The following is a 57170-nucleotide window of genomic DNA, read 5'->3' as shown; positions in this document are numbered from 1 at the left end:
AGCCCGGCGCGCGGATCTTGCAGCGATACGGCTTGTTGGTGCCGTCGGACACGAGATAGACGCCGAACTCGCCCTTGGGCGCCTCCACGGCGGCGTAGACCTCGCCCTCCGGTACGTGGAAGCCCTCGGTGTAGAGCTTGAAGTGGTGGATCAGCGCTTCCATCGAGCGCTTCATCTCGCGGCGCGGCGGCGGCGCGAACTTGCCGTCGATGGCGGCGATCGGGCCCTGCCCGGCCGGCTCGCGCAGCTTGGCGCAGCACTGCTTCATGATCTTGGCCGATTCCCGCATCTCCTCCATGCGGATCACCTGCCGGTCGTAGGTGTCGCCGTTCCGGCCCACCGGCACGTCGAAGTCCATCTCCTCGTAACACTCGTAGGGCTGCGCCTTGCGCAGGTCCCACGGGATGCCCGAGCCGCGCAGCATGACGCCGGAGAAGCCCCACTCCATGCACTCGTCCACCGACACGATGCCGATGTCGACGTTGCGCTGCTTGAAGATGCGGTTGGCCATCACGAGGTCGTCGAGATCCTGCACAACCTGCAGGAACGGGTCGCAGAACGCCTCGATATCGTCGATCAGCTTGGGCGGCAGGTCCTGGTGGACGCCGCCGGGCCGGAAGTAGTTGGCGTGCAGCCGGGCGCCCGAGGCACGCTCGTAGAAGATCATTAGCTTCTCGCGCTCCTCGAAGCCCCAGAGCGGGGGCGTGAGGGCGCCGACATCCATCGCCTGCGTGGTGACGTTGAGCAGGTGCGACAGCAGGCGGCCGATCTCGCAGAACAGCACGCGGATCAGCTGCGCGCGGCGCGGCACCTCAATGCCCGCGAGCTTCTCGATCGCCAGGCAGAAGGCGTGCTCCTGGTTCATCGGCGACACGTAGTCGAGCCGGTCGAAATAGGGCGTCGCCTGGAGGTAGGTCTTGTGCTCGATCAGCTTCTCGGTGCCGCGGTGCAGCAGGCCGATATGCGGATCGACCCGCTCGACCACCTCGCCGTCCAGCTCCAGCACGAGGCGCAGCACGCCGTGCGCCGCCGGGTGCTGCGGGCCGAAATTGATCGCGAAATTGCGGATGTTGTGTTCTGTCACTGACAGTCTCCGCGGTTCAGGCCGACGTCTTCTTCTCGTCTCCGGGCAGCACGTATTCGGTGCCTTCCCACGGAGACAGGAAGTCGAAGTTGCGGAATTCTTGGGTGAGCTGGACCGGCTCGTAGACGACCCGGGCCTCGTCCTGGTCGTACCGGACCTCGACGAAGCCGGTGAGCGGGAAGTCCTTGCGCAGGGGATGCCCCTCGAACCCGTAATCGGTGAGCAGCCGGCGCAGGTCCGGATGCCCCGAGAACAGGATACCGTAGAGGTCGTAGGTCTCGCGCTCGTACCAGTTGGCGGCCGGGAACACCTCGATCGCCGAGGGGACTGGGGTCACCTCGTCGGTCTGCACCTTCACCCGGATGCGCGCGTTGTGGCGCAGCGAGAGCAGGTGGTAGACCACGTCGAAGCGCTGCGCGCGCTGAGGGTAGTCCGCGCCGCAGATGTCGATGAAGCTGCGGAACGCGCAGGCCGGGTCGTCGCGCAGGTAGGTCAGCGCGTAGATGATGTCGGAGGCCTGGACCACCAGGGTCAGCTCGCCGAACGCGATGGCGTGCGACACCACCGCCGGGCCGAGCGCGCCGGTAACCCGCTCGGCCAGCGTCGTGAGGGCGGCCGGGCCGCTCTCGGGCTGGGTGTGCGACAGGATCGAGATGCCGTTGGTCATGGCCGCTCCTCAGCGCTCGATCGTGCCGGTCCGGCGGATCTTCTTCTGGAGAAGCAGCACGCCGTAGAGCAGCGCCTCGGCGGTGGGTGGGCAGCCGGGCACGTAGATGTCCACCGGCACCACCCGGTCGCAGCCGCGCACCACCGAATAGGAATAGTGATAGTAGCCGCCGCCGTTGGCGCAGGAGCCCATCGAGATCACGTAGCGCGGCTCCGGCATCTGGTCGTAGACCTTGCGCAGGGCCGGAGCCATCTTGTTGGTCAGCGTGCCGGCGACGATCATCACGTCCGACTGGCGCGGCGAGCCACGGGGCGCGAAGCCGAAGCGCTCGCAATCGTAGCGCGGCATCGACATCTGCATCATCTCGACCGCGCAGCAGGCGAGCCCGAAGGTCATCCACATCAGCGAGCCGGTGCGGGCCCAGTTGATCAGCTCGTCCGTAGTGGTGAGCAGGAAGCCCCGGTCGGCCAGTTCGTCGCTGATCGACAGGAAGGTCGGATCGTCCGCGCCGATCGGCCGGCCGGTGTTGGGATCGATGATCCCTTTGGGCTGGGGCGCGACCGCGGGGGCGCGGGACAGGCTGTGGGTCGTGTCGGTGATCAGGGCCATCGGCGACTCGGAATGCGGTGCGGGCAGGCTGCTGTTGCGAATCAATCCCATTCGAGGGCGCCCTTGCGCCACTCATAGACGAAACCGACCGTCAGCACGCCCAGGAAGACGATCATCGACCAGAAGCCGAACCAGCCAAGGTCTCCGAAGGTGATCGCCCACGGGAATAGGAACGCGACCTCGAGATCGAAGATGATGAACAGGATCGCCACGAGGTAGAACCGCACGTCGAACTTCATGCGGGCATCGTCGAATGCGTTGAAGCCGCACTCGTAGGCCGAGAGCTTCTCCGGATCCGGGCTCTTGAAGGCGACCAGGAAGGGCACGACGAGCAACGCCGTGGCGATGAACAGAGCCACGCCGATGAACACGATGAGCGGAAGGTAATCCGCCAACAATCCGGTCATGCCAGGGCCTCGCGAGAGCGTCTCGATCGACGTGGGAAACCGCGGTGCGCCGCCGAACCGGATTCGCCCGTGGAATTGTTCTTATGCCAGGATGCGCGCGGCCGGAGGCTTAGTCGAGCCGCCGACCCCTGACAATGGCTTGCCGCGTCGCACAAAGTGCAGGTCTTGTCTTGTGTAGGGATGTGGGCCTGCGCGGCGGCCCTGCAACACGACGCATGCGCGCAGCCCCTTTGGCCGGGCGCGGCGCAAAACCATCACGGACACGCTTGACAGCCCCCCGCCTGGCCCATAAACCCCGCCCCGTCGCCGGGCGAAACGCCCTCTTCGAAGCGCATCCATCGGCTTTCGAAGCGACCACGCCGTGCGGGCGTAGCTCAGTTGGTTAGAGTGCCGGCCTGTCACGCCGGAGGTCGCGGGTTCGAGCCCCGTCGCCCGCGCCACTTCCATAAGTTTCTTAAAATCAAAATTTGGATTTGCCCTCCGGCTATGTCGGGGGCGTTCCATCGAGTTCGCGATGTTATGGCGTTGAAGCCTGACACGGAAAACTACGATGATGCGTTGCGCCGTGCAGGCAGCGGGATGACGGTAAGAAGGCGGCCGTAAAGATCGTCTTCGATGAGCCAGATGGAGCGAATCCAGGGCTCTCGGCCATCGACACCTTTGATTGGGCCTTCGCAGACGATGCGCCTCGACCCAACCGCGTCGAAAATCATCTGCACGTCCGGGGCGGACACATAATGGTCTACCAAGGCGTCTGCCATAATGTTCGGTTGACCTGCTCTGAATCCGAAGCGCAGCAAAAACTTTGCTTTTGAGCCGCCTTTCGGGTGCATAGGATTCAGCAAGTAACCGACGATCTTCTCGCCCTGGATGCGCAACCCCAGGAGTGTCGGCAGGCCTAAGCGACTCACGGCGTATGGCGACCAGTGCGTCTCAGATCGACTGGTAGCACCGTCGCGAGGGCACCCGCTGGCTCCGGGAATTCGACGAAAAAGGCTTCGCCGCCCTTCCAGACGCCGACGATGGTGCCTTCGGTGCCGGCCGGAATCGGATCGCCGTCATCGGTTACGACCGGTGCCAGCACGACCACGTCGTCGAGATCCCGAAACGTGGCCCCGGGATCCTCTTTCCGCAGCAGGTATGAGAAGTCGACCGACATTTCCTGAGATTGGCGCTTGCGATGAGCGTGCGCAAGTCGATGGTCACCGCACGGCTGACCGGAGCCTCAAACCGAAGGCCAGCGACCGGCCCCCCGCGCCCGCCGGCGCTCATCGCGCCGGCCGATCAGCAAGTCGGTGGCGTCGCGGGGCCCCGGCGTGGCCGCGTCGGCGACGTCCTGCGGGGTCAGCCCGATATCCTTCAACTCCCGCTCGGACAGGGTCGAGAGCCGGTGCAGGACGCGCCGGTTCATCGCCGCGCGCGACAACTCCGCCCGCACCTCCGCGGCGGCCTCGGCGATGGCCTGGACGGACCGGGCGAGCCAGGACGGCCTGCCTGGGGCATGGGCGGTCTCGGTGAGGCACTGGTCCATGATTCGATCCTCCGTCTGTCCGGAACCCGGCGGTTGTGACCGCACGGGACTGGCGGCGACAGGAACAGTTCGGTACGATTTCGATGAATTGTCCGGTGGAAAAGGCAGTACGGATGCAGGTCTCGAGCAAGCCGGCCGGGACGCGGGTGGAGATTGTGGCCGGCGAGATCCGCGAGCGGATCGCGGCGCGCCACCTCGTGCCGGGGGTCCGGATCCCATCGGTGCGGGCCTTCGCTGAATCCATGGGTGTGTCGAAATCGACCGTGGTGGAGGCCTATGACCGGCTGGCCGCCGAGGGCACCCTGGTGGCGCGGCCGGGCTCGGGCTTCTACGTCGCCGGCAAGACCCGGCCGCTCTCGCTCCAGGCGATGGGCCCCCGGCTCGACCGGATCGTCGACCCGCTGTGGATCACCCGCCAGGCGCAGCAGGCCGGCGCGGACCAGCTCAAGCCCGGGGCCGGCTGGCTGCCCGATTCCTGGATGCCGCACGAGGCGATTCGGCGGGGCCTGCGCCGGGTGGCGCGGGCGGATCTCGCCGAGATGACCAATTACGACCGGCCGCTGGGCTACGAGCCCCTGCGGATCCAGATCGCCCGCAAGATCGCCGAGAAGGGCGTGGGCGCCGAGCCGGACCAGATCGTGCTCGTCGAATCCGCCACCCAGGCCCTCGACCTCGTCTGCCGGTTCTTGCTCCAGCCGGGCGACACCGTGCTGGTGGACGATCCCTGCTACTTCAACTTCCTGGCGCTGCTGCGTGCACACCGGGTGTCGGTGGTCGGCGTGCCGCTTACCCCGGAGGGCCCGGACCTGCAGGCTCTCGGGACCCTGCTCGAACGGCACCGGCCGCGCTTCTACCTGACCAACGCGGCGCTCCAGAACCCGACCGGCGCGAGCCTCGCCCCGGCCATCGCCCATCGGCTGCTGAAGCTGTGCGAGGCGCACGACACCCTGATCGTCGAAGACGAGATCTTTGGCGACCTCGAACCGGAGCCGGCCCCGCGGCTCGCCGGGTTCGACGGGCTGGAGCGGGTGATCCAGATCGGCAGCTTCTCAAAAACCCTGTCGGCGGCGGCGCGCTGCGGCTGGATCGCGCTCCGGGGCGACTGGGTCGAGCCGCTGGTCGATCTGAAGCTCGCGCTCAGCCTCGGCAACGGCCACGTCACGGCGGCTTTGGTGCACAGCCTGATCACCGAAGGCTGCTACCGCCGGCACCTCGCCGAGACCAAGCGGCGGCTCGCCGGCGCCATGGTCCAGGCCTCGGCCGAGCTCGGCGCCTGCGGCCTGAAACCCTGGGCGCAGCCCCGGGGCGGCTTCTTCCTGTGGATGCGCCTGCCGGACGGGCGCGACGGCGCCGAGGTGGCGCGCCGCGCCCTGGCGCAGGGCATGGTGCTGGCCCCGGGCACGGCGTTCAGCCTCTCCGACGACTGGAACGGCTACATGCGCTTCAACGTCGCCCACTGCACCGACCCGCGCATCCGGCCGATCCTGCGCGCGGCGCTGGCTTGATCGCTGCGGGCCCCGTCCGTGCGAGCGCGTCAACCCGGCCCGGCGCCACCCTTGGCCGTGAGGGGGGGATGGATCAACACCCGATCCGCTTGAGCTTAGATTTGCTGCCTTCGACCGTTTATAGACATTGGGAAGGTCCGCTCAGGGGATCATAAGGTGCAAAGACCTACGATTGCGTGAGGTAAGGCGCCGCCTTCTGCTTCCGGGCGAATGACCGGCCGAGCAGGCATAATCCAGCAGCAACTGGTTTCTTGCAGCCCGTCCACTTCCCGCCGGCGGTCGACGGAACGGGCGAACGTTTATGGCCCCAGATCTCGCTTCATCCTGCGTGATCAGGGTCCCCAACCGTGCTCGGCACCTCACCCTTCCGCATTCATTCGCGGCGACGTTCTTGGATCGCTACCAGCGATAGCGCAGTGTCGCGAGGATCGTCTGCCTGTTTCCGTAGAAGCAGCCGGTCGCAGCAATGCACGTCGTGACGTAAGTCTTGTCGAAGAGGTTCGTCGCGTTGAGCGCAAGATCGACGCCCTTCAGCACGGGATAGCGATACCCAAAATCGTAGCGGACAGCCGCGTCGACCAGCATGACCGCAGGTGTTCGGTAGAGGTTGGCGGTGTCGCCGACCGAGACGCCGATGTAGCGCACGCCCGCGCCCAGGCCGAGGCCGGCCCATTCCCCCGTTCGGATCGTGTAGTCGAGCCAGACCGAGGCCTGATGGCGTGGAACGAAGGGCAGTTCGTTCCCGACGATGCTGACACCGGCCGCGTTGGCGTTGGCCTTGGTGAACCTGCTGGTCATCGCAGCGTAGGAGGCGACGATGTCGAGGCTGTCGGTGAGGCTGGCCTTCGCCTCCAGTTCCAGCCCGCGGACCCTTGCCTCGCCGGCTTGGCTGTTGAACCGGAAGTTGAGGGCGTCCGGCGTCAGCACGTTCTGCTGCGTGAGATCGAACACCGCACCGGTCAGCAAGAGGTTCGTACCTGTCGGCTGGGCCTTGATGCCGCCCTCGATCTGGTCACCGGTGGTCGGCGCGAAGGGTGCGCCGAAGCGGTTGGTGCCGGAGGTCGGCTGGAACGACGTCGCGTAGCTCACGTATGGGGACAAGCCACCGTCGAAAAGATAGTTGAGGCCGACACGGCCGGTGAAGGCGGCATCGTCCTGTTTCACCTGCGCCAGCGCGCCGGTCGACACCGTTCGGGTACGGGTGATGGCGTCGACCCAGTCCTGACGTCCGCTGAGGGTGAGACCGAAGCCGCCGAAGCGGATCTCGTCTTGCACGTACAGGCCGGTCTGATTGCGCCCTTGGGTGGTCCGCGTGCCGAGCGGCGGCCGGGTGACGGTCCCGGCATAGACCGGGGCGAAGATGTCGACCGAGGGGACGCCCCTCAGGTCCGACTCGTCATAGCGTGCATCCTCACGCAGATAATCGGCGCCGAACAAAAGCGTATGGGCGAAAGGTCCCGTGAGGAAGCGTGCCTCCGCCTGACTGTCGACGTTAAAGAGGTTCGAGCGTTCCGGGAACGCCCAAGCGTAGCGGGACAGCGTCCGTCCGTCGGCCGCAAGCCCGCTCGCCTGGACGCGCTGCGTGTCGGCTTCGACATGCGCAAACCGCAGGTTCTGGCGCAGTGTCCAGATCTCATCGAACCGATGCTCGAACGCGTAGCCGATGAAGCTTTGGTCGAGCTTGAACCGATCGTAGTTCGGCTCGCCGATGAAGCGGTTCGTCGAGATGCGTCCGCGCGGGTTCGTGTACAATGTGCCGAGGGTCGGGAGGCCTTGCGGCGCACCGCCACCGGGCGAGTCGATGTGCAGGTACTGCGACAGGATCGTGAAGGACGTGTCCGCATCCGGTCGGAACGTGACGCTCGGTGCGAGGAAGACCCGGTCTTCCTCCAGGTAATCCAGCTGGGTTCCGGTGGTGCGGGTGAGCCCGGTGAGCCGGTAGAGGACGCGGCCTTCCGGATCGACGGGGCCGGACAGGTCGAAGGCGGCCTGAGCACGTCCGAAGCTGCCGGTCTGGAGCTGGATCTCGTGCAGCGGCACCGCGCTCGGACGCTTGCTGACGAGGTTGAGTAAGCCGCCTGGCGAGTTCTGCCCGTAAAGTCCCGACGCAGGGCCCTTCAGCAGTTCGATGCGCTCCAGGCCGTACGTCTCGACGAGTGGCTGCGAGTAGCCCCGTGCGCCATAAGGAAGGCGCAGGCCATCCAGGTAGCGTCCGGGCACGAAACCGCGGACGTAGAGCCAGTCGTAGCGCAGGTCCGTGCCGTACTGCGTGAGCACGCCCGGGGTGTAGAGCAAAGCCTGGCGCACGGTCTGCGCTTGCCGATCCTCGATCTCCTTCCGGCCGACCACGTTGATGGCCTGCGGCGTTTCCAGGATCGGCGTGCCGGTCTTCGTCGCCGTCGCGCTGCGTCTGGCGACGTAGCCATTGACCGGCCCAAGAGCCGTGTCGGTGGTCACCTCCAAGGCATCGAGGGTCACGCTGCCGTCTTGAGGGCCGGCGACGTCGGCCTGGGCCACGAGACCGACGATGGTGGCCGCGCGCCTGGCCGTGAAGTGCGGCACCAAGCCGGTGCCCGCAAGCAGCTGCCGCAAGGCTCCCATCCGGTCGTACCGTCCGGAGAGTGGCGTCGAGCGCAGGCGGCGGCTGGCGTTGCTGTCGTAGATCAGCTGCACGCCGCTGACGGCGCCATAGGATGCCAGAGCCTCGTCAAGGGGCTGCTCGGCAATCGCGAAGTCGAGGGCCTCGTCCAGATCCGGATTGGGCGATGTCACGCGGACGATCCGCGCCTCGACCCTCGCCCCGGTCAGGTCAGCGGGGGCGATGGCTGCCGCAGTCTGCGTCGGCAGGGTCAACACGAGCGCCGCGACCCCACTCAATCCGGTCACCATCCGAAAGCCGTCTCCCGTCCGGTGCCGCCCGCATCCTCGCGCCATCGTCGTACCCCGCGTCATCCTGCGGCTTGTCACCGCTGTCCGACGGGTCGTGATCGCCCGTCTGACTCCTCAGACGCGCGCCGGGTGGCGAGCCCGCAAAAAAACTGCGTATCCTTTCTCGGCCCGACGCGACCGTGCGGCGCTCAGCGCAGGACGACGAGGCGGTCGCCGAACCTGACCTCCGATAGGGCGAGGGCGGTGCGGATGCTGCCGAGAGCCTCCTCCGGTCGCGCGAGGTGGAACACGCCCGTCACCCGCCGGGCGGCCGTAGCCGAACTGGCGACGACGATCCGTCCCGGCCGGTATCGATTGAGATCGTCCACGACCTGCGACAGGGGCGTATCACGGAAGACAAGCAGGCCCCGCCTCCAGGCAGCCGTGGTGGCGACGTCGATGGCGTGGGGACCGCGCGCATCCGGTCCGATCCCGACCTCCTGACCGGCCACGAGGCGCGTCGCAGCAACGCCCGGTGCGGGAACGACAGTGACTTGCCCGGCCAGGCAGGCCATGTCGGCATCCTGGCCGCCGACCCAGCCGGACAGGCCTCCGCGAGGCCTGCACCGAACGACGACCTCCGCCGGCTCACTCGGCTCAGTGACGAGGCGCGCCTCGCCCACGACCACGGTGAGGGCAGCGCGGGTGGCCGGAACGGTGACGGCCACCGAGCCCGCATGCAGAACGATGTCCTGCCGCATGTCCTTGCGGTGAGCGTCCAGGGCCGTCTCGGCATCCAGCTCGATGCGGATGCCGCCCGGCAGGGTCACCGTCCGAATCTCTCCGGTTCCCGTCCGGTATGCAGCCCGCAGGGTCGGCCACCGCAACGCAAGCGTCGCGCCCGCGGCTGCGATGGAGGCCGACGCGATCCCGCCGGCGGCCACTCGGCCGAGCATGCGCCGCCGGGTCATCCCGCGGGGCGCCTCCCGGGCAAATGCCGGCCCGGACGTGACCGCGAGGGCGTCGCCCGTCCGCCGCCAGAGCCCGGCGGCAGCCCGGAATGCGGCGTCGTTCGCGGGCAGGGAGCGCCAGGCGGCGAGGGCCTCGGCGTCATCCTGCGTCGCCGTTCCGGAGGTCAGGTGGACAACCCAGGCGTGCGCCTGCTGCCGGACGCTGCGATCGTCGCCGTTCGTGGTCCTGTCCGGTTGGTTCGGCTCGCTCATTCTTCTCTCGCCGGTCGGCGGATCCGTTTCGCGCCATCGCACGGAAAGAGCATCCTGCAGCAAGACGTTTCGATGTGCCGCATCCCGCAATCAATCCAGGATCCGGCTTGTTCGGAGACGGTCCGCACAATGATCGAGCGCCATCCTGACCTCGGCCTCCACCGTTCGGAGTGATACGCCGAGGCGCGCCGCGATGGAGGCGTGGCTCAAGCCTTCGATCCGGCTGAGGCGGAAGGCCTCGGCGCGCCGGGGCGGGAGTTCGCGCAGGGCCGCACCGAGCCTCTGCAGGTCGAGGCGGCCCTGTGCCTGCCGGTCCGGGCCCGGTCCCTCGTCGGCGACAGCCAGAAGATCGTCGATCTCGACGGGCATGAGCAACCGGGACTGGCGCATCTGCGCTCTGTTGTGATCCACGGCCAGGTTCGCCGCGATCTGGAACAGAAAGGCGCGTTCGTTGTGAAAGATGGTCCGTTCCTGCTCGGACCGCGCCACCCGGATGAAGGCCTCGTGCATGAGGTCGGTCGCTTCGTGCCGGCCGACCTTTCGGCTCAGAAACCGCAGCAAGGCCTCGCAATGGCTGCGATAGAGGCTCGCCAATCGGCTCGCAGGCCCATCATGGGCGGGATCGACGGCAGGCATGGACCTTTGCCTGTGAGAGACGGCTGGGGTGGCTTGGCTATGCCTCGGCGTATCGCGACGATGGACCGTAAATCAAGAGCATGAAAGTCACGCTCAAGATGCGGGGCTCTAGTTTTTAATTTTTCTATTTAATACTTTTGGTTGAGTTCTATAAATACTCTAGCACACAGGAGATATTATTCGATGGGGTGATGCTTTCTCCTGCGCAAGTGCGCCGATAGACTTCTTGCCGGTAGGCTTAGGAGAGAACCGCCCGAGAACTGGGTAAAGGCGTGAATGTCCGGTTGCAGCCGTGGCGATAAGGGCCGTTTTCCACCCTCCTGAGACATCACCGGGGCCAGGCGGATCGTGTTCAGACCCTGGGTCACATCCCCTGCTCGTGATGACGACGCGCGGCGCAGCGGACAGGCGCCATCGACCCGCCGCCGGCCTCAAGCCGGCAAGGTCAGCTCCGCCTCCAGCCCGCCCAGCTCCGAGCGCCCGAGGGTGAGGCCGCCGCCGTAGAGCTCGGCGAGTTCGAGGGTGATCGGCAGCCCGAAGCCGTGGCCCGGCACGCCCTCGTCGAGGCGGCGCCCGCGGGCCATGACCGCTTCGGCGGCCGCGCCGTCGAGGCCCGGCCCGTCATCCTCGACCCGCACCACGATGCCGCCCGCCCGGCTTGCGGCCGTGACCCGCACGCGGGTGCGGCACCAGCGGCAGGCATTGTCGACCAGATTGCCGAGCATCTCGTCGAGATCCTGGCCCTCGCAGGGGACCGACAGGTCGTCGGGCACGGCGAGATCGATCGCCACGCCCTTCTCGGCGTACAGGCGCACCAGCGCGTCGTGCAGGTCCGAGACCCGGGGGGCCAGTTGTGTCCGTCCCCGGGCCGAGCCGGCGAGCGCCGCCGCCCGGGCCCGGCGCAGATGGTGGCGGACCCGCCGGTCCATGTCGTCCACCTGCAGGCGCAGCGCCCCGTCGGGGTCGCGGGCGGGATCGGCCAGGGCCATGGACAGGGTCGCCAGCGGGGTCTTGAGGGCGTGGGCGAGGTTGGCGACGTGGCCGCGGGCGCGCTCCAGGTTCTGCGCGTTCTGGTCGAGCAGCGCGTTGAGCTCGGTGACCAGCGGCTTGATCTCGGCGGGCTGCGCCTCCGGCACCCGCTCCCGGCGCCCGGCGCGGACGGCGGCGAGGTCGGCCCGGAGGTGCCGCAAAGGTGCCAGGCCGAGGCGGACCTGCAGCGCCAGACCGGCGATCAGGCAGAGGCCGAGGATCCCGAGGGCCAGCGCGAGGCTGGTCAGGGCCTCGCGCAGGGGGCCGTAGAGAGCCGCCTGGGGGGCCGCCGCGACGATCGTGGCGGGGGGCGTGCCCGGCACGGTGAGGACGCGCAGGATCAGCCGCTCCCCCCGTGGCCCGGTGCCGTCCGCCGGGTGCGGGTGGCCGGGATCGTCGTCGGGACCCGGCGCGGTGACGGTGATGTGGCCGCCCCGCAGGGAGTCCGAGACGAAAGTCTCTGACCCGCGGCGCACCTCCCAGGCCCAGCCGGGCCCGTCCCGGTCGAAGGGCGGCGCGTCGCGATTCTGGGACAGCAGCCCCGCCTCCAGCCCGGCCCGCAGCGCGACGATCTGGGCGTCGAGATGCCCCTCGATCTGCCCGCGGACGAAGCGGTGCAGGATCACCCCGATGGCGAGCCCGGCGACCACGAGCGCGGCCAGCACCAGCACCGCGGCGGCGGCCAGCAGGCGGGTCCGTAGGGAGCGGTGCGGTGGCGGGGGCTTCTTTGTCGGCGGCATCAGGCCGGATCCGCGTGCAGGCGGTAGCCGTGGCCGCGCACGCTCTCGATCCGGGCCGGGGCGATCTTCCGGCGCAGGCGGGTGATGATCACCTCCACGGAGTTCGAATCGACATCCGCGTCGCCCTCGTAGACCCGCTCGATCAGGTGCGGGCGCGGCACCACCGCGTCGCGGTTGAGCATCAGGCAGGACAGGACCCGCCATTCGAGGCCGGTGAGCTTGAGCGGCAGGCCCTCGTGCTCGAAGGCCCCGAGGCCGGTGTCGAAGCTCAAGGGGCCGCAGGCGATCCGGCTGGCGCCGCCGCCCTGCGAGCGGCGCACCAGGGCGCGCAGGCGGATCACCAGCTCCTCCACCCGGACCGGCTTGACCAGGTAATCGTCCGCCCCCGCCTTGAAGGCCGCGACCTTATCGCTCCAGCCGTCCCGAGCGGTGAGCACCAGCACCGGCAGGGTCCGCCCGGCCGCCCGCCAGGCGCGCAGCACCGAGACGCCGTCGCCCTTCGGCAGGCCGAGATCGAGCACCACCGCGTCGTAGCCCTCGGTCTCGCCGAGATGCTGCGCGTCCTCGCCGGTGGCGGCCCGGTCGAGGACGAAGTTCTCCGCGCGCAGGACCTTGGCCAATTCGGTGGCCAGGGCCGTGTCGTCCTCCACCAGCAGGATTTTCAAAGGTTCGCCCTCTCGTACCTCGGCCTGCCGGAAATCATGCCGCTGCGGCAAGTTAGGGCCGCCTTCTCACGCCGCCCATCAATCCGGCGTCCCGGATCGGCCGGCGCCGCCAAGTGTCTGATCGCCCGCGCGTCTCGGCCATAGGCGGGCGGGTTTAACCGGGGCTGAACCGGGCGGTTCAGACCGGATTTGAGGGGGTGCCTTAGGAAGGGGCCACGGACCGATCGGGTCCCGAAAACCTTCCAAGAGGACGACACCGATGAGCGGCGACACAAACACCATCGACGGCACCGCCCGCGAGATCCGCGAGCCGGCCCCCGGCAAGACAACCAAGAAGATTCCGGCGCGGAGCTGGGTGGTCGCCGCAATCGCCGGCCCCCTGGCGCTCGGCGCCGCCGGCCTGTCCCTTGCGCAGGGCAACGCGGTCCAGCCGACGCCGGTGGACCCGGTGGCGATCCAGGCACTCGCCCCGTCGAGCGCCACCGCGATCAAGGGTGAGGTCGCCGAGATTTTCGGCAACAAGTTCGTGGTCCAGGACCCCACCGGCCGGGCGCTGGTCGAGACCGGTCCCGCCGGCGAGAGCGGCAAGCTCGTCAGCAAGGGCGAGGCCGTGACCGTGCAGGGCCGCTTCGAGACCGGGTTCCTGCATGCCAGCGTGCTGACCCATGGCGACGGCCGCAAGGTGGTGATCGGCCCGGCCGGCGGGCCGCCCACCGGCAGCCTCGACTGGGCCAAGGACAAGCTCGGCCTCGGGCCGACGCCGGACGTGCCGGCCCTGACCGCCGCCGTCCAGGCCGCCGGCTACAGCGACGTGCGGGTGACCGGCCGCGGCCCGCGCCACCTCGAGGTCGCCGCCAAGGATCGCGACGGGCGTGAGCACCAGCTCCATGTCGGCTTCGACGGCCAGGTCCGCGAGCGGCCGGTCCCGGGCGCCCGCCTCTGACGGGGTGATGCAACCGTTTCCGCCCTGCCGCGTCCTCCTGTCACTCACTTCGACAGGAGGCGCGCCGTGGAACCGATGAAGCCGATGGAACCCATGAAGCCCATGGAACCGATGAAGCCGATGAAGGGCATGGAGCCCTTCTGGCCGAAGGACCTGGGCGATCCCTCGACCAGCGGCTCGCAGAACGGGATGAAATACGCGTTCTTCCCGGACAAGCACCGGCTCCTGATCGAGCGCGACGGCCAGGTCTCGACCTATGACAGCGGCGACCACCGGATCGGCGGCGTCTCCCAATCGGACGGCAGCACCAAGTCGCTGACCTTCTCCAGCCAGAACGGCGACGTGGATCTGGGCTCGCTGAAGAAGCTCGACTGACGGGCCGAATCGGTTCGCGGGCGAGGTCGACGACGGAGCGCGACGGCCCCCTCTCCCATGCGGACCAGCGGATTCACACCTCGCGCTCGGCAGCAAGCGCTGGAAACACCACGCGTTTTCCCCTCCCCCTTGCGGGGAGGGGTAGGGGTGGGGGGGCAGCAGGCACCGCTGCACCTCTTCCGGGACCACCCCCACCGCCAACTCCTCCCCGCAAGGGGGAGGAGCGCGCGTGGCGCTTCGCCGATCAGCCTGACGCGCAGGCCCGAGCGGGCCCCGCTAGCCTTCGCGAGTCGAAGGGCAGCCAATCGAAAGCCTCACCCGGTCTCAGGATGAGGGGGAGGTTTGGGGCTCGAACCACCCAACCGCCCTCGACCACCTTCCCCTCCGGCGCCGGGCCCTCTAAGCCCGGCCCGGCCATGCCAGCCCCTCCGCCGACCCGTCCCGACCCATGCGCGCGCTGATCGACCTCGTGCGCCTCATGCGCGCGCGCGACCGGCAGCGGCTGGCCCTGATCGCGCTGGGCCTGGCGGTCGCGGCCCTGCTGGAGGTGGTCGGCGTCGCCTCGGTGATCCCGTTCCTGACGCTGGTCGGCGACCCCTCGGCGGCGACAAGGGTGCCCTACCTCGCCCAGGCCCGCGAAGCCCTCGGCCTCGCCGACGAGCGCAGTTTTCTGCTGGTCACCGGTGGGGCGGCGCTCTTGGCGATCCTGACCACGGCCGTGGTCAATGCCGGGCTCACCTACGCGCAGCTGCTGTTCACGCATCTGGCCGGCTACGGCTTCAGCCGGCGGCTGCTGTTCCGCTACCTCGACCGCGAGAGGCTGTTCTTCGCCCAGGCCAACAGCGCCGAGCTCGCCAAGAACGTCCTGTCCGAGACCGACCGGCTGGTGGTCGGCGTGCTGACCCCGGCCACCGTGCTGGCCTCCCGGGCGACCTCCGCGCTCGCGGTGATCGCCTTCCTGCTGGCCTACGCGCCGCAGCTCGCCCTGATCCTCGGGGGCGGCTTCGGTGGGCTTTATGTCGGGATCTACCTGATCATGCGGGCCCGGCTCGCCCGGCTCGGCGGCCGCTCGGTGGCCGACAACGAGGCCCGGTTCCGGATCGTCCAAGAGACCTTCGGGGCGCTGACGGAGCTGAAGCTCTACGGCCGGGCCGAGGCGTTTGCCGGCCGGTTCGACGCCCCGGCCCGGGCCTACGCGGTCGCGACGGCGGCGAGCCTGCTCACCGGCCAGATGCCGCGCTTCGTCATCGAGGCCCTGGCCTTCGGCGGGGTGATCGTGGTGGTGCTGTTCGCCCTGGCCCAGGGGCTCGACGTCGCCGGGATCCTGCCGCTGCTCGGCCTGTTCGCCTTCGCGGGCTACCGGATGCTGCCGGCCTTCCAGAACATCTTCACCTCCGTCTCGCTGATGCGGTTCTACAGCCCGGTGGTGCAGGTGATCGTCGACGAACTCGCCGACGAACGGGAGGCCCGGCCCCGCACCGGCGAGCGCCTGCCCTTCGCCCAAGAAATCCGGCTGGACGGCATCGGCTTCGATTACGGCACCGGCCGGCCGGCGCTGGCCGACATCGACCTGACCATCCCGGTCAACACCACGGTCGGGCTCGCCGGCCGCACCGGCTCGGGCAAGTCGACCCTGGCGGGGCTGCTGCTGGGCGTGCTCACCCCGGGGACGGGCCGGATCACCGTGGACGGGCGTGTGCTCGACGCGAGCGCCCTCCCCGCCTGGCAGAACCGCATCGGCTACGTCCCGCAGGACGTGTTCCTCGTGGACGGCACGGTGGCCGAGAACATCGCGCTGGGCCTCGACGCGCCGGACCTGGCCGCGGTCGAGCGCGCGGCCCGGCTTGCCGGCGCCCACGACTTCGTGGCCGCCCTGCCCCGGGGCTACGGCGAGCGCGTCGGCGAGCGCGGAGCGCGGCTGTCGGGCGGCCAGCGGCAGCGCATCGGCATCGCCCGGGCGCTCTACCACGACCCCGACGTGATCGTGTTCGACGAGGCGACCTCGGCGCTGGACGACGAGACCCAAGCCGCGGTAATGCGCGCCCTGCGGGCGCTGTCGGGCCGGCGCACCCTGATCCTGATCGCCCACCGCCTGTCCACCCTGGAGGGGGCCGACGCGGTCCATGTGCTGGAGGCGGGCCGGCTCGTCGCCTCCGGCCCGCCGGAGACGATCCTGCCGGGGTTGGGAACCGTGGCGTGAACGAAGGCGGTCAGGCCACCAGGGCCTGCCCCGCGCCGTCGGGTTCCGTCCCGTGCGTGTGCGCGGCGAACGCCGCGATCGCGGAAGGCCGGCCCATCAGGTAGCCCTGCGCGGCGTCGCAATGCTCGCTGACCAGGAAATCGAGCTCCGCCTCCGTCTCGACGCCCTCGGCCAGGACCGGAAGGCCCAGGCCTCGGCCGAGGCCGAGGACGGATCGCACGATCGCGGCGGCCTGCGCGTTGCCGTTTACCGCCCGGATGAACGAGCCGTCGATCTTGATCCGGTCGAACGGGTAGGTCCGGAGGTTCGACAGGGATGAATAGCCGGTCCCGAAATCGTCCATGGCGATGCGCACCCCCAGGGCCTTGAGCTGGCGCAGGGTAGATTGGGCCCGGGCGGGATCGCGGATCAGGGCCGTCTCGGTGATCTCGATCTCGAGGCGCTCGGGCTTCAGCCCGGTCTGGAACAGGACCTCGTGGACCAGCTGCGCGAAGTGCGGCGCGTGGAGCTGGAGGCCCGAGACGTTGACAGCGATGGTGAGCGGGTTCGGCCAGCCTGCGGCCTCGCGGCAGGCTTCCCGCAGCACCCATTCGCCGATCTGCAGGATCGCGCCGCTCTCCTCCGCGATCGGAATGAACAGGTCCGGCGACACCGCGCCGCGCTGCGGATGCTGCCAGCGCAGCAGCACCTCGAAGCCCAGCACGGACCCGTCCCGCACGTCCGTCTGCGGCTGGTAGACGAGGTGCATCTCGCCGCGGGCCACGGCATGCCGCATGTCGTGCTCGAGGAGGCCCCGCTCGCGGATCTGTGCGCCCATGCGCGCCTCGAAGAACCGGTAGGTGCCGCGGCCCTCGGACTTGGCGCGGTAGAGCGCCGTGTCCGCGTAGCTCAGGAGCGAGGCCCGCTCATCCGTGTCGTCGGGGAAGAGCGCGATGCCGACGCTGGTGGCGATCGTCGGGCCGGTTCCCTCGGCGCTGTTGCGCAGGGCGTCCAGGATCTGCTCGGCCAGGCGCCCGGCCGCGATCGCTTGATCGCAGGGCATGAGGATCGCGAATTCATCGCCTCCGAGCCGGGCCATCAGCTGGGTCTTGTCGAGGAGTGCGCTCACCGATTGCGCGACCGTGATCAGCATGGTGTCGCCGGCCGCGTGGCCGAAGAGGTCGTTGACTTCCTTGAACCGGTCCAGATCGAGGCACAGCACCGCGAGCCGCCGGCCGGTGACCTTGGCGACCTTCAGTTCCTGATCCAGGCGCTGGTTGAAGCGCGCCCGGTTGGCCAGGCTGGTCAGCGCGTCGTGGTGCGCCAGGAACTCGATCTGTCGCTCGGCCCGGCGCCGGGCACGCAGATCGCGGACCGCGATGGCGTAATGGGGCTGGTTGCCGTAGGTGACCGGCCGCATGATCAGCTCGACCGGGATCTGGGAGGCGTCTTCGGCGTGCCGCAGCTCCGTCTCCACCGGCTGATCCGCCGGGGTGGCCAGCGCGAGGCGCGTCGCGGCTTCCGGCAGGAACCGCGACAGCGGGATTCCCGACAGGTCGGCGGCCGCGAAGCCCACGAGGGCGCCGAAGCTGTCGTTGGCGCTGACGATGCGATCGCCGCGGCACACGACCAAGCCTTCGACCGCGGCGTTGGCGAGGCTGTGCAGCCGCTCCCGTTCCAGCGCCGCCTGGCGGCGATCGCGGATGTCGAGGGTCAGCGCCGCACCGGCCAGGAACAGGATGGCCAGGCTCGCCAGGGCGACGCCGGCGGCGAGCCAGCGCGCCGGGATGGCGCTCTCCGATATCAGGACGCCCGGATCGGGCACGATCGTGACCGCGCCCATGGCGATGAAGTGGTGGCTGCAGATCGCGATGAGCAGCAGCAGCGCGCCGGTCATGCGCCCTCTCAAGCGCTCGCCGGCGAGCGCCATCGGCAGGGCGGCCGCGCCGAAGGACGCGCCGGAGATCAGGGATGCCGCCACGAGGGCGCGATCCCACCGGATGTGCCCGGCGATCTCGAACGCGGCCATGCCGGTATAGTGCATGGCCGCGATGCCGAGCCCGAGGACGGTGCCGCCGAGCGCGCCCGCGAACGGCAGGGCGGGGGTGATCGCGATGGCGAGGCCGAGCCCGGTCAACGCGATGGCGTAGACGAGCGAGAGGCCCGTGAGGCCGACAGCGTAGGCGCTCGGCAGGTTCGGCTCGAAGGCCAGCATGGCGATGAAGTGGGTCGCCCAGATGCCGGATCCCCCGGCCACCGCCGCGACGCCGAGCCAGACCGCGCGGATCCTCGGGATCGCTTTGCGGGCGTGCCGCAGAAGCTCGATGCACGTGGTCGCCGCCAGGGCGCACGTCAGAGCCGCCAGACCGACGAGCCAGACATCATGGGAGTCGACGAAGCAACCAGCGACCTTCAGCATAAGATTAAACCAGGGAGGGGATGCCGCCCTCTGGCTATAGCTATCTCATGTTCAGACCGTTAATCTCACGTAGTGCATCCCGCGAAAGCGAGTGCCAACAAGCCGCGTTATAATATCTTGGGTTGTAGCTGCTGCAGGCGCTGGGTTGCAGGTTTGAGCGATGCGCCGTTCTCAGGCCGCCGGTCCGACGAGACGACCGAGGCTGTCGCGCTCCAAGTCTCTCGCTACCGAGCGATGGCGATCCGCCCCGTGGCCTTATCGCAGACCGCTCCGCTTGCGCAGTCTCTGTACGGAAGCGGACGAACAGGTGTTTACACTCCGTAGAGCCTCGGGACCGGTCGCAAGCCTCCGATCGCGATCCCGCGCGTCGGCGGCATACGGGGCGGCATACGGGGCGGAGAGACGGACCATCCGTTCCGCCGCGCCCCTTGCGTCCCGGCCCGGGTCCGTTACCTCGGCAGTCCGAGGATCGCCCGGGAGGCCCGCTTGAGTTCGCGCATCGACCTGACCGCGCCCGATGGGACCACGGCGACACTTGCCACCCATGGGGCCGAGCCGGTCTCCTGGCGGGTCGGCGGGGCCGAGTATCTGTGGAGCGGCCACCCCGCGCACTGGAACCGGCACGCCCCCTGGCTCTTCCCGGTGGTCGGCGCCTCGTCCGGCGGGCAGGTGCGGGTCGGGTCCGAGAGCTACCCGATGGCCCAGCACGGCTTCGCCCGGGACCTGCCTTTCGCGGTGGTGGAGCGCAGCGCCGACGCGGTGATCCTGCAGCTCACCGACGGGCCCGAGACACGGGCGCATTATCCGTTCGCGTTCCGTCTCGAGGTCGCCGCCCGGGTGCGCCCGGCCAGCCTGGATTTCACCGTGACCGTGGCCAATCCCGGCGACGCCCCCCTGCCCTACGCGCTCGGCTTCCACCCGGCCTTCCCGTGGCCCTTCGCGGGCGGCACGCGCGCCAGGGATGGCGGCTACGCGGTGGAATTCGAGCAGGCCGAGCGCCCGTTTGCCCCTCAGGTCGGCCCCGGCGGGTTGCTGCTGCGCGACGAGCAGCCGATCCCGCTCGACGGCGACACCCTGCCGCTCGACCCGGCGATCTTCACCGAAGCCTTCGTGCTCCGGAACGCGACGAGCCGGTGGATGCGGTTTACCGGACCCAAGACGGCGATCCGCATGGAGATGGATGATTTCCCGCACCTCGCCGTCTGGACCAAGCCGACCGCGCCGTTCCTGTCGCTGGAATGCTGGACCGGCTACGCCGACTGGGCGGATTTCTCCGGCCCGCTCCAGGAACGCGATTCGCAACGCCTGCTGCCTCCGGGGGCGCAGGCGCGCCACGGCGTCCGCCTGAGCCTGGAAGGCTAGCGCTTGCGCGTCTGGGTCGCCCGGCCCGAGCCCGGCGCCGCCCGAACGGGCGCGGCTCTCGCGGCACGCGGGCATATCCCCCTCGTCGCACCCGTGCTGGTGGTTCGTTCGACCGATGCGCCGCCCCCGGACGGGCCCTTCGACGGCCTGCTGCTCACCAGCGCCAACGCGGTGCCGGCGCTGCGGGACGTCGCCGCCTTACGCGGCCTGCCGGTCTTCGCGGTCGGCGCCCGAACCGCCGCGCTGGCGATCGAGGCCGGGCTCGGCCCGGTCCGGGAGGGACCGGGCGAAGCCGCCGGGCTCGCCGCTCTCGTGGCGCAGGTGCTGCCCGCGGGTTCGCGCCTGCTCCACGCCACCGGGACCGCGCGCAAACCCGAGCCCGCGGCGAGTCTGGCCGCCGCCGGGTTTTCCGTCGCTCTCTTCGTCGCCTATGCGGCGGATGCGCTGCCCGCCCTGCCGAATTCGGCGCAGGATGCCCTCGCGGCCGGAGCGCTCGATGCCGTCCTGCACTATTCCCGCCGCAGCGCAGCCGTCGCGCTCGCGCTGGCCGACGGATCAAATCACGGCGGAGCTTTCCGCCGCCTGAGGCATTACTGCCTGTCGGCTGATGTCGCGTTCCCCCTGGAAGCCGCCGGTGTCCCGGTCCATTTCGTCTCGGCGCGACCGCGGGAAACGGATCTGCTCGATGCCCTCGCGTCATACCGTGGTGACGGCGCGCGGTGACAGCAAGACAGAGCCGCCGTATCTCGCCCTCGCGCCCGGTGCCGCCGTGGTGCTACGGGAGCGCGGCGACGCCGAAGAGTTGGAGGACTTGCCCGTGACGCCACCACCCAGCGACGCCGACAAGCCTGGAGCCGGCAGCCCGAAGCCGGGCGCCGCCCCGTCATCGCCTGCGCAGCCCGATCCCGCGCGGACGAATGCCAAGCTAGGCGATGCCAAGCCCGAGGCGAAGTCGCCGGCTCCCGCGGTCGGTGGCGCCAAGCCCGCGCAGACGCTCTCGAATCAGGCTTCGAATCCTGCCTCCGGGACCCAGCCGACCACGCCGCCCAAGCCGGCAACCGACCCGGTTGTGACGGCCAAGCCGGGTGGGCTCGGTGTCCCCGATGGTAAGCCTGAAGCCGGCAAACCCGCTTTCGGCGTCGGCGCCGCGGGCGGCCCGAAGCCGGCTGGGGGAGCACCCGGGGGTTCGGGTCTCGGCAAGACTGAGGCCTCCCCGACCGGCGCCACGGCCTCGTCCGGTCCGGAATCCGCCAGGGCGGCTTCGATGGCCGCCGGCGTAAAATCCGACCCCGGCAAGCCCGAACCCGGCAAGCCCGAGGGTGCCAAACCGGATCCCGCAAAGCCCGGCCAGCCGGGAACAGGACCGCAGCCCGGCAGCGGTCCCCGTCCCGGCGCGACGGCGGCCAATGCCGCGGCCGCCGCGGTGACAGCCGGCCCGATCCTTGATTTGAAGGCCAAGCGCATTCCAGATCCGCCGACACCCGGAAAGGAACCTTCGAAGGAAACCGCAAAGGACGCTCCGAAAGACGGTGCCAAGGGCCCTCCGAAAGGATCGGTTCCCGGCGTTGCCTCCTCGGCGGCGGCGGCCGCGCCGGCCGGGCGCGCCCGGGCCGGGTTCGGCTCCCTGGCGGCGGCCAGCCTGCTCGGTGGTCTGATCGGGGCCGGCGCCCTGTTCGGTGTCGAGCGCGCCGGACTCGGCGGCTTCGTGCGACCGAACGGTACCGATCCCAACCTGTCCGGGCAGGTCGCGACGCTCGACAAGCGCGTCGACGCTCTCGCGCCACGCGCCGCCGTTGCCGATCTCGACAAGCGCGTCGCCGCCGCCGAAGCTGCGGCCCGGCAGGCGCTGGAGAAGGCTCCGGCGCCGGGCGCCGCCGCGACGGACGGGTCAGCGGTTGCCCCTGCGTCTGCTCTGCCGGCTGATCTCTCTGCGCGCCTCGATAGCCTCGATCAGCGTGTTGCGGCGCTTCAGGAGGAGCCCGGCCGGGATCAACAGGCCGATTCGAAACTTGGCGTTGCCCAGGCGGCCGATCCCAAGCAGGTCGCCGATCTCGATGCGCGTGTGAAGGCGCTCGAAGCCGATCAGCCCGGCAAGGGCGAACTCGCCGGGGCATCGAAAAAGATCGCTGCCCTGCAGGGCGAGGTCGAGCAGCGGACCAAGGCCAATGCGGACGCCGATGCCGCCCTTGGTCAGCGTCTCGACAGTCTGCAGCAGGCCCTCGATGGCCGCGTGAAGGCGGCGACCGAGGCGGTCCAGGCGGCGACACAGGCGAGCCGCACCGCCGCCGAGGCCGGGCAGGCCCAGGCCGCCGAAGCCACCAAGGCGGTCGATCGCCGCCTGCAGGACCAGGCGGACAAGATCGCCGCCCTGGACAAGGGGCTGGCCCAGCGCGCCGAGGTCGCCACCGTTCAGGCAGCCCTTCGGGTCGTGGTCGCCGACCGGGTGGCGTCCGCCCTGGCGGCCGGCATGCCCTACGCCGAGCCGCTGGCGACCCTGCGCAAGCTCGATCCGGGTGCGGAGTCTCAGGCGGCGGCGCTCGCGCCCTACGCCGAGACCGGCGCGCCGACCACGGCCCAACTCGCCAACGACTTCCGGCCGATTGCTGAGCAGATCGCCGCCCAGCGCCGGTCGTTGCGGGCCAAGAGCGCAGCCGAAACCGGCGATTTCCGTACCAAACTCCTGAGCATGGCCGACGGTCTCGTGCAGGTGCGCAAGGTCGACGCACCCGCTACCACGCCGGACGCGTCGGACGAGCCCGAGACCAAGGTCCAGGCGGCCCTCGACCGTGGCGACCTGCCGGCGGCGTCCGCGGCTTTCGCCGCGCTGTCGACGGAGGCGCGGGACCAGACGGGCGACTTCGCGGCCAAGCTGAAGGCCCGGGCTGCCGCCGAGGAGGCCGTCCGGACGCTGCTCGCTGGCGCGTTCAAGGCTCTGCCGACGGATCAGGCCGCCAGTGCCGCTCCGGTGGCGGCACCCGGCCGCTAGGCGTGACGGCGCCGATCCGCGCGCCGCGCGGCTGCATCAACGCCGGGCGGGCACATAGCTGTTCCGCCCCTTCCGCACCCAGCGGCGGCCGCCCGACGGCCATCGACAGGAGACACTGACCTCATGTGGCGCGCCCTCGCCTTCCTGGCCCTGCTCGCACTTGCCGCCTTCGGGGCGGTCTGGATCGCCGACCGGCCCGGCACTGTCACCGTCGTCTGGAACGGCTACCAGATCGGCACCAGCCTCGCGGTCGCCCTTGTGGGCGTCATCGCAGCCGCGATCGTCTTGGGACTGCTCTGGGCGATCGTGCGCGGCGTGATCGGCCTGCCCGAGGCGTTGGTCCGGGGCTCGGCCGAGCGCCGTCGGGCCAAGGGCTTCTCCGCCCTCTCGCGCGGGATGGTGGCGGTGGGTTCGGGCGATCCGCTCGCGGCCCGGCGCTACGCCGGGGACGCCGAGCGGCTGCTCGGGCCCGAGCCACTGACCCTGCTGCTCAAGGCGCAGGCCGCACAGATCTCCGGCGACCGGGATGCCGCGGAGAGCGCCTTCCAACGCATGGTCGACGATCCCGAGACCCGGGTGCTCGGCCTGCGCGGCCTGTTTGTGGAAGCGCGCCGCCGCGAGGACGAGACCGCCGCACGTGCCTACGCGGTGGAAGCGGCCCGCCTTGCTCCGAGCGTCACCTGGGCCAACGAAGCGGTGCTGGAGGCGCACTCGGCCGATGGCGATTGGGCCTCGGCCCTGGAGACCGTCGAGCGACGCTCCTCGCTCGGCCTGATCGACAAGCCGACCGCCCGGCGCCAACGGGCCGTGCTCCTGACGGCGATCGCCGGCGAGCGCGAGGCCGGCGAACCCGAACTCGCCACGGAGCGCGTTCTGCAGGCGGTCAAGCTCGCCCCAGATCTGGTTCCGGCGGCTTGCATCGCAGGGCGGCTGCTGTCCCGCCGCGGCGATCTCCGAAAGGCCGCGAAAATCGTCGAGACGGCCTGGAAGGCCAACCCCCATCCGGACCTGGCCATGGTCTATCTCGGCCTACGCACCGGCGACTCGGTCCGCGACCGCCTGGCCCGTGCTGAGACCCTGGCCAAATTGTCCTCCTGGGACCCAGAGGCACGCATAGCCGTGGCGCAGGCAGCGCTCGATGCGCGCGATTACGGCCGCGCCCGGGAAGCGGTGAAGCCGCTGCTTGCCGACCGCCCCACCGTGCGCACCAGCCTGATGATGGCAGCGATCGAAGAGGCTGAGCACGGTGCGGCGTCGGGGCAGGCCCGCGAGTGGCTGTCCCGCGCGGCCCGGGCGCCACGCGATCCGGTCTGGATCGCCGACGGGATCGCCTCCGACACTTGGGCGCCCGTCTCGCCGGTCACCGGTCGTCTCGACGCTTTCGCCTGGCGCGAGCCGCCGAACACGCTGGCTGCACCCGCCCCCGTGGTAGAGCCGGAGGAACCTGAGGCGGCGCAGCCCGCGCTGGTTCCGGCCGGTCCGACATCGGCTGCCCCGCTCCCCACCATCATGCCGGCAACGAACACGACCGCGACGCCGGCTGCCGATCCGGTCTCTGCCGGCATGGCCGCCGCTGCGGTTCCAGCCGCCAGCTCGGGTGGAGTGCGGCGGACCGCATGATCAGACGACGGATTTGGCGTTAGCCAGCAATGGAAGAGGATGCAGGGAGATATCAGTCTTGGCTGAACGTTTCCCCGTATCGCGCGGTTATGTTGACGGAAGTTGCTGATACCGCGTATTTTGTTACTGATACGGCCAGCCGCCGTCAGAGGGTCCGATCATCTGTTCTCCGTTCTATCTCCCGGCTGTTTCGCTGATCCGGTTGGGTTCGACAGGGGCTCCGGCCCGCCCGGTGCAGCCGTGACGAGCGCGGTCGAAGACGAAGCCGAGCCCCGGCGGCAGGTGGGCGTCCTGCCGTTCCAGCTGGGCCGTGATGGCGAGCACCGAATTCTTCTGGTGACGTCTCGGGAAAGCCGACGCTGGGTCATCCCGAAGGGCTGGCCGATGAAGGGCCGTAAGCCGTTCGAGGCGGCAGCCCGCGAAGCCTACGAGGAAGCTGGCCTGCGCGGCGATGTCGGCAAGCGCCCGCTCGGCTACTATTTTTACCAGAAGCGCCTGAAGAACCTCGACGCCGTCCTCTGCCAGGTCAAGGTGTTTCCGCTTAAGGTGCGCAAGCAGCTCAAGACCTTCCCCGAAATGAATCAGCGCGAGCTGCGCTGGTTCACCCCTGCTGAAGCTGCCGAGGCCGTGTCCGAGCCCGGCCTCGCTGCGATCATTCGGGCCACCTGCCAGCAAGTAAACGTGCCAGACGCGTAACCCACCGTTGCCAAGCCGCCGCCGATCCTTTATGGCCCCTCTCAGCCGGACGGACACGCCCCCAAGCGGGGTCGCCACGGCGCTTGCTGCGGTAGCTCAGTGGTAGAGCACTTCATTGGTAATGAAGAGGTCGAGAGTTCAATCCTCTCTCGCAGCACCAGATATTCTGATAGCAGCCTATTTGGGTCACATTCTGCAGGCGTTCTTGTCTGAACGCCTGCACTGATCTTTGACCCCGCGAAAGACAATTCGAGACGCCCGGTCCGCCTTCCGTCCTGCAGGCGGCTGCGCGTCGATACTTCCGATGGGAGGATGAGGCGGACGTGAATATGACGGCCCTTCTCACGATGGCGGGTATTGTACTCGGCTGGGTCGTTCTGGCCGGGATCGCGCTGTTTTCCGGGCGAATCCCCAGTTTCGCGTTCATGATCCTGACGGTGGTGGCGCTGTTCCTCTATGTGCCCTGGGTCAGGCTGCGTGCCAGCGGGATCGAGGGCTCCAGCCGGCCGGTCCGGTTCTGGACGAATTTCGCCATGCTGGTCGTCAGCCTCGCCGCTTGTCTCGCCTTTGGCGTGATGCTGGCACGGCGGACGGGCTTTCTGTAGCCGGTCCGCCCTTGGGCTGCGGTAGCCGCGAACGCGATTCAACGTTCAGGGCTTGCGCCGCTCTCAGTGCTTGGTCAGGCTGTCGAGGGTTTCATCCTGACCCAGCGTGTCCGAGAACCGGGCGAGGCGACTAACGCTCGGCTCGGTCAGGCCGCCGGCATTGGCGTAGGTGGCTAGCGCGATACCGACCAAGAAGCTGGCTTCCTCCGCGGTGACGGCCCGGCCGCTCAGCGTGCTGGCCGCGCCGCGGACCGCGAGCACGGCCTGCTGGAATGCCGGGTCGCTCTGCAACTCCGCCAATCGGGTCATGTAGGCTCACTCCTCAATCAAGGTGGGATGTTGGCGGCCTCGCCGGGGGCCTGAATGCCCTTGGGCGAGGTTGCTTCAAACGCTACCGCGCATGCGGCCCGCGTCCGGGGCGACGGCCTGTGTTGAAGCTGGACGATCAACCATCATAAGCGTCACGCTTGGCGGGTTTCCCATCATGGATCAAGGTACCCGTCTGCCGAACTGACGAACCGGGCCAGGGCGAAAATTTCGCGCGCCAGCGGCCTGGGCTCGGAGGTGACGACCGGTAAACCCTTCAGGGTAAGGATAACCGGGCCACCAACCAGCCATAGGGTCGTTGTTCCTGCATGTCGTCACGCGTGTGGACTTACGGAACCGTCATCCTCGGTCTCCTGCTGGTGCCCTGGCTGGCGGAGGCCCGGACGGGTGTCTCCCCCGCGGTGCGAAACTGGCTGTCCGCCCTTGTCACGCGGATCGACGCAGTCGATCGCACCGACCGCCACGGGAACACGCGTGGGGCGTCCGGCACGGTGCTAGTACGAGTCGAGATCGCCGCCGACGGTTCGGTGCGTCAGGTCGAGATCGAGCATAGCTCGGGCTCGCGCGGTCTGGACCAACGTGCGCTCCGGGCGGTGCAGGGAGCGAGCCCGTTCACGGCTCCTCCGGCCGAGCTTTTGGCGGAAACCGGAGTCGCCGACCTCAGCGTCCCGGTGCAGTTCGGCCGCTGAGCCGCGAGAGCCGCAACCTGAAACTTTCTCTGGTTCCCCTCCGTTCGGGCTCGCTGCGTAGGGTGCGCCCGGGAGGCTGACGGTGAAGGACGCATTCGGGAGGCTGCGCCGCGTGGAAGGCTGGAAACCGCCCTTCCCGGTTGTTGTCGCATCGCTGTTCATGTCGATTGGGATCTGGGTAGTAATCTATCGCTATACCGGCCGGATCGTCTGGACTTGGTGAGCCGCGTCACGGGTCGTGATGGGTGCCGGCCCCGGCATAGGCGCCCACGAGATAGCCGGACTGATGCGCCGTCAGATAGGCGAACAGCATTAGGACCTTCTCGAGGTCAATCGCGGATGTAAGCGCCCAGAGCGGTAGGCAGACCAGGGCGATGAGTATCGAACTCGCCACAACGATCTGGGCTCGGTAGTACAAGCCTTCCAGAACGCCAGCCACGAATAAGAGGGCCGCGATAAGCAACAAGCTGGCCCCTATACGGTAGAACAGTAAAATTTATACCGCAATTCTTTGCAGTCCGCCATATTTGCAGGTGCAAATTTAGTGAATTTGATAGGGCAAATATTTTCGGCCGCAGCGTCGGCGCTGCCGGTTCAGCGGGACCCTCAGCCCTCCGAGGGCTGAAATAGTCAGGGCAGCACGAAGCCCGAGGCGCCGTAGACCAGGGCCGCCACCAGGGCCGCGGCCGGCATGGTGATCACCCAGGCGACCACGATCCCTTGGGCGACGTTCCAGCGCACCGCCGATACACGCTTGGCCGCGCCGACTCCGATGATCGCCCCGGTGATCGTGTGGGTGGTCGAGACCGGGATCCCGAACGCGGTGGCGGCAAAGAGGGTCACGGCCCCGCCGGACTCGGCGCAGAAGCCCTGCATGGGTGTGAGCCGGGTGATCTTTGAGCCCATCGTGTGGACGATGCGCCAACCGCCGAGCAGGGTACCGAGCGCCATGGCGGTCTGGCAGGAAAGCACCACCCAGAGCGGGACGTGGAACGCTCCGCCCCCCTCCCCGTGCGCATAGAGCAGCACAGCGATGATCCCCATGGTCTTCTGCGCGTCGTTGCCGCCGTGCCCGAGCGAGTACAGCGAGGCCGAGATGAACTGCATCCCCCGGAACAGCCGATCCACGGCGTGGGGTGTCGAGCGCACGAAGATCCACGACACGGCCAGCATCAGCAGAAGCCCGAGGCCGAAGCCCAGCGCCGGCGAGAGCACGATGGCGGCGCTGGTGGCGATCACGCCGGGCCAGACGATTGCGCCGAGACCTGCCTTCGCGATGCCGGCCCCCAACAGGCCCCCGATCAGCGCGTGCGAGCTCGAGGACGGGATGCCGGCATACCAGGTGACCAAGTTCCAGCTAATCGCGCCGCCCAGCGCCCCCAGGATCACCCGATCGGTCACCATCGTGACGTCGACGATGCCCGACCCCACCGTGCTGGCGACGTGCAGGCCGAAGATCAGGAACGCCACGAAGTTGAAGAACGCCGCCCAGATGACGGCGTAGCGGGGGGCCAGCACCCGGGTCGACACGATGGTGGCGATCGAATTGGCCGCGTCGTGCAGGCCGTTCAAGAAGTCGAAGAACAGGGCAACGGCGATGAGGACGATCAGGAGCGTCACGCGATCGGCTCAAACATGCTCGACCACGATGCTGCTGATCTGGTTCGCGACATCTTCGAACCTGTCCATGACCTTCTCCAGGTGATCGTAGAGTTCGGACCCGACCACGAAGGCCATGGGATCCTGCCGGGACGCCTTGAACAGCGCCTTCAGCCCGGCATTGTGCAGATCGTCGGCCCGGCCTTCGAGCTGGATGACCCGCTCGGTCAGGGTGTTCAGCACGGTGGCGTTCTCGCCCAGGGCCCTCAGTTTCGGGAGCGCCTCGGCGGTCGCGGCAGCCGCCTCCTGGATCACCGCGCCCATCTCGCGCATCGACGGTTCGAAGGCGGTGACCTCGAACAGCTGGACCGTCTTGGCGGTCTTGAGCATCTGGTCGATGGCATCGTCCAGGGAGCCGACCAGCGCCTGGATGTCGCCCCGGTCGAACGGGGTGATGAAGGTCCGACGAACGGCCAGGAGGGTCTCTCGGGCAATAGTGTCGGCCTGGTCTTCGTGATCGGCAATCGCCTGGCAGGCCACCGGCACGTCCTCGGTGCCGTCAAGCAACGCCCGGAGAGCGGCTGCGCCGCCCACGATCGTTGCGGCATGACGCTCGAACAGGTCGAAGAAACGATCTTCCCTCGGCATCAGTGCACGAAACCAGCCCAGCATGCGACGTCTCGGTTCGAGTACCAGTATCTGTGCGACTTCGATGGAGCGGAGACGCCTACCATGATGGTCCAAGAACCGCATCAGCCTCAAGGCGGAACGCGGGCCGCATGAGCCGGCCGTCATAGTTCAGCGCATCATTGATCAAATCGATTTCTGATATCGATCGGATCTGTTTGAACCATGTTGCGCTGCAACGTAAATAGTGCCTCGACACCGGGCTTCGGACCCGGACAGCGAAAGGCTTTCACACGATGACCCTGCGACCCTTCCTGATCGCCACCCTGGCCTTCCTGCCGATGATCGGCTCCGCCCTGGCGGATGAGGCCATTGCCCTGACGCCACCGCTCTACCGCGAACAGGCCCGCGCGACCTCGGTTGTGCGTCCTGCGACCGAACTGGCGACCACGCCGCGGCTGGTTCCAACCGCTCTGACCGCGACTCGGGTCGTCACCGCGACCGCGATGCCGACCCGCTGATGCGAGCCGGCCGATATCGACGGTGCGTCCCGGAACTTGCGCCGGGATGCACCGGAGGATCGAGGCCGATGCAGCCCGTCAGGACTGCAATCACTGAATTAGATAAGCTGGATCGAACTGTGCCAAGTGCTTTAGGCGTGTGCGGTCCATGATCGTCAGTCGGCCGGCCTTGAGGTGGATGAGCCCTTCGGCACGCAAATTCATCAGCACGCGGTTCACGTGCACGGAGGTCAGGCCCAGCGCATCCGCCAGATCGTGCTGGGTGATGCGCAATTCGTAGCTGTCTTCCGTCGCCTGTCCGACTTCAGCAAGCCGCCAGCGTAATTCGCAGATCAGATGCGCCGTACGCTCGATCCCGTCCCGGCGACCCAGGCTGACGATCCATTCGCGGGCTATGGCCTCGTCGCGGCGCAGGCGGCGTTGCAGAGATGTTGTGAGAGCGGGATCGTTGGTTGTTGCGAACCGCGACAGCGGGATCTCGCCGAGCGTGCAGCGGGTGAGCGTGCTGACGGCATAGCTGGAGCGCCCCGCCAAGATCGCTTCCAAATCGCAGATATCACCCGGAACCAGGATGGCGGTGATCTGGCGTCGACCGTCCTGCAGCATACGGTAGCGGCATGTATGGCCGGCCAGCAACAGGTGAGCGACGTTCGGCGTAGACCCCGGAACCAGGATTTCGTTCTGCTTCGGAACCGCGCGCTCCCGCAGCGAAAATCCGAGTTCGTTCGTGAGGCTCTTGGGATGGGTCGCGTAGGCCGTCAGGTTGGCCGGGCGAGCGGTGAGCATTCGTGCGGTCCAGTCTATCTATGATTAAAGCGTCAAGTATCGGGTCAACAAATGTCGTTCGTCTCATATATACAAAGCCGCTGAATGAATTTAGATCAGATTTCGATGGCTGGGATATCCCTGTGTCTGAAATCGTACCCTAATCAGAAACCTATTTTTCTGTGTGAAATAGTACTATCATTGTGTGATTGTCCGCCGGAATTTTTGGGCGCGGACGACTGGGAGACCGTGTGCTCTTGCCCTGATTGGGAGCAGAGCCATGTTTCAGCTTCGGCAATCCGATAGTCGCAATCGGCTGCTCGGCGCCCTGGCCCCGGAGGATTTCGCCCGCCTGGCCCCGGTTCTGGAACGGCTGCCACTCCACCTGCACGAAACCCTGATTCACGCTCACGAACCGCTGTCACACGCCTATTTCGTCGAGACCGGCTTAGTCTCGCTCGTGGCGGCTACCGAGGGGGGGCGGATCGAGATCGGCCTTATCGGCTGCGAGGGACTGGCTGGCGTACCGCTGGTCCTCGGGACCGATCGCGGTCCCTTCCTGGGGATCGTGCAGGGCGGGGGCGAGGCGCTGCGCGTTCCGGCAGGTGCCTTGCGCGAGGTGATCGACGCGAGTCCCGCCCTTCGAAACGTTTTGAGCCGCTACGTTTTGAGCCTGATGATCCAGATGGGGTGTACCGTCTACGCCAACGCCGAGTTGAACGTCGAGGCGCGTCTCGCCCGCTGGATCCTGATGACCCATGACCGGCTCAACGACGGGGCGATGCCTCTCACCCACGAGTTCATGGCCATGATGTTGGGCGTGCGCCGAACCGGTGTGACCGCTGCCCTGTATGTCCTGACGGGTGCCGGCATGGTCCGGGCGAGCGAGGGGCGCATCACTGTGCTCAATCGCGACAAGCTTAAGGATCTAGCTGGCGACACCTACGGCCCGGCCGAGGCTGAGTACGAACGCCTCCTGGCGGAAGCCTGAACGGAGCCCGCGTCTTGCGGAGACGTATCGAGAGTCCGCGGCCAGCCCTGATCAGCTGACAGGCCTACGGAAACTCCGGGCCCAAAATTTAGGCGCTCTCCCCGACCTGCCGAGCCTACCCCGTCCCGTACGAATTCAAGCCGCACATTAATGAAGCGGATCCTCGCGGCGTTCATACAGTGCGACAGTCCTGTTGCGTAAGCCGCGACCGGCCAGGGTTCCGCCCGCGCAATATCGAATGCCCATCGGGCACCGCCTCTCCCGACATCTCTCGTGGCAGGCATCCCAACGGCGCCGCCCGGCTCGGTGGTAGGATGATATGCATATTAGCAATTGACGCATACCTGCCACTGTCAATCCCCGACACGGCGTCGATTGTGCCTAATCTGCATACATCAAAAATCGAATGCTAAAATCTGCTCAGATACAAATCTTGACAGCATCGCAACCACGTAAGTAATGTTTCCACAGGGTTAAAATAGGAAAACAAAGCTGATCGGCCCGTCTGGCAACCGACGGTCCTGATCTACGTAGGCAAGCGTTCTTGTGCTGCGATCGAAGAATCGCGCCTTGCTGCAAGTCTGGGGGAATATTTATGGTCGATCTGACCGGCTACAAGCTGACCTTCGACGACGAATTCAACACGCGCAGCATTTCGCAGACAGGGGCCGGCACAACCTGGGCAGATATCCGCGCTCAGGATCGCGGCGACGCGAACGCCGATGTCGGCTTCGGCCACTCGTCCTTCGTGGACAAAGGCTCGGGTTACGACCCGTTCCAGGTCCAGAATGGCGCACTCTCGATCACGGCGGTACCGGACAGGACCTCGTCGGGCGTTCCCGGTAGCTGGGAATCCGGCCTGCTGACCACCCAGGGCAATTTCTCGCAGACTTACGGGTATTTCGAGGTCCGGGCCGACTTCTCCGAGCAGGTCGGCGCCTGGGATGCATTCTGGTTGCTACCAAACCAGCAGAAGCCGGATCCAAACAATGCCGGCCAGCACCAGGAACTCGACGTCGTCGAGCGGTACGGCGATGGGCCAAAGACCGTCTACAGCACGATCCACACCACGGACCAGACGCCGAACATTCCCTGGCAGCAGAACCGCCAGGTCACCAGCGTGATGCCGAACGAGAACGGCTATCACACCTACGGCTTGGACTGGCAGGCCGACCGGCTCCGCTTCTACGTCGACGGTCAGCTCACCGGCTCGCAGGCCACCCCCTCGGACCTGCACAGCCCGATGTACATGCTGGTCAATCTGGCCACGCAGGGCGGCGGCAGCAACAACGCCGACCTCGCCGGCGTGTCGATCACATCGAAGATCGATTACGTCCGCGCCTATTCGAAAGATCCTGCGGCCGTCGCCGTCAGGCTGGATACTGTCTCCAGCCCGGCGGGAGCGGATCCAGGACTATACGGTGCTACGGCCGCGGCGGTGTCGACGAATACCCCAGCCGCGACCACCGCAAGTGCTGTGAAAGGTTCGGTCAGCGCGACCAACCCGACGACCACGGCTGGCTCGGCCACGCCAACTGCAGCTGCCACAAGCGCCGCTCCTTCCAGCAGCGCGAGCGCTGGAGTGACTGCGACACCTGCCAGTGCCACGCAGAGCGCGGGCAGCCAGACCGCCCCCGCGACAACGACCGGCACGACGGCGGCTAAACCCGCGACCGGGTCGGCAACTGCCACCGTCCCGGGGACAACGAATTCGGCTGTCGGTACACAAGCTTCGACAACGGGCTCCGGGGGGACGACGACCGCGACGCCGAGCTCCACCGTCGCGAAGGCTTCAGTCAGCACCGCTCCCAGCGCTACCGACGCGCGGAACGCGGCAAGTGGCGGCACAACGGGAGGTTCGCGACTGGCGGATGCGGGCACCACATCTCCGGCTGCAGCTTCGACAACGGGCGCTGCCGGTACGACCAGCCTGGCTGCGCGCGGCACCGCTTCTCCGGTTCCGGTCAATGCTGCTTCGAACGGAGCCGGTTCGACGCCCTCCGCCACAGCGTCATCCACGAATTCCACGGGCACCACCACGCCTCCGCCCGCGAGCGTTCCTGCCTCGCTTGCTCCAGCCAATACGTCGGTGGGTTCGACCAGCCCGGTGAACAGCGGTTCGACGGGGAGCACACCTTCGGCCATGGCTGGGGCGCTGCCCTCGGCGGTAAATCCGCCAGCGGCGTCTGGGCGAACGACAATCACGACTTCGAGCTCGGCCACTTCGTCCAGCGTTCCCGCAAGCGCGACCAGCACATCAAATACGGTCGTTTCCAACGCGGCGACGCATTCATCCGCCAATTTTGCGAGCGCCACCCCCTCGACCACGTCCGCCGTCAGCACGGACAACACGTTGACCGCGGGGGCGAGCACGAGCGGCGCAGCGAGTACGACCCCGAGCTCTGCAGGTATGGCGGCCTCGACCGGCGGCGATTCCACATCCGCCGGCGGTAGCGCCCCCGGCTCGCCGACGCCCGTTAACGCAGCCCCCATTGCGACGAGCTCGGCGCCTTCTGGCTCGAGCGGCATAACAACCCGTGCAAGCAGTGTCGCGAGCACGTCGACTGTGGCCACCCATCCACCCGGCACGCCCGCGGTCCCGGTGCAGACGGCGGCCACCGTCTCGACCGGTCCGGCGACGGGCTCGACCAACAGCCCCCAGGCGGCGCTCGCCAGCGCTGCGGGTGCAACCCGTTCACCCGTCGCTAACCAGAGCTTCCAAGCGTCGAATGGCAGCTCAACGATCGCAGCGTCTGCCACCAACAGTCCAATCAGCGCGCCGAACGCGCCTCACCCCACAGCTGCGCCCACTGCGAGTACGCACGGCTCCGCCGGCGCCCCGACGCTCAGCAAAGCCTCCAAGTATCAGACGTTCTCCATCCCCGAGAGCCAGCGAAAAGCTGCGATTGCCGTGATGGAGAAGTTCAACCATGTCGAAGTGAGGCAAACCGCGTCAACCAGCTGGTTCACCAAGTTTTCCAATATCTTAATGCATCTATGGTAGGCATCAGCTGCGTTCGATCGGGGCTGCGGAAAGCTGCTCGATCGGATGGCTTTCAAGCCTGGGATGGCCATCGCGCTTTCGCGAGGCCAAGACACTCACACAGAGCACGAACGCCGTAGATCTGCTTCGCTGAAGCTCAAAAATGACGTCGAAGGCCGATTGTGCAGGATTGATGAGGCGCCAGACTAGCGACGGATCTACTTGGCTCAGATCTCGGAAGTCTAGCAATTGGCCAGGAATTTGGCTGGGGCGCCAGGATTCGAACCTGGGAATGGCGGTACCAAAAACCGCTGCCTTACCACTTGGCGACGCCCCACCATGTGCCGGGGCTGTCTAGACGCGCAGCCCAGGCCTGGCAAGCGGTCGATGGGGTTCGAAGGGCACCGTTTGAGCCGACGGCGCGCGGATGTGGACGGCCTGCGCCGGGTTCCGCGCGCCGGGGCTTGTCAGCGGCGTTCGAGGGTGCCGTCGATCCGGCGTGGCAGGTTGTGGGGATTGGCCTCCTGAAGGGCCTCGGGGAGCAGGGTGTCGGGGAAGTCCTGGTAGCTCACCGGCCGCAGGAAGCGGTCGATCGCGAGGCTGCCCACCGAGGTCGTTCGTCCGTCGGAGGTCGCCGGATACGGCCCGCCATGGACCATGGCGTGCGCCACCTCGACCCCGGTGCCGAAGCCGTCGACCAGGATGCGCCCGACCCGGCGCTCCAGCAGCGGCAGCAGGTCCCGCACGGCCGCATGGTCCTCAGGGGCGATGTGCAGGGAGGCGGTGAGCTGGCCTTCGAGATGCTCCACGACCTTCCGCATCGCCGCGAGGTCGGGGCAGCGCACCACCAGGGCCGCGGCGCCGAACATCTCCTCCTGCAGTTCCGGCTCCGACACGAAGGCGTCCGCATCGGTGGCGAACAGGGCCGCCCGGCCCTGGTTCGCGGAACCTTCGGGCCCTTCGGCGAGGCGCGTGACGGCGGCGTGGCCGGCGAGCCGCGCGACGCTGTCGCAATAGGCGCGGTGGATCCCGGGGGTCAGCATGGTCGCGGCCGGGCTCTCGCGCAGGGCGGCCGTGGCCGAGGCCAGGAACGCGTCGAGGCCGGGGCCGGGCATTGCCAGGATCAGGCCGGGATTGGTGCAGAACTGTCCGGCGCCGAGCGTGAGGGAGGCCGCGAAGGCCCGGCCGATCGCCTCGCCCCGGGCCGCCAGGGCGCCCGGGAACAGCAGGACCGGGTTGATGCTGCTCATCTCGGCATAGACCGGGATCGGGCGGGGACGCTTGGCCGCGATCTCCATCAGGGCGGTGCCGCCCCGGCGCGATCCGGTGAAGCCCACCGCGGCGATGCGGGGATCGGCCACCAGCCCCTGCCCGATCGACTGGCCGGCATCGAACAGCAGCGAGAACACGCCCTCGGGCAGGCCGCTCGCGGCGACCGCCTTCTGGATCGCCCGGCCGACCAGCTCCGAGGTGCCGGGATGGGCCGGATGCGCCTTGACGATCACCGGGCAGCCGGCGGCCAGCGCCGAGGCGGTGTCGCCGCCGGCCACCGAGAAGGCGAGCGGGAAGTTGCTGGCGCCGAACACCGCCACCGGGCCGAGGGCGACATTGCGCAGGCGCAGGTCCGGCCGGGGCAGCGGCTTGCGGTCCGGCAGGGCCGGGTCGATGCGGATCTCGAAGGCGCTGCCCTCGCGCACGACGCCGGCGAACAGGCGCAGCTGGCCGACGGTGCGGCCGCGCTCGCCCTCGATCCGCGGCCGGGGCAGCCCGGTCTCCTGCATGCAGCGGGTGACGAGATCATCGCCGATGTCGAGGATGTTGGCCGCGATCGCCTCAAGGAAAGCCGCCCGGGCCTCCGGCGCGGTCTCGCGGTACGTGTCGAAGGCGGAATCCGCCAGGGCGCAGGCTAGGTCCAGATCGTCGAGGCTCGCGCCCGGGAACTCGGGTTCCAGGGTGTTGCCGGTGACCGCCTCCACGGCCTGGAACGCGGCCTGCGTGCCTCGCCGGGCCTGAGCGCCGATCAGGTTTTCGCCACGCACGGTCATAATCGACTCCTGTTCGAAACGGGTGCGGATGCTCCGCACCGGGTCGGTGATACGGGGCCTCTCAGCCCTCGCGTGCCGCCAGGGCCTTCGCGCGGATCGCCGCGAGGGTCATGGTGGGGGTGAGCGCCTCCGGATCGACGAGGCAGTGGATCATCGCCGGGATACCGGCGGCGAGGCTGCGCTCGAAGGCGGGGGCGAAGTCCGCGGTGCGCTCGACGCGCTCGCCGTGGCCGCCGCAGGAGCGGGCCAGGGCTGCGAAGTCGGGATTGCGCAGCTCGGTCGCCGAGACGCGCCCGGGATATTCGCGCTCCTGGTGCATCCGGATCGTGCCGTACATGCCGTTGTCCAGGACCACGACCACGATGGCGATGCCGTACTGCACGGCCGTGGCGAATTCCTGCACGGTCATCATCACGTCGCCGTCGCCCGCGAGCGCCACGACGATCCGCTCCGGCAGGCTGCGCTTGGCCATCACGGCCGCCGGCAGTCCGTAGCCCATCGAGCCCGAGGTCGGGGCGAGCTGCGTGCCGAAGGCCCGGAACCGGTAGTAGCGGTGGATCCAGGTGGCGAAGTTGCCGGCGCCGTTGCAGATCACCGTCTCCGGCGGCAGCCGTTCCCGCAGCCAGGTGATCGCCTGACCGTACTGGAACGCGCCGGGCTTCGGCTCCGGGGTCTCCGACCAAGCCTGGTAGGAGGCATGGGCCTCGGCGGCGCGTCCGGTCCGGGACGCATCGTAGGCGGGCAGCGCCGCGCAGAACGCTTCCGGAGTCGCCTGGATCGCAAGAGCCGGCTGATAGACCCGGCCGAGCTCCGCCGGGTCGGGATGGACATGGACCAGCGGCAGGCCGGGATCGGGGATGCCCAGCAGGCCGTAGGATTGGGCCGGCATCTCGGAGAGGCGGCCGCCGACCATGAGCAGCAGGTCGGACACCTTGATCCGCGCCAGGAGCGCCGGGTTCGGCCCGATCCCGAGCTCGCCGGCGAAATTAGGATGGTCGGCGGAGAACAGGTTGGCGCGCCGGAACGAGACCGCCACCGGCACGTCGTGGCGCTCGGCCCAAGCGGCCAGGGTGGCGCGGGCGGATTTTGTCCAGCGCGCGCCCCCGACCAGGACTACAGGGCGCCGAGCCGCGGCCAGCATCGTGCGCAGCCGCTCCACATCCGCCGGCGACGGGGCAGGCTCGGCCGGAACGACAAGCGGGGCGTCGGCGACCGCCGCCACGTCGTCGAGCATGTCCTCTGGCAGGGCGATCACCACCGGCCCCGGCCGACCCTGGAGCGCAACCCTGAAGGCCCGGGCCAGGATCTCCGGGATGCGGGCCGCATCGTCGATTTCCACCGCCCACTTGGCCAGGCCGCCGAACATCTGCCGGTAATCGACCTCTTGGAACGCTTCCCGGTCGCGCATCGCCCGGGCGATCTGCCCGACGAACAGGATCATTGGCGTCGAATCCTGGCGGGCGATATGAACTCCGGCCGAGGCGTTGGTAGCCCCGGGGCCGCGGGTGACGAAACAGATGCCTGGGCGGCCGGTGAGCTTGCCGGCGGCCTCGGCCATGATCGCGGCGCCGCCCTCCTGCCGGCAGACGAGCACGTCGATGCCGCTGTCGCGCAGGGCATCGAGGACCGCGAGGTAGCTCTCGCCGGGCACGCAGGTGACCCGCTCGACGCCCTGGACGAGCAATTGATCGACGAGCACCTGCGCGCCGGTGCGTGGGGGCAATCCGCTCAAGCCGTTTCTCCCTGGCGATGCGCCGCCCGGAGGATGTCTCCAGGGGCAGCCGACCGTCCTGTCGCGGCCTTGAACCTGACCGCCGCCGTGTCCTGGGATGCGACTGATATCTCAGTCCCAGGATAGGGCCGCGGGTGGCCGGGTCAACCTGTCAGACCAAGGGCCGGCGGTCGAGGGCCCGACGGGTCATCTGGTCGAGGAGGTCGAACAGCGTGCCGATTCCGGCAAGGGCCTGATCGGACTCGCGGGCGGCGATGCCGGCCACGATCGTCGCGTGGATGCCGGCGCAGTCGAGGAAGCTGGCGGTGGGTTCGTAGGTGTACCAGAAGCGCCGGGACTGGGCGTGGAGCGGGCCCATGGTGCTGGTCAGGGTCGGGTTGTAGGCCGCCCCGACCATCGCCTCGTGCAGGGCGCGCTTGTGGCGGAAATAGACCTCGCGGTCCCGCGCGGCAGCGGCCACGAGCAAACCTTCGGTCTGCGCCTGCAGAGTCGCTAGATCCTGATCCGAGGCGCGGGCGATCACGCAGTGGGCCACCGTCTCGTCGAGCGGGCGCCGGACTTCGAGCAATTCGAGATGCTTGATGATGTCGACCGGGGTGACGAGCACGCCGCGGCGCGGATGGACTTCGACGAAGCCGATCGTCTTGAGCCGGGCCAGCGCCTCGCGGACCGGGGTGCGCCCGAGCGCCAATTCCTCGCCGAGTTCGCCCTCAGACACCATCGCGCCCGGTGCAAGGTGGCGGCTGATGATCATCTGCTCGATCGCGTCGTAGGCAGTCTCGGCGAGGGATCGCGGCCGCCTCGCGTCGGCCATGGCTCCGCTCGCCTTGGAGCCTACCGTCGGAATCCGCGCTTCGGCCAACCCGCCCTCGCCTGTCTTGAAGCTCTTGCCTGCTGCAGTTGACAATGGATGCAGGCAGCGTCCTACTCAAGCCCTGAGATATCAGGTGTCGCCCAGGGCGCATCCGCGCCGGCCGGATCCTCGACGATCCGGAATCGACGGCGACCGCCTTCAGGGGGGAGGAGATGCGGATGCCCGGGCTGTCCCAGGAAACCCGCGACAAGCTCAAGACGGTCAGCACGGCGACGCTGATGACCGCCCTGTTCAAGCGCGGCCTGCGCAATCAGATGATCCAGGATGTCCGCCCGCTGAAGACCGGCGGCGGCACGATGGTCGGCGAGGCGTTCACCCTGCGCTACATCCCGGCCCGCGAGGACCTGAACCCGATCACGGTGTTCCGCGACCGGGCGCATCCGCAGCGCGAGGCGGTGGAGGAGTGCCCGCCCGGCGCCGTGTTCGTGATCGACAGCCGCAAGGATGCCCGGGCGGCCTCGGCCGGCTCGATCCTGGCGACCCGCCTGATGGTGCGGGGCTGCGCCGGGCTCGTTACCGATGGCGGCTTCCGCGACGCCGACGAGATCGCCCGGCTCGACATGCCGAGCTACCACGTGCGCCCCTCGGCGCCGACCAACCTCACGCACCACCAGGCGATCGACATCAACGTGCCGATCGGCTGCGGCGACGCCCCGGTCTTCCCCGGCGACGTGATCGTCGGCGACGGCGACGGCGTGGCCGTGATCCCGGCCCATCTCGCCGACGCGATCGCCGACGAGGCCGTCGAGATGACCGCCTACGAGGATTTCGTCACCGAGGAGGTGCGCAAGGGCCGCTCGATCCTCGGCCTCTATCCAGCCACCGACGAGCAGAGTCTCGCCGACTTCGCCGCGTGGCGGAAGCAAAACGGGCGCTGACGGCGCTCGATACAGATCGGCGAATCGCCGGCGCAAAACATTCAGGGGTGGGGGAGCGCTATGTCGGGGGGCATATCGACGGTCTCAGCATTGCCCGAGATCGAGCGGCGCACGGTCGCCAAGGTTTCGTGGCGGCTGCTGCCGCTCATCGTGTTGATCTACTTCATCGCCTACATGGATCGCACCAATGTCGGCTTCGCCTCGTTCGGGCTGAACCGGGAATTCGGATTCTCGGCGACCGTCTACGGCTGGGGCGCGGGGATCTTCTTCCTCGGCTACGTCATCTTCGAGATTCCCAGCAACCTCCTCCTGGAGCGCAACGGGGCGCGGCTCTGGATCGCCCGGATCATGGTCACCTGGGGCCTCGTCGCGGGCGCGATGGCTTTCATCACCGGTCCGGTGAGCTTCCTGACGATGCGCTTCCTGCTGGGAGTGGCCGAGGCCGGGTTCTTCCCGGGGATGATCCTGTACTTCACCTACTGGTTCCCCCGGCGCTACCGGGCCCGGGTGGTGGCGGCCCTGTTCCTGGCGGTGCCGGGCTCGAACGCCCTCACGGCGGTGATCTCGGGGGCGCTGCTCCAGCTCGACGGGGTGCTGGGCCTGCATGGCTGGCAATGGCTGTTCCTGCTGGAAGCGGTGCCCTCGATCCTGCTGGCCTTCGTCGTGCTTGCGCTGATGACCGACCGGCCCGCCAAGGCGGACTGGCTGACGTCCGAGGAGCGGGCCTGGCTGGAGGATACCCTGGAAGCCGAGCGCCGGAGCACGGTCCGGACGCACGGGCATTTTACCCTCAAGCAGGCGCTGACCGATGGCCGGGTTCTGTCGCTCGCGGCGATCTATTTCTGCATCGGCACGGCGACCTACGGCATCACCTTCTTCCTGCCGCCGATCCTGAAAAGCCTCAAGCTCAGTGACTGGGAGACCGGCCTCGCCACGGCGGTCCCCTACGTCATCGGCACGGTGGGCATGATCGCCTGGAGCTGGTCGTCGGACCGGCGCAACGAGCGGCGCTGGCACTTCGTGGTCGCCGGCGTGATCGCCACGCTTGGCCTCGTCGCCGCGGGACCGATGCTGGGCAGCCTCTGGGCGCTCACGGCGATGTCGGTGGCGGCGGTCGGCCTCTACGGCACCAAGCCCGCCTTCTGGGCGATGCCAGGGGAGTTCCTGTCGGGGCCGGCCGCGGCCGGGGGCATCGCCCTGATCAACGCCATCGGCAATCTCGGCGGCTTCGTCGGGCCTTACGTCCTGGGTTGGCTGAAGGACGCCACCGGCACCTATGAGGCCGGCCTGTATTTCCTCGCCGCCTGTGCGCTCGCCTCCGCGACGATCACCGTCCTGGCGGTCCCGCCGGGCGCGAAGGGGAGCCGGAACGGCACGGCTGGCCGACCGGCCGCCGCGACCGAGCGCGTGAGACCGGAGACCGTCTGATGACCGCACACAGGAAGACCCTCGGCGACCTGCGCAGCCAGCGCTGGTTCGGCGCCACCGACCTGCGCAGCTTCGGCCACCGCTCGCGCATGCTCCAGATGGGCTACGAGGGCGCCGACTTCACCGGCAAGCCGATCGTCGGCATCATCAACACCTGGAGCGACATCAACCCCTGTCACCTCCACTTCCGCGAGCGGGTCGAGCAAGTGAAGCGCGGCGTGTGGCAGGCGGGCGGCTTCCCGATCGAGCTGCCGGCGCTCTCGTTGTCAGAAAACTTCGTCAAGCCGACCACGATGCTCTACCGCAACCTCCTCGCCATGGAGGTGGAGGAATTGCTGCGCCAGCACCCGGTGGACGGGGCGGTGCTGATGGGCGGTTGCGACAAGACCACGCCCGGCACGGTGATGGGCGGCATCTCCATGAACCTGCCGATGATCTTCCTGCCGGCCGGGCCGATGATGCGCGGGCATTCCGGCGGCAAGATCCTCGGCTCGGGCTCCGACGTCTGGAAATACTGGGCCGAGAAGGAAGCCGGCACCATCACCACGCAGCAGTGGAACGACATGGAGGCGGGCATCGCCCGCACCTTCGGCACCTGCATGACCATGGGCACCGCCTCGACCATGACGTCGATCGCCGAGGCGCTCGGCCTATCGCTGCCCGGCGCAGCCTCGATCCCGGCGGCCGATGCCGACCATCCCCGGATGGCCAGCGCCTGCGGTCGGCGCATCGTCGAGATGATCTGGGAAGACCTGAAGCCGTCCGACATCCTCGACCGGCGCTCGGTGGAGAACGCCCTCGTGGTCCACAACGCGCTGGCCGGCTCCACCAACGCGATGATCCACTTGGTGGCGATGGCGGGCCGGGCCGGGATCCCGATCAAGCTGTCCGAGTTCGACGACTTCGCCCAGACGGTGCCGGTGATCGCCAACCTGCGGCCCTCGGGCCAGTGGCTGATGGAGGATTTCCATATCGCCGGCGGCATCCGGGCGCTGATGGTGCGGCTGTCCCCCCTCCTCCACCTCGACGCCCGCTCGGTCACCGGCGGCACGATCGGCGACGGGCTCGCCGGCATGAGCGTCTACAACGACGACGTGATCCGCCCGCTGGACAAGCCGATCGTCGAGAGCGGTGGCACCGCGATCCTGTACGGCAACCTCGCGCCGCATGGCTGCGTGATCAAGCCGCCGGCCGCGGACCCGCGCTTCCTCAAGCATACCGGTCCGGCCCTGGTGTTCGACGATTACGATGCCATGAGCGCGGCGGTGAACGACCTCGACCTCGACGTCACCCCGGACCACGTCATGGTCCTGCGCAATGCCGGCCCGATCGGCGGTCCCGGCATGCCCGAATGGGGCATGCTGCCGATCCCGAAGGTGCTGCTCCGGCAGGGCGTGCGCGACATGCTGCGCATCTCGGACGCGCGCATGAGCGGCACCAGCTACGGCGCCTGCATCCTGCACGTCTCGCCGGAATCGGCGGCCGGCGGCCCGCTGGCGGCCGTGCGCAACGGCGACCTGATCACCGTCGACGTATCCGAGCGGCGCATCCACCTGCACCTAGACGAGGCCGAGATCACCGCGCGGGTGGCGGCGTTCGTGCCGCCGGACCGGGCCTATCCGCGCGGCTATAACCGCCTGTTCGCCCAGCACGTGAGGCAGGCGCACGAGGGCTGCGACTTCGACTTCCTGGAGGGCGCGGGCGGCATCCCCGAACCCGAGATCCACTGATCTGCGCGTCCTGCCCGAAAGCCGTCTCAGCCCGGCGCAAGCCAGCGCGACGAAACAACGATCCGCGTGTCGTAGCGACATTCGGCGACCGAACGGACAGGGAGGAGACATGGCGATGATCGCACGCAGGGGGCTGCTCGCGGGCGCGGCCCTGCTCGGGGCGGTCCGGGCGGCCGGAGCGGGATGGGAGCCCTCGCAGCGCGTGCCCGATCCGGCGGTCGAGGTGCTCGACCCGGCCTTCGCCAAGTACCGCTTGGTCTCCGCCACCGTGGAGCGCGTCGCCACCGGTCTCCGTTGGGCCGAGGGGCCGGTCTGGTTCGGCGACATGGGAGCGCTGCTGTTCAGTAACGTGGTCAACGACCGGATCATGCGCTGGGATGAGGCGTCCGGTGCGCTCACGGTGTTCCGCAAACCCTCTTCCTACGCCAACGGCAACACCCGGGACCGGCAGGGGCGTCTCGTCACCTGCCAGCACAAGACCCGGAGCGTCACCCGGACCGAGCATGACGGCTCGATCACCACGCTGCTCGATCGGTTCGACGGCAAGCCGCTCAACGCGCCCAACGACGTGGTCTGCCATTCCGACGGCGCGATCTGGTTCACCGATCCGACCTTCGGCCCCAACCCCCATGAGTCGATGGCGTCTCCGGAGCTTCCGGGCAACGTCTACCGGATCGACCCGGCCACTGGGCAGGCGAGCCTCGCGGTGGCGGGCCTCGCGGGACCGAACGGGCTGGCCTTCTCCCCGGACGAGTCGAAGCTCTACGTCATCGAGGCCTGCGCCAAGCCGAACCGCCTGATCCGCGTCTACGACATGGTCGAGAACGGCACCAAGACCGCCAACGGCCGGGTCTTTTTTGACGCCGGCACCGGCACGCCGGACGGGTTCCGGGTCGATGTCGACGGCAACCTCTGGTGCGGCTGGGGCATGAGCGAGACCGAGGACGGCGTGCTCGTTCTGTCGCCGCAGGCCAAGCCGATCGGCCGGATCCGCCTGCCCGAGCGCTGCGCCAACCTGTGCTTCGGCGGCCTCAACCGCAACCTGCTGCTGATGACCGCTTCGCACGCGGTCTACGCGCTCTACGTCAACACCCGCGGCGCCGGGACCTGCTGATCCGGCTCATCTAAGTCGCGTCGACGGAGCTGAGATGCTCCATCATTCCGGGTTCTTGCCTGCAGCGAGCTTCGGAACGACAGGGCGGGTGTTCAAGCACGGCAGGCATCGCGGACGATCGATGCCTGCCGAGCCCCCTACTCCGCGGCTTCGGCCAGATACCGCGTCGGGTCGTAGTTCAGGATCGGCCCGAGCCAGCGCTCAACCTCACGGATATCCATGCCCTTGCGCAAGGCATAGTCCTCGACCTGATCGCGCTCGACCTTGGCGACGCCGAAATAGTGCGCCTGCGGGTGCGCCAGGTAGAGGCCCGAGACCGAGGAGCCTGGCCACATGGCATAGGACTCAGTGAGCTTCACCCCGATCCGCCGCTCGGCCTTCAGAAGATCGAACAGCTGCGTCTTCTCGGTGTGGTCGGGCTGGGACGGGTAGCCCGGGGCCGGGCGGATGCCGTCATAGGGCTCGCTCGTCAGTTCGGCGGGCGTGTAGGTCTCGTCCGCCGCGTAACCCCAGAATTCCCGCCGGACGCGCTCGTGCATGCGTTCGGCGAAGGCCTCAGCGATCCGGTCGGCCAGCGCCTTCACCAGGATCGCCCGGTAATCGTCGTTGGCCCGCTCGAACCGCTCGGCGATCCGCACCTCCTCCAGGCCGGCCGTGACCACGAAGCCGCCGACGTAATCGGCGATGCCGGTCTCCTTGGGCGCCACGAAGTCCGACAGGCAGGTGTTGGGCCGTCCGTCGCGCTTGGACAATTGCTGGCGCAGGCCGTGGAAGGTCGCAAGCCGGTCGCTGCGGCTCTCGCCTTTGTAGAGCACGATGTCGTCGCCGACGCTGTTGGCCGGCCAGAAGCCGATCACGCCCTTCGGGTTGAACCAGCGCTCCGCCACGATCTGCTTGAGCATCTCCTGCGCGTCCTCGTAGAGGGCGCGGGCGGCCGGACCCTGGTCCGGGTCGTCCAGGATCGCCGGGAAGCGGCCCTTGAACTCGTAGGTCTGCAGGAACGGCGTCCAGTCGATGTACGGCACGAGGTCGGCGACCTCGTAGGAGCCGAACACCCTCGCATCCGTGAAGGCCGGCTTCTTCGGCGCGTAGCCCGACCAGTCGACCTTGAACGCGTTGGCCCGGGCCTTGGCCAGGGGCAGGCGCTGCTTGTCGAGTTCCGACCGGGCGTGGGCGGCCGAGACCTTGGCGTACTCGGCGCGCACTTTCTCGATCGTCGTGTCGCGGGTCTCCTTGGACAGCAGGCTCGACACCACGCCGACAGCGCGGCTCGCATCGGTAACGTAGACGGCTTGGCCCTTCGCGTAGGCCGGGTGAATCTTCACCGCGGTGTGGACGCGGCTGGTGGTGGCCCCGCCGATCAGCAGCGGCACGGAAAAACCCTCGCGCTCCATCTCGCCCGCGACATGGACCATCTCATCGAGCGAAGGCGTGATCAGGCCGGACAGGCCGACGATGTCGACGTTCTCCTTGCGCGCCACGTCGAGGATTTTGGCAGCCGGCACCATCACGCCGAGATCGATGATCTCGTAGTTGTTGCAGGCGAGCACGACGCCGACGATGTTCTTGCCGATATCGTGGACGTCGCCCTTCACGGTGGCCATCAGCACCTTGCCGGCGGCCTGGCGCTTGCCGTCGCCGCCGTTGGCGCGCTTCTCCTCCTCCATGAACGGCTCGAGATAGGCCACCGCTCGCTTCATCACCCGGGCGGACTTCACCACCTGCGGCAGGAACATCTTGCCGGCGCCGAACAGGTCACCGACCACGTTCATGCCGGACATCAGCGGGCCCTCGATGACGTGGAGCGGGCGCTCGACGCCGGCCCTCGCCTCCTCGGTGTCGGCGATGATGTACTCGGTGATGCCGTTGACCAGGGCGTGCTCGATGCGCTTGGCCACCGGGGCCTCGCGCCAGGTCAGGTCGGCGGTCTTGGCTTGGGCCGAGGCCCCGGTCTTGAAGCGCTCGGCCGATTCCAGCAGGCGCTCGGTGGAATCGTCGCGGCGGTTGAGGACCACGTCCTCGCACAGCGCGCGCAGCTCCGCCGGGATCTCGTCGTAGACGGCGAGCTGGCCGGCATTGACGATGCCCATATCCATCCCGGCCTGGATGCAGTGGTACAGGAACACCGCGTGCATCGCCTCGCGCACCGGCTCGTTGCCCCGGAACGCGAAGCTCAGGTTCGAGACGCCGCCCGAGATGTGGGCGTGCGGCAGGGTCTCGCGGATCGTCCGGGTCGCCTCGATGAAGGCGACGCCGTAGCCGTTATGCTCCTCGATGCCGGTGGCCACCGCGAAGATGTTCGGGTCGAAGATGATGTCTTCCGGCGGGTAGCCGACCTGCTCGGTCAGGATCCGGTAGGCCTTGGTGCAGATCTCGACCTTGCGCTCGTAGCTGTCCGCCTGGCCCTGCTCGTCGAAGGCCATCACCACCACGGCCGCGCCGTAGGAGCGGCAGACGCGGGCCGCCTCGATGAACTTCTCCTCGCCCTCCTTCATGGAGATCGAATTCACGATCGCCTTGCCCTGGATGCATTTCAGGCCGGCCTCGATCACTTCGAATTTCGAGGAATCGACCATCACCGGCACCCGGGCGATGTCGGGCTCCGCGGCAACGAGATTGAGGAACTCGACCATCGCCTTCTGCGAGTCGAGCAGGCCCTCGTCCATGTTGATGTCGATCACCTGGGCGCCGGCGGCGACCTGGTCGCGGGCCACGTCGAGCGCAGCAGCGTAGTCGCCGTTGGTGATGAGCTTCCTGAACTTGGCCGAGCCGGTGACGTTGGTGCGCTCACCGACGTTCACGAACGGGATTTCCTTGGTCAGCACGAAGGGCTCCAGCCCCGAGAGCCGCATCAGGCGCGGGATCTCCGGGATCTGCCGGGGCGTCTTGCCGGCGACCGATTCGCTGATCGCCCGGATATGGTCCGGGGTGGTGCCGCAGCAGCCGCCGACCATGTTGACCAAGCCGGATTCGGCGAATTCGCCGACGAGCTTGCCCATGGCCTCCGGACTTTCGTCGTAGAGACCGAACTCGTTGGGCAAGCCAGCATTCGGATAGGCGCAGACCAGGGTGTCGCAGATCCGCGACAGCTCGGCGATGTGGCCGCGCATCTCGCGGGCGCCGAGCGCGCAGTTGAGGCCGAAGGTCAGCGGGTCCGCGTGGCGCAGCGCGTTCCAGAACGCCGCCGGGGTCTGGCCCGAGAGGGTCCGGCCCGACAGGTCGGTGATCGTGCCGGAGATCTGGATCGGCAGGCGGATCCCGGTCTCCTCGAACACCGCCCAGCAGGCGGCCACCGCCGCCTTGGCGTTGAGCGTGTCGAAGATCGTCTCGATCAGGATCAGCTCGGCCCCGCCAGCGATCAGGCCGCGGACCTGCTCCATGTACGCGGTCTTGACCTGATCGAAGGTCACGGCTCGGTAGCCGGGATTGTTCACGTCCGGCGAGATCGACAGCGTGCGGTTCGTCGGGCCGATGGCGCCGGCCACGAAACGGCGGCGGCCATCTTGGCGTTCGGCAAGCTGTGCCGCCTCGTGGGCGAGGCGCGCACCCTCCCGGTTCAGGTCGGGAATGATCGATTCGAGACCGTAATCGGCCTGCGCGATCGTGGTGCCGGAGAAGGTGTTGGTCTCGCAGACGTCGGCGCCGGCGAGGAAGTAATCGAGGTGGATCTGCCGGATCGCGTCCGGCTGCGTCAGGATCAGGAGGTCGTTGTTGCCCTTCTGATCGTTCGGGTGATCCTTGAAGCGGTCGCCGCGGAAATCCGCCTCGGTCAGCGCGAGCCGCTGGATCACGGTGCCCATCGCCCCATCGAGGACGAGGATCTTTTCCGACGCGCGCTGACGCAGCGCGGATGCGATCTCGGTGCCGTCGACGGGGGGGAAGTCAGTCATGATCGGTCCCAACAGACCACCTCAAGCCGAGGTGCCGGAGCGAAGCGGAGGCCTCGAAGGAGGCGTTCAGATTTTTTATCGGTCCCTGGAGCCTTCCTGCGAGGCCGTTGCGCGGCACCCAGGATGAGGCGGAGGGTGGGATTTTTGGTTTCGGACCGGCCCAGGAAATCGCCCGGGTCAGCCCGCTTTTTCCAAGACGGCGAGCCGCTTTTCGATGGCGTCGAGGCGTTCTTCGACCTCGGCGGCCGCGTAGCGGCCAAGGACTGATTTGCCGTTGATTGCCTCGCGCATATTCGCCAGTCGCCCCTCGATCTGATCCAGGCGCTGCTTAACGACAGTGAACTCGCGCGCAGTTATCTGCCCGAGTTCTCGAATGTCGGTCCGCATCTCCCGAAGAAGCGGAAGAATCATATCCTGCGGTCCGGCCATCGTCCTGCCCCCTGCTGCGCCGTGTGGGCGCAGATGAATTTAGGCCGCCGCCTTTTCTGCCGCCAGCTTCGGCGCCTGCGCGCGCAGGCCCAGCAGGTGGCAGATCGCGTAGACGAGGTCCGAGCGGTTCATCGAGTAGAAGTGGAAGTCCTGGACGCCCTCGTCCACCAGGTCGAGCACCTGCTCCGCCGCCACGGCGGCGGCGACGAGGCGGCGGGTCTCCACGTCGTTGTCGAGACCTTCGAACCGGGCGGCCAGCCAGTACGGCACCGAGGCGCCGGTGCGGCGGGCGAAGTTGGCCGACTGCTTGAAGTTCTGCACCGTCAGGATGCCCGGGATGATCGGGATCGTGATCCCGGCGGCCCGGACCTTCTCGAGGTAACGCAGGTAGACCTCGTTCTCGAAGAAGAACTGGGTGATCGCCTGGTCGGCACCCGCATCGACCTTGGCCTTCAGGGCGTCGATGTCGGCGTCGAGCGAGGCGGCCTCCGGGTGCTTCTCGGGATAGGCCGAGACCGACACCTTGAAATCGCCGATGCGCTTGATCCCCTCGACCAGCTCGGCGGTCGTGGCGTAACCCTCGGGATGCGGCTTGTAGGCGTGGCCGACGCCGTCGGCCGGATCGCCCCGCAGGGCCACGATGTGGCGCACGCCGACATCCCAGTAGGCCTGCACCACCGCATCGATCTCCTCGCGGCTGGCATCAACGCAAGTGAGGTGCGCGGCCGGCTTGAGGGTGGTCTCGCGGATCATCCGGGCGACCGTGTTGTGGGTGCGCTCCCGGGTCGAGCCACCGGCGCCGTAGGTCACAGAGACGAATTTCGGCTGGAGCGGTGCCAGCCGCTCGATGGAGGACCACAGGACCTTCTCCATCTCGTCGGTCTTGGGCGGGAAGAATTCGATCGAGACGCGGATCGGGTGGTAGCCGTCGCGGCTGGCGCGGTGGGTGGAGCGATGCATCGGGTCTCGTCCTCTATGTCGATCGGTTCAGACGAATTGGGTGAAGAGAGTTGTGTGGATGTCGTCCGGCCCGGAGGTCAGGCGACTGCGCGCTGAAGCGGTTCCGCGTCGCGGGCGAGGCCCGCCTGCTGAAGGCTCGCCTCCTGTGCCAGCCAGAGCGTGACAGTGAGCTGGCCAGCCTCCCGGGGCACCAGATCGCGGGTCGCGACCGTCGTGAGCCCGGCCTCGGCCAGCCAGTGGGACACTTGGTCGGAGGAGAAACCGAGCCGGCGGTGGGCTTGGCTCGTTCGCAGGAATTCGAGGTCGTGCGGGGCGAAATCAACCACCAAGAGCCGGCCTCCGGGCGCCACGAGGCGCACGGCGCCCCGCAAGGCGCGGGCCGGATCATCGAGATAGTGGAGCACCTGATGCACCACCACCACGTCGAAGCTCGCCCGGGCGAAGGGCGGGGCATGGATGTCGCCCTGGCGCAAGTCCACCCGCGACAAACCCTGACGCTCCAGATTGGCCCGAGCGACGGACAGCATCGCGTGGCTCGAATCGAGCCCGGTCGCACGGGCGGCCCGGGGGGCGAGCAGGCCAAGCATCTTGCCCGTGCCGGTGCCGAGGTCGATCAGGCTGCCGAGGGGGCGCTCGCCCAGAGCGTCGAGCACCGCCGCCTCGACGGTGGCTTCGGGGACGTGCAGGGAGCGGAGCTCATCCCATTTCGGCGCCAGCCGGGCGAAAAACGTCTGGGCCGCGTCGGCCCTTTGGGTGCGTACTGCATCCAGCCGGGCCCGATCCTCCGAAAGCGGCGGCGCGGCCCGGTCGAGCCCGCACAGGAGCGGGTCGGCGAGGCCCGCGCGAGCCTCGGACAGCCGGAAGAACGCCCAGGCGCCTTCGCGGTGGCGCTCGACCAGCCCGGCCTCGACTAGAAGCTTGAGGTGCCGCGAGATGCGCGGCTGCGACTGGCCGAGAATGTCGGTGAGGTCAGAGACCGACAGCTCCCCTTCGGTAAGAAGCGCCAGGATGCGCAGGCGCGTCTCCTCGGCCGCGGCGCGCAGAACACCCAGGGCTTCCGGAAAAGGGATCAATCCCGCGGCGCGACTCTCAGCGTTAGACATAAAGATATGTTTATGTCCGTTTCTCCAAGCGCGCAAGGGTGATGTTTCGGCTGCGGCGCGCTGACTCGCTCGCACGGTGCCGAGTCGGCGCAGATGCGTCGACGGCGAGCAGCGGGCGGCGCGCATGTCCTGCGCGTGCGCGCCGTCCGCTGGATCGGCCTGCCGCCAGAGGGCGGTGTGCAACGGGTGCTCGGGAAAACCAGCGTTAGTGTGCTGGGCTACGAGCATGAGTGCGGCGAACCGGTTCTGTGCAATTGGGCCGGCTGATCCCTGCCCTACCGCAACCAGTATCCATCCGGCGCGAGCGGCACCGGCATCGGCTCACCGAGCGCGTGGTGGACGATGCGGTCGACGGCGCGGACCATCGCATCGAGGGGCAGGTCATTCGGTTCGGTGCCGAACGGCTCCTCCAACTCGTCCCCGAGGGCATCGAGGCCGAAGAAGGTGTAGCCGACCAGCGCCACCACCACGGGGGTCGCCCAGCCGAGCGAGCCCGTGAGCCCCACCGGCAGAAGCAGGCAGTAGAGCCAGGCGGTTCGGTAAACGAGCAGGGTGTAGGCGAAGGGCAGCGGCGTATTGGCGATCCGCTCGCAGGCCGTGTGCACGCCGGACAGCGCTTCGATCCGCGCCTCCAGGAGGCCGAACTGGATGTCGGTGAGGCGGCCGGCCTGCATCAGCCCGGCGAGATCGCGGGTCAGCGCGGCCAGGACCGAATCGGTGGGATTCGGGCCGCCGAGATCCGCCCCGGGGGCCTTGCCGTCCACCGCCAGGGCCTCGTCGAGGCCGCGCAGGCGCGCATGCAGGCCATGCGCGAAGGCGGACAGGCGGCGCAGCTGCGGCGCTGCCTCGGCAGGCGGCAGCAGCGCCGGCAGGAGGCGGGCGAGGTTGCGTACCTCGCCGATCAGGCTACCCCAGGCCTTCCGGGCTTCCCACCAGCGCTCGTAGCAGGCGTTGTTGCGGAAGCTCAGGAAGATCGACAGGGCGAGGCCGACCAGGGTGAACGGCGCGACCCCGGCCGTCACCGGAAAGAAGGCGGGCCAGCGCGCCTCCGCCCAGACAACCAGGCAGGCGACCGCGACGATGCCGACGAGCTTCCAGGCCACGCGCGGCAGAATCGAGCCCTGCATGGTGAACAGCAGGGTGAACAGGTTGGGCCGGGTGCGGACGATCATCGGGGCTTCGCGGCGAGGGCGGGGCTCTCCTGCCCTGCCCCTCGCGCGCCGACAAGGGGCCTGCCGGACACGCGCTCGTGTGAGCTTCCGCCGGGCCGGCCTGCGACGACCGGCGCCCCCCCCTATGACAGCGTGAGCAGCGGTCCGGAGAGGCTCGAAGCCGAAAGCGTGCCCGCTAGACCGACGCTTCCCGGACGAGATCGGGCGACCCGTTCGTCTCCAGGCGCTTCAACGCGGTCAGCATGCGCACCGAGAGCGGGGACCAGCAGGCGGGGCGCTTCTGGACGAAGGCGCTGCGGGCGCGGTGGTAGGGCGCGTCCGGCTGGTAGAAGTTGCGATACATCTGCGTCATCTCCTGCCCGCGATAGGCATCGAGCGGTCGACGCTCCTCGTCCTCGGCGCGCTGCAGGCGCTTGCGGTCGGTGAGCGCGGCATGCCGCTCCGCCTGCGCGGCGGCGAAGGCCTGGACGGCCCGGACGAACTGCTCGGTGTCGCCGGAGATCGCCTCGTCGACGAGGCCGATCTCCGCGGCCCGCCGGCCGCTGATCGGCAGGCACGCCTCGGTCAGCTGGACGGCACGCTCCCAGCCGACCCGACGGGGCAGCAGGTACGTCCAGTATTCCGAACCGTAGAGCCAGCCCATGTTGCGGTAGTGCGGGTTGAGCACCACGCTTTGCCGCGCCAGCACGAAATCCGCGGCCAGCGGCAGGATCGCGCCACCTGCGCCGGCATTGCGGCCGAGCGCCGCGATGACGATCGTGTCGGTGGCGGTGATAGTCTCGCGGATCAGATCGTCCATCGCGACGATGTTGGCCCAGGATTCCGCGGCCGGGTCGGCGCTGGCCTCGATCTCATTGAGGTGGATGCCGTTCGAGAACAGGTCGTCGCCGCCCGCCAGCACGATGACCTTGGCGGAACTCTCCGCCGCTTGGCGGAACGCCGCCTGAAGCCGGCGACACTGCACCGTGCTCATCGCGCCGTTGTGGAAGTCGAAGTGCAGATGGACGATGTCGCCGATGCGATCGAGCCTCACCTCCTCGACCGGGTTGGGATGGGCGAGCCTGGTGGCGGCGACGAGCACGTCGCCCGGGATCAGATCGCCCAGCGTATCCACGGCGCTGCGCTTGATCCCGCCGCCGCCCTCCAGCTTCGGCTTCAGCCGGCCAATCCAGACCGCGCCGTCGACCGTCGCCCGGCAGATCGCGCCGCTTTCGGACCGGGCGATCACCGCGCCCGGCGCGCCGCGCAGCTCCGGCTCTGCGCAGGCGGCGTGGAGATAGACCGGAAGGCCGTAGATCTCGTCGAGTACGCCGGGCACGCCGTCGGCCGCGTGGATCCGAGCCAGCACCTCCGCCGTCTCGCACCGGCCCCAGTCGATCCGGCGATCCGCCTGCTTCATCGACGGCCGCAGGCAGCCCAGGGCGGTCGGGGTGGCGTAGTCCAGGGGGCGGGGTCGAAAGCCCGGCGTCTGGACATTGGCGAGCGCCTCCCACAGGCAGGAGACGGCGGCGTCGATCGCCTCGCGCCGATAGACGCTGCTCTTGGGTGCCTGGCGCAGGGGGAAATTGCGCGTCGCCCAGATCGGGCCGGCATCCATCTCGGCCTCCGCCTGCAGCAGGGTCACGCCCCACTGGTCCCATCTCTCTTGGATCGCCCAGTCGAGGGCGGAGGCGCCGCGGTCGCCCTCGACGCCCGGATGTACGATCAGGGTCAGATGCTCGCGCCAGATCCGCTCCGGGATCGCCCGGGTCAGGAACGGGGCGATCGTCAGGTCCGGCCGGAACGCGGCGAACGCCTCCTCAAGGCGCTGCTCGTCACCACCGTAGATCTCGACCGCGACCTCGTATCCGGCATCAGACAGCTCGACAAAAAACCGCTGCGTCATGCTGTTGAAGGCAGATGAAACCAAGAGAACGCGCATCACGGGTGTCCAAGGCGTCGATCATCGAGTCGAGACACGTCTCGGATTTTCCTCCTGACGACGTCTAATTTCAGACTGCCGCGCTAAAATATCTGCATCTCTGTGCATTCGAGCAGAATGCTGTTCCGGATTGCGATAATTAAACCGCAGAAATGGAACGAATCACTAAGCTTTGCCAATGTTATGATGTCAAAAAACTTGAAGCAAGATGCAAGTCGGCTGCCGACCGAGGTCGCATGACTTGGGCGATCTGCTGATCGGGTAGCAGATGGCGGGTCGTCCAGGATCGTGTTGGGGAGGCCGCGTGCATGGGCACGGCGCGATCGCTCGCATCTCGCGTCGGGGGCCGGCCGCGCCGTCACGCCCCGGGGCGGGCGCTCACTCCGCGTCCCAGAGCCAGGCCGCGCCGCGCACGCCCGAGGCATCGCCGTGCAGGCTCGCCCGCACCGGCGTGTCGAAGGCGTCGGAAAAGACATGGGGGGCGATCGCCCCGGGCAGGCCGGCGATCAGTTCCGGGATCCGGGACAGGCCGCCGCCGATGACGATGACGTCCGGATCGAGCAGGTTGACCACCTGGGCGGCGGCGCGGCCGAGGCGGTCGAGATGCGTCGCGAGCGTGTCGCGTGCCTGCGCGTCGCCGGTGCGTGCGGCGGCGACGATCGCCTCGGCGGTGAGGCTGCCGCCATGGCGTCGGGCGTGGTCGGCGGCCAGGCCCGTGCCGGACAGCCAGGTCTCGATACAGCCCCGGCGGCCGCAATAGCAATCCGGCCCGGGCTGCTCGTCACCCCGGGGCGCGGCCAGGGGGCCGTGGCCCCATTCGCCCGCGATGCCGTTGCGGCCGGTGAGCACGCGGCCGTCGATGGCGATGCCGGATCCGACCCCGGTACCCAGGATCACCGCCCAGACCACCCGGGCGCCGGCGCCGGCGCCGTCGACCGCCTCCGAGACCGCCAGGCAATTGGCGTCGTTCTCGATCCGCACCGGCCGGTCGAGCCGCCGCGCGAGATCAACTCCGAAGGGATGACCGTTGAGCCAGTGGGAATTGGCGTTGCGCACGCGGCCGGTCGCTGGCGACAGGCTGCCCGGCATGCCGATGCCTACGCTGCAGGGGGCGCCGGCGTCGGATTCAAGCCGCTCCACCAGGGCGGCCAGGGCCTCGAGCGTGGCCCGGTAATCGCCGCGCGGTGCCGGCATCCGGGCCTCGGCCAGGGTCGCACCCCGGGTATCCAGCACGATCCCGGCGATCTTGGTGCCGCCGAGATCGATGCCGAGGCGCGCCTGCCCGGTGGGCGCTGGCATCACTCTGCCGCGGCGACCTTGGTGACCTTGCTGTCGGTCCCCATCGGCTGCGGCGCGTGGTCGGAGATGTCGGTGCCGATCGAGACCGGATGGGCCATGACCTCGTTGAGCTTGGCCATGTCGAGCTCGCCCTCCCAGCGGCTGACCACCACGCAGGCGACGCCGTTGCCCACGAGGTTGGTGAGCGCCCGGCACTCGGACATGAACTTGTCGATACCGAGCACCAACGTCATGGCGGCGACCGGGACCGGGCTGTTCGGGATCGCCGAGAGCGTGGCCGCGAGGGTGATGAAGCCGGCGCCCGTGACGCCCGAGGCGCCCTTCGAGGTCAGCATCGCCACCAGGATGATCGTCGCGTATTGCGCGAAGGTCAGGTCCGCCCCCACCGCCTGCGCCAGGAACAGCGTGGCGAGCGTCATGTAGATGTTGGTGCCGTCGAGGTTGAACGAGTAGCCGGTCGGGACCACGAGGCCGACCACCGAATCCGAGGCGCCGAGCCGGCGCATCTTGGTCATCAGCTGCGGCAGAACCGTCTCGGAGGACGACGTGCCGACGACGATCAGCAACTCGTCCTTGATGTAGGCGAGGAAGCGGAAGATCGAGAAGCCCGCGACCTTGGCGATGCTGCCCAGAACCACGATCACGAACAGGATCGCGGTGACGTAGAAGGTGCCGACCAGCCAGGCGAGGTCGTAGACCTTCTGGATGCCGTACTCGCCGATCGTGAACGCCATGGCGCCGAAGGCACCGACGGGAGCGAGCTTCACCACGATGCCGATGATCTTGAAGAAGATCTGCCCGGCGGTGTCGATCGCGCTGTTCACCGCGGCGGCGCGCTCGCCGAGGCTGGTAACGACGACGCCGGTGAGGATCGAGATCAGCAGCACCTGAAGCAGGTCGCCGGTGGCGAAGGGATCGAAGAAGCTTTTCGGAATGATCGCCAGGATGTGGGCGACGGTGGAATCGGCGGCCGCCTTGTTGGCGTAGCTCGCGACCTTGCTGGCATCGAGCTTCGTCGGGTCGGCGTTGAAGCCGGCGCCGGGCCGGATCACCTCGCCGACCAGCACGCCGATCAGCAGCGCCAGCGTGGAGACCACCTCGAAATAGACCAGCGCCTTCACGCCGACGCGCCCGACCTTCTTGAGGTCGCCGACCGAGGCGATTCCGTGCACGATGGTGCAGAAGATGATCGGCGCGATCATCATCTTGATCAGGCCGATGAAGGCGTCGCCGAGCCACTTCATCGCCTTGCCGGTGGCCGGGTCGTACCAGCCGAGCAGGACGCCGAGGACGATGGCGATCAGGACCTGGATATAGAGGACCTTGTACCAAGGCTCGCGGGGAGCGCCGGGCGCAGTCGTCGCGTGGGTTGCGTGTGCCATATCCATCCCGTGCACGGTTGCCGTGCATCCTCCCAATCTGCCGGCACGCTAACGACAATCGTCCCCCGCCTCAACGGCGGCTTGGTCTTCCTCCCTGAAGCAAGTGTGACAAAAACCTGTCGATCCCCGACTGAAAAATGGTTGCGCCGGATATTCGGCCCACGTCTATTCGATGCGGATCGACCGGGTAGAACCAAGTTTTCGCGTCGAATCTCCAAACACGCGTCATCGTCCCCACCCGCCGTAAGGCGCCGGGGGCATGGCCCAAGAAGACCCAGCACGAGGGACGCGGGACGCCGCGGGGACCCAGGTGTCGGCCAGATACGCGCGGGATCCGATCCTCGCGGCGACCCGCCGCACCGACCGGGCATCACCCCCGGCCGCTGCCGTCTTTCTCGTCGCGATGTCTTGTCAGCGCCCCGACCCTGCGACTCCAATGCCAGCGGTCACTGCCCATGCCGCCCAAGCCGCATCGCAGCCGCGACGCCCCCGGAACCCGCATCCACCGCCGTGGTCTCTCACCCGACCTCCGCCCCGTCGTGGGCGGGTCCGCATGTGGCTC

48 protein-coding genes and 3 tRNA genes (1 of these 51 running past the window's edge) are annotated in these 57170 nt (G+C 68.3%); 21 read left to right on the top strand and 30 right to left on the bottom strand.

From position 1 onward, the window contains the following. The 4 genes in view from MKK65_RS28250 to MKK65_RS28235 are tightly spaced (at most 41 nt apart) and all read right to left on the bottom strand, a layout consistent with a single transcriptional unit that may run on beyond the window. Window positions 1–1084 carry the 5' portion of an NADH-quinone oxidoreductase subunit D gene (locus tag MKK65_RS28250; protein WP_243961478.1) on the bottom strand. The gene continues 107 nt to the left of window position 1, outside the view, so the window shows 1084 of its 1191 coding nt (coding positions 1–1084); the start codon lies at window positions 1082–1084; its stop codon lies beyond the left edge, outside the window. Window positions 1085–1100: 16 nt separating this feature from the next. Next, a complete protein-coding gene (locus MKK65_RS28245; RefSeq protein ID WP_243961477.1) occupies window positions 1101–1751 on the bottom strand; it encodes an NADH-quinone oxidoreductase subunit C in 651 nt (216 codons plus the stop codon). 9 nt (window positions 1752–1760) lie between these two features. After that, a complete protein-coding gene (locus MKK65_RS28240) occupies window positions 1761–2360 on the bottom strand; it encodes a NuoB/complex I 20 kDa subunit family protein (RefSeq protein WP_007560753.1) in 600 nt (199 codons plus the stop codon). Window positions 2361–2401: 41 nt separating this feature from the next. Continuing rightward, complete coding sequence (locus tag MKK65_RS28235; protein WP_007560754.1) at window positions 2402–2767, bottom strand: NADH-quinone oxidoreductase subunit A; 366 nt, start codon at window positions 2765–2767, stop codon at window positions 2402–2404. Window positions 2768–3130: 363 nt separating this feature from the next. Between MKK65_RS28235 and MKK65_RS28230 the strand changes: the two genes are divergently transcribed. After that, a tRNA-Asp gene (locus MKK65_RS28230) sits at window positions 3131–3207 on the top strand. A 105-nt stretch (window positions 3208–3312) separates the two neighbouring features. Here MKK65_RS28230 and MKK65_RS28225 read toward each other — a convergent pair. The 3 genes from MKK65_RS28225 to MKK65_RS28215 form a co-directional block, all read right to left on the bottom strand. After that, a complete protein-coding gene (locus MKK65_RS28225; RefSeq protein WP_243961476.1) occupies window positions 3313–3645 on the bottom strand; it encodes a DUF6883 domain-containing protein in 333 nt (110 codons plus the stop codon). Window positions 3646–3674: 29 nt separating this feature from the next. Continuing rightward, on the bottom strand, window positions 3675–3926 hold the full coding sequence (locus MKK65_RS28220; protein WP_243961475.1) for a DUF4926 domain-containing protein: 252 nt from the start codon (window positions 3924–3926) through the stop codon (window positions 3675–3677). Window positions 3927–3992: 66 nt separating this feature from the next. Further along, the gene (locus MKK65_RS28215) at window positions 3993–4298 is read right to left on the bottom strand and encodes a DUF1127 domain-containing protein (protein ID WP_243961474.1); all 306 of its coding nucleotides are present in this window, start codon (window positions 4296–4298) and stop codon (window positions 3993–3995) included. A 113-nt stretch (window positions 4299–4411) separates the two neighbouring features. Between MKK65_RS28215 and MKK65_RS28210 the strand changes: the two genes are divergently transcribed. After that, complete coding sequence (locus MKK65_RS28210) at window positions 4412–5803, top strand: PLP-dependent aminotransferase family protein (protein WP_243961473.1); 1392 nt, start codon at window positions 4412–4414, stop codon at window positions 5801–5803. A 399-nt stretch (window positions 5804–6202) separates the two neighbouring features. On the opposite strand, the gene MKK65_RS28205 is transcribed toward MKK65_RS28210, so the two are convergent. The 5 genes from MKK65_RS28205 to MKK65_RS28185 form a co-directional block, all read right to left on the bottom strand. Then, window positions 6203–8692: a TonB-dependent siderophore receptor gene (locus tag MKK65_RS28205; protein ID WP_243961471.1), complete on the bottom strand. Its 2490-nt coding sequence runs from the start codon at window positions 8690–8692 to the stop codon at window positions 6203–6205. Between the two features lie 188 nt (window positions 8693–8880). After that, complete coding sequence (locus MKK65_RS28200; RefSeq protein ID WP_243961469.1) at window positions 8881–9894, bottom strand: FecR family protein; 1014 nt, start codon at window positions 9892–9894, stop codon at window positions 8881–8883. Between the two features lie 90 nt (window positions 9895–9984). Further along, window positions 9985–10530, bottom strand: a complete 546-nt coding sequence (locus tag MKK65_RS28195) for an RNA polymerase sigma factor (RefSeq protein WP_243961467.1) — start codon at window positions 10528–10530, stop codon at window positions 9985–9987. A 431-nt stretch (window positions 10531–10961) separates the two neighbouring features. After that, window positions 10962–12299, bottom strand: coding sequence for a sensor histidine kinase (locus MKK65_RS28190; RefSeq protein ID WP_243961465.1), 1338 nt, complete (start codon window positions 12297–12299; stop codon window positions 10962–10964). Beyond that, on the bottom strand, window positions 12299–12964 hold the full coding sequence (locus MKK65_RS28185; RefSeq protein WP_243961463.1) for a response regulator transcription factor: 666 nt from the start codon (window positions 12962–12964) through the stop codon (window positions 12299–12301). Before MKK65_RS28185 ends, MKK65_RS28190 begins: the two co-directional genes overlap by 1 nt. A gap of 259 nt (window positions 12965–13223) precedes the next feature. Here MKK65_RS28185 and MKK65_RS28180 point away from each other — a divergent pair, with 259 nt between their 5' ends. The 3 genes from MKK65_RS28180 (at window position 13224) to MKK65_RS28170 (ending at window position 16482) form a co-directional block, all read left to right on the top strand. Then, window positions 13224–13907, top strand: coding sequence for a DNA-binding protein (locus MKK65_RS28180; RefSeq protein ID WP_243961461.1), 684 nt, complete (start codon window positions 13224–13226; stop codon window positions 13905–13907). 75 nt (window positions 13908–13982) lie between these two features. Further along, window positions 13983–14282 carry a hypothetical protein gene (locus MKK65_RS28175; RefSeq protein WP_058192272.1) on the top strand — a complete coding sequence of 100 codons (300 nt, stop codon included), beginning with the start codon at window positions 13983–13985 and terminating at the stop codon, window positions 14280–14282. A gap of 448 nt (window positions 14283–14730) precedes the next feature. Then, the gene (locus MKK65_RS28170) at window positions 14731–16482 is read left to right on the top strand and encodes an ABC transporter ATP-binding protein (RefSeq protein WP_243961460.1); all 1752 of its coding nucleotides are present in this window, start codon (window positions 14731–14733) and stop codon (window positions 16480–16482) included. Window positions 16483–16492: 10 nt separating this feature from the next. Here MKK65_RS28170 and MKK65_RS28165 read toward each other — a convergent pair whose 3' ends face one another. After that, complete coding sequence (locus MKK65_RS28165) at window positions 16493–18880, bottom strand: EAL domain-containing protein (protein WP_243961459.1); 2388 nt, start codon at window positions 18878–18880, stop codon at window positions 16493–16495. Between the two features lie 486 nt (window positions 18881–19366). Here MKK65_RS28165 and MKK65_RS28160 point away from each other — a divergent pair, with 486 nt between their 5' ends. The 7 genes from MKK65_RS28160 to MKK65_RS28130 all read left to right on the top strand — a co-directional run bounded on the left by MKK65_RS28160 (window position 19367) and on the right by MKK65_RS28130 (window position 26149). After that, window positions 19367–20242, top strand: a complete 876-nt coding sequence (locus MKK65_RS28160; RefSeq protein ID WP_243961458.1) for an aldose 1-epimerase family protein — start codon at window positions 19367–19369, stop codon at window positions 20240–20242. Between the two features lie 3 nt (window positions 20243–20245). After that, the gene (locus MKK65_RS28155) at window positions 20246–20965 is read left to right on the top strand and encodes a uroporphyrinogen-III synthase (protein ID WP_243961457.1); all 720 of its coding nucleotides are present in this window, start codon (window positions 20246–20248) and stop codon (window positions 20963–20965) included. Then, a complete protein-coding gene (locus MKK65_RS28150) occupies window positions 20928–23228 on the top strand; it encodes a COG4223 family protein (protein ID WP_243961456.1) in 2301 nt (766 codons plus the stop codon). The genes MKK65_RS28155 and MKK65_RS28150 overlap by 38 nt, the downstream gene beginning before the upstream one ends. 123 nt (window positions 23229–23351) lie before the next feature. Beyond that, the gene (locus tag MKK65_RS28145; protein ID WP_058192266.1) at window positions 23352–24848 is read left to right on the top strand and encodes a heme biosynthesis protein HemY; all 1497 of its coding nucleotides are present in this window, start codon (window positions 23352–23354) and stop codon (window positions 24846–24848) included. Between the two features lie 240 nt (window positions 24849–25088). Next, the gene (locus tag MKK65_RS28140) at window positions 25089–25544 is read left to right on the top strand and encodes an NUDIX hydrolase (RefSeq protein WP_243961455.1); all 456 of its coding nucleotides are present in this window, start codon (window positions 25089–25091) and stop codon (window positions 25542–25544) included. Between the two features lie 85 nt (window positions 25545–25629). Continuing rightward, window positions 25630–25704 (top strand) — tRNA-Thr (locus MKK65_RS28135). A 169-nt stretch (window positions 25705–25873) separates the two neighbouring features. Then, window positions 25874–26149 carry a hypothetical protein gene (locus MKK65_RS28130; protein WP_243961452.1) on the top strand — a complete coding sequence of 92 codons (276 nt, stop codon included), beginning with the start codon at window positions 25874–25876 and terminating at the stop codon, window positions 26147–26149. 63 nt (window positions 26150–26212) lie between these two features. On the opposite strand, the gene MKK65_RS28125 is transcribed toward MKK65_RS28130, so the two are convergent. Then, entirely contained in the window at window positions 26213–26458 is a 246-nt protein-coding gene (locus tag MKK65_RS28125) for a hypothetical protein (RefSeq protein WP_058192263.1), read from the bottom strand. A 326-nt stretch (window positions 26459–26784) separates the two neighbouring features. Here MKK65_RS28125 and MKK65_RS28120 point away from each other — a divergent pair, with 326 nt between their 5' ends. Both MKK65_RS28120 and MKK65_RS28115 read left to right on the top strand, forming a co-directional pair. Next, on the top strand, window positions 26785–27165 hold the full coding sequence (locus tag MKK65_RS28120) for an energy transducer TonB (RefSeq protein ID WP_243961450.1): 381 nt from the start codon (window positions 26785–26787) through the stop codon (window positions 27163–27165). A gap of 82 nt (window positions 27166–27247) precedes the next feature. Further along, on the top strand, window positions 27248–27388 hold the full coding sequence (locus tag MKK65_RS28115; RefSeq protein WP_243961448.1) for a hypothetical protein: 141 nt from the start codon (window positions 27248–27250) through the stop codon (window positions 27386–27388). A 6-nt stretch (window positions 27389–27394) separates the two neighbouring features. On the opposite strand, the gene MKK65_RS28110 is transcribed toward MKK65_RS28115, so the two are convergent. The 3 genes from MKK65_RS28110 to MKK65_RS28100 all read right to left on the bottom strand — a co-directional run bounded on the left by MKK65_RS28110 (window position 27395) and on the right by MKK65_RS28100 (window position 29436). After that, window positions 27395–27604, bottom strand: a complete 210-nt coding sequence (locus tag MKK65_RS28110; RefSeq protein WP_243961446.1) for a hypothetical protein — start codon at window positions 27602–27604, stop codon at window positions 27395–27397. A 191-nt stretch (window positions 27605–27795) separates the two neighbouring features. Further along, window positions 27796–28785 (bottom strand): inorganic phosphate transporter, encoded by a 990-nt coding sequence (locus tag MKK65_RS28105; RefSeq protein WP_243961444.1) that lies wholly within the window; start codon window positions 28783–28785, stop codon window positions 27796–27798. Between the two features lie 9 nt (window positions 28786–28794). Further along, complete coding sequence (locus MKK65_RS28100) at window positions 28795–29436, bottom strand: DUF47 domain-containing protein (protein ID WP_243961442.1); 642 nt, start codon at window positions 29434–29436, stop codon at window positions 28795–28797. 251 nt (window positions 29437–29687) lie between these two features. On the opposite strand from MKK65_RS28100, the gene MKK65_RS28095 reads away from it, so the two are divergent. Beyond that, window positions 29688–29912 carry a hypothetical protein gene (locus MKK65_RS28095; protein ID WP_243961440.1) on the top strand — a complete coding sequence of 75 codons (225 nt, stop codon included), beginning with the start codon at window positions 29688–29690 and terminating at the stop codon, window positions 29910–29912. A gap of 90 nt (window positions 29913–30002) precedes the next feature. On the opposite strand, the gene MKK65_RS28090 is transcribed toward MKK65_RS28095, so the two are convergent. Continuing rightward, window positions 30003–30698: a Crp/Fnr family transcriptional regulator gene (locus tag MKK65_RS28090; RefSeq protein WP_243961439.1), complete on the bottom strand. Its 696-nt coding sequence runs from the start codon at window positions 30696–30698 to the stop codon at window positions 30003–30005. 259 nt (window positions 30699–30957) lie between these two features. Here MKK65_RS28090 and MKK65_RS28085 point away from each other — a divergent pair, with 259 nt between their 5' ends. Beyond that, window positions 30958–31668 (top strand): Crp/Fnr family transcriptional regulator, encoded by a 711-nt coding sequence (locus tag MKK65_RS28085; protein ID WP_243961438.1) that lies wholly within the window; start codon window positions 30958–30960, stop codon window positions 31666–31668. A gap of 595 nt (window positions 31669–32263) precedes the next feature. Further along, window positions 32264–34672 (top strand): family 16 glycosylhydrolase, encoded by a 2409-nt coding sequence (locus MKK65_RS28080; RefSeq protein WP_243961437.1) that lies wholly within the window; start codon window positions 32264–32266, stop codon window positions 34670–34672. Between the two features lie 241 nt (window positions 34673–34913). Here the strand turns inward: MKK65_RS28080 and MKK65_RS28075 are convergent. From MKK65_RS28075 to MKK65_RS28060, 4 genes are all read right to left on the bottom strand, one after another. After that, window positions 34914–34988, bottom strand: a tRNA-Gln gene (locus MKK65_RS28075). Between the two features lie 130 nt (window positions 34989–35118). After that, entirely contained in the window at window positions 35119–36696 is a 1578-nt protein-coding gene (locus tag MKK65_RS28070) for an aldehyde dehydrogenase (NADP(+)) (RefSeq protein WP_243961436.1), read from the bottom strand. A gap of 61 nt (window positions 36697–36757) precedes the next feature. Then, entirely contained in the window at window positions 36758–38428 is a 1671-nt protein-coding gene (locus MKK65_RS28065; RefSeq protein ID WP_243961435.1) for a thiamine pyrophosphate-binding protein, read from the bottom strand. A gap of 151 nt (window positions 38429–38579) precedes the next feature. After that, the gene (locus tag MKK65_RS28060) at window positions 38580–39242 is read right to left on the bottom strand and encodes a GntR family transcriptional regulator (protein WP_243961434.1); all 663 of its coding nucleotides are present in this window, start codon (window positions 39240–39242) and stop codon (window positions 38580–38582) included. A 218-nt stretch (window positions 39243–39460) separates the two neighbouring features. Between MKK65_RS28060 and MKK65_RS28055 the strand changes: the two genes are divergently transcribed. From MKK65_RS28055 to MKK65_RS28040, 4 genes are all read left to right on the top strand, one after another. Beyond that, a complete protein-coding gene (locus tag MKK65_RS28055) occupies window positions 39461–40180 on the top strand; it encodes a ribonuclease activity regulator RraA (protein WP_243961433.1) in 720 nt (239 codons plus the stop codon). A gap of 60 nt (window positions 40181–40240) precedes the next feature. Then, the gene (locus tag MKK65_RS28050; protein WP_058192252.1) at window positions 40241–41608 is read left to right on the top strand and encodes an MFS transporter; all 1368 of its coding nucleotides are present in this window, start codon (window positions 40241–40243) and stop codon (window positions 41606–41608) included. Further along, window positions 41608–43338, top strand: a complete 1731-nt coding sequence (gene araD, locus MKK65_RS28045) for an L-arabinonate dehydratase (protein ID WP_243961432.1) — start codon at window positions 41608–41610, stop codon at window positions 43336–43338. The genes MKK65_RS28050 and araD overlap by 1 nt, the downstream gene beginning before the upstream one ends. Window positions 43339–43447: 109 nt before the next feature. Beyond that, window positions 43448–44452: an SMP-30/gluconolactonase/LRE family protein gene (locus MKK65_RS28040; protein ID WP_243961431.1), complete on the top strand. Its 1005-nt coding sequence runs from the start codon at window positions 43448–43450 to the stop codon at window positions 44450–44452. 137 nt (window positions 44453–44589) lie between these two features. On the opposite strand, the gene metH is transcribed toward MKK65_RS28040, so the two are convergent. The 8 genes from metH to MKK65_RS27995 form a co-directional block, all read right to left on the bottom strand. Beyond that, on the bottom strand, window positions 44590–48342 hold the full coding sequence (metH, locus tag MKK65_RS28035; RefSeq protein WP_243961430.1) for a methionine synthase: 3753 nt from the start codon (window positions 48340–48342) through the stop codon (window positions 44590–44592). Window positions 48343–48519: 177 nt separating this feature from the next. Then, window positions 48520–48771, bottom strand: a complete 252-nt coding sequence (locus MKK65_RS28030) for a hypothetical protein (protein ID WP_243961428.1) — start codon at window positions 48769–48771, stop codon at window positions 48520–48522. Window positions 48772–48810: 39 nt separating this feature from the next. After that, window positions 48811–49731 (bottom strand): methylenetetrahydrofolate reductase [NAD(P)H], encoded by a 921-nt coding sequence (gene metF, locus MKK65_RS28025; RefSeq protein WP_243961426.1) that lies wholly within the window; start codon window positions 49729–49731, stop codon window positions 48811–48813. A 77-nt stretch (window positions 49732–49808) separates the two neighbouring features. Beyond that, window positions 49809–50834: an ArsR/SmtB family transcription factor gene (locus MKK65_RS28020; RefSeq protein ID WP_243961424.1), complete on the bottom strand. Its 1026-nt coding sequence runs from the start codon at window positions 50832–50834 to the stop codon at window positions 49809–49811. 275 nt (window positions 50835–51109) lie between these two features. Then, window positions 51110–52006 carry a bestrophin family protein gene (locus MKK65_RS28010; RefSeq protein ID WP_243961421.1) on the bottom strand — a complete coding sequence of 299 codons (897 nt, stop codon included), beginning with the start codon at window positions 52004–52006 and terminating at the stop codon, window positions 51110–51112. Between the two features lie 175 nt (window positions 52007–52181). After that, window positions 52182–53927 carry an enoyl-CoA hydratase-related protein gene (locus tag MKK65_RS28005; RefSeq protein ID WP_243961419.1) on the bottom strand — a complete coding sequence of 582 codons (1746 nt, stop codon included), beginning with the start codon at window positions 53925–53927 and terminating at the stop codon, window positions 52182–52184. A gap of 378 nt (window positions 53928–54305) precedes the next feature. Then, window positions 54306–55226 (bottom strand): ROK family protein, encoded by a 921-nt coding sequence (locus MKK65_RS28000; protein WP_243961417.1) that lies wholly within the window; start codon window positions 55224–55226, stop codon window positions 54306–54308. Beyond that, complete coding sequence (locus MKK65_RS27995) at window positions 55226–56608, bottom strand: dicarboxylate/amino acid:cation symporter (RefSeq protein WP_058195397.1); 1383 nt, start codon at window positions 56606–56608, stop codon at window positions 55226–55228. Before MKK65_RS27995 ends, MKK65_RS28000 begins: the two co-directional genes overlap by 1 nt. Window positions 56609–57170: the final 562 nt, after the last annotated feature.

The organism is Methylobacterium sp. J-001, from assembly GCF_022829565.1.
Classification (GTDB): domain Bacteria; phylum Pseudomonadota; class Alphaproteobacteria; order Rhizobiales; family Beijerinckiaceae; genus Methylobacterium.
This window is presented reverse-complemented; position numbering and strand designations above follow the sequence as displayed.

Coding starts and splice junctions, on each gene's coding strand:
- MKK65_RS28235 (WP_007560754.1), bottom strand. CDS start 2,767: ATGACCGGATTGTTGGCGGATTACCTTCCGCTCATCGTGTTCATCGGC.
- MKK65_RS28005 (WP_243961419.1), bottom strand. CDS start 53,927: ATGCGCGTTCTCTTGGTTTCATCTGCCTTCAACAGCATGACGCAGCGG.
- MKK65_RS27995 (WP_058195397.1), bottom strand. CDS start 56,608: ATGGCACACGCAACCCACGCGACGACTGCGCCCGGCGCTCCCCGCGAG.
- MKK65_RS28200 (WP_243961469.1), bottom strand. CDS start 9,894: ATGAGCGAGCCGAACCAACCGGACAGGACCACGAACGGCGACGATCGC.
- MKK65_RS28095 (WP_243961440.1), top strand. CDS start 29,688: ATGACCCTGCGACCCTTCCTGATCGCCACCCTGGCCTTCCTGCCGATG.
- MKK65_RS28195 (WP_243961467.1), bottom strand. CDS start 10,530: ATGCCTGCCGTCGATCCCGCCCATGATGGGCCTGCGAGCCGATTGGCG.
- metH (WP_243961430.1), bottom strand. CDS start 48,342: ATGACTGACTTCCCCCCCGTCGACGGCACCGAGATCGCATCCGCGCTG.
- MKK65_RS28100 (WP_243961442.1), bottom strand. CDS start 29,436: ATGCTGGGCTGGTTTCGTGCACTGATGCCGAGGGAAGATCGTTTCTTC.
- MKK65_RS28170 (WP_243961460.1), top strand. CDS start 14,731: ATGCGCGCGCTGATCGACCTCGTGCGCCTCATGCGCGCGCGCGACCGG.
- MKK65_RS28080 (WP_243961437.1), top strand. CDS start 32,264: ATGGTCGATCTGACCGGCTACAAGCTGACCTTCGACGACGAATTCAAC.
- MKK65_RS28010 (WP_243961421.1), bottom strand. CDS start 52,006: ATGATCGTCCGCACCCGGCCCAACCTGTTCACCCTGCTGTTCACCATG.
- MKK65_RS28130 (WP_243961452.1), top strand. CDS start 25,874: ATGACGGCCCTTCTCACGATGGCGGGTATTGTACTCGGCTGGGTCGTT.
- MKK65_RS28150 (WP_243961456.1), top strand. CDS start 20,928: ATGCCCTCGCGTCATACCGTGGTGACGGCGCGCGGTGACAGCAAGACA.
- MKK65_RS28090 (WP_243961439.1), bottom strand. CDS start 30,698: ATGCTCACCGCTCGCCCGGCCAACCTGACGGCCTACGCGACCCATCCC.
- MKK65_RS28240 (WP_007560753.1), bottom strand. CDS start 2,360: ATGGCCCTGATCACCGACACGACCCACAGCCTGTCCCGCGCCCCCGCG.
- MKK65_RS28220 (WP_243961475.1), bottom strand. CDS start 3,926: ATGTCGGTCGACTTCTCATACCTGCTGCGGAAAGAGGATCCCGGGGCC.
- araD (WP_243961432.1), top strand. CDS start 41,608: ATGACCGCACACAGGAAGACCCTCGGCGACCTGCGCAGCCAGCGCTGG.
- MKK65_RS28190 (WP_243961465.1), bottom strand. CDS start 12,299: ATGCCGCCGACAAAGAAGCCCCCGCCACCGCACCGCTCCCTACGGACC.
- MKK65_RS28085 (WP_243961438.1), top strand. CDS start 30,958: ATGTTTCAGCTTCGGCAATCCGATAGTCGCAATCGGCTGCTCGGCGCC.
- MKK65_RS28000 (WP_243961417.1), bottom strand. CDS start 55,226: ATGCCAGCGCCCACCGGGCAGGCGCGCCTCGGCATCGATCTCGGCGGC.
- MKK65_RS28175 (WP_058192272.1), top strand. CDS start 13,983: ATGAAGCCGATGGAACCCATGAAGCCCATGGAACCGATGAAGCCGATG.
- MKK65_RS28060 (WP_243961434.1), bottom strand. CDS start 39,242: ATGGCCGACGCGAGGCGGCCGCGATCCCTCGCCGAGACTGCCTACGAC.
- MKK65_RS28210 (WP_243961473.1), top strand. CDS start 4,412: ATGCAGGTCTCGAGCAAGCCGGCCGGGACGCGGGTGGAGATTGTGGCC.
- MKK65_RS28180 (WP_243961461.1), top strand. CDS start 13,224: ATGAGCGGCGACACAAACACCATCGACGGCACCGCCCGCGAGATCCGC.
- metF (WP_243961426.1), bottom strand. CDS start 49,731: ATGCATCGCTCCACCCACCGCGCCAGCCGCGACGGCTACCACCCGATC.
- MKK65_RS28145 (WP_058192266.1), top strand. CDS start 23,352: ATGTGGCGCGCCCTCGCCTTCCTGGCCCTGCTCGCACTTGCCGCCTTC.
- MKK65_RS28165 (WP_243961459.1), bottom strand. CDS start 18,880: ATGCTGAAGGTCGCTGGTTGCTTCGTCGACTCCCATGATGTCTGGCTC.
- MKK65_RS28050 (WP_058192252.1), top strand. CDS start 40,241: ATGTCGGGGGGCATATCGACGGTCTCAGCATTGCCCGAGATCGAGCGG.
- MKK65_RS28215 (WP_243961474.1), bottom strand. CDS start 4,298: ATGGACCAGTGCCTCACCGAGACCGCCCATGCCCCAGGCAGGCCGTCC.
- MKK65_RS28040 (WP_243961431.1), top strand. CDS start 43,448: ATGGCGATGATCGCACGCAGGGGGCTGCTCGCGGGCGCGGCCCTGCTC.
- MKK65_RS28125 (WP_058192263.1), bottom strand. CDS start 26,458: ATGACCCGATTGGCGGAGTTGCAGAGCGACCCGGCATTCCAGCAGGCC.
- MKK65_RS28070 (WP_243961436.1), bottom strand. CDS start 36,696: ATGACCGTGCGTGGCGAAAACCTGATCGGCGCTCAGGCCCGGCGAGGC.
- MKK65_RS28120 (WP_243961450.1), top strand. CDS start 26,785: ATGTCGTCACGCGTGTGGACTTACGGAACCGTCATCCTCGGTCTCCTG.
- MKK65_RS28245 (WP_243961477.1), bottom strand. CDS start 1,751: ATGACCAACGGCATCTCGATCCTGTCGCACACCCAGCCCGAGAGCGGC.
- MKK65_RS28205 (WP_243961471.1), bottom strand. CDS start 8,692: ATGGTGACCGGATTGAGTGGGGTCGCGGCGCTCGTGTTGACCCTGCCG.
- MKK65_RS28020 (WP_243961424.1), bottom strand. CDS start 50,834: ATGTCTAACGCTGAGAGTCGCGCCGCGGGATTGATCCCTTTTCCGGAA.
- MKK65_RS28030 (WP_243961428.1), bottom strand. CDS start 48,771: ATGGCCGGACCGCAGGATATGATTCTTCCGCTTCTTCGGGAGATGCGG.
- MKK65_RS28055 (WP_243961433.1), top strand. CDS start 39,461: ATGCCCGGGCTGTCCCAGGAAACCCGCGACAAGCTCAAGACGGTCAGC.